General features: G+C 68.3%; 44 protein-coding genes and 2 pseudogenes (1 of these 46 running past the window's edge). 28 read left to right on the top strand and 18 right to left on the bottom strand.

The features are described 5' to 3' along the window. A protein-coding gene (gene coaE / locus AC5Y7V_RS28940) for a dephospho-CoA kinase (protein WP_499883468.1) crosses the window boundary here: on the top strand, positions 1–365 show its 3' portion. The gene continues 814 nt to the left of window position 1, outside the view; 365 of the gene's 1,179 nt are visible here — the last part of the coding sequence; the start codon falls outside the window, past its left edge; it ends in the stop codon at positions 363–365. On the opposite strand, the gene AC5Y7V_RS28935 is transcribed toward coaE, so the two are convergent. The 6 genes from AC5Y7V_RS28935 to AC5Y7V_RS28910 are packed head-to-tail and all read right to left on the bottom strand — an operon-like array spanning position 345 to position 4,363. Then, positions 345–779, bottom strand: a complete 435-nt coding sequence (locus tag AC5Y7V_RS28935; protein ID WP_499883467.1) for a hypothetical protein — start codon at positions 777–779, stop codon at positions 345–347. The two genes, coaE and AC5Y7V_RS28935, sit on opposite strands and share 21 nt — an antisense overlap. Positions 780–790: 11 nt before the next feature. Next, positions 791–1,570: an Fpg/Nei family DNA glycosylase gene (locus AC5Y7V_RS28930; protein WP_499883466.1), complete on the bottom strand. Its 780-nt coding sequence runs from the start codon at positions 1,568–1,570 to the stop codon at positions 791–793. Further along, entirely contained in the window at positions 1,563–2,453 is an 891-nt protein-coding gene (ligD, locus tag AC5Y7V_RS28925; RefSeq protein WP_499883465.1) for a non-homologous end-joining DNA ligase, read from the bottom strand. Before ligD (AC5Y7V_RS28925) ends, AC5Y7V_RS28930 begins: the two co-directional genes overlap by 8 nt. Next, positions 2,453–3,451 (bottom strand): non-homologous end-joining DNA ligase, encoded by a 999-nt coding sequence (gene ligD / locus AC5Y7V_RS28920; RefSeq protein WP_499883464.1) that lies wholly within the window; start codon positions 3,449–3,451, stop codon positions 2,453–2,455. Before ligD (AC5Y7V_RS28920) ends, ligD (AC5Y7V_RS28925) begins: the two co-directional genes overlap by 1 nt. Continuing rightward, complete coding sequence (locus AC5Y7V_RS28915; RefSeq protein WP_499883463.1) at positions 3,448–3,876, bottom strand: DNA polymerase ligase N-terminal domain-containing protein; 429 nt, start codon at positions 3,874–3,876, stop codon at positions 3,448–3,450. Before AC5Y7V_RS28915 ends, ligD (AC5Y7V_RS28920) begins: the two co-directional genes overlap by 4 nt. A gap of 46 nt (positions 3,877–3,922) precedes the next feature. Continuing rightward, on the bottom strand, positions 3,923–4,363 hold the full coding sequence (locus AC5Y7V_RS28910) for a ribonuclease FAU-1 family protein (RefSeq protein WP_499883462.1): 441 nt from the start codon (positions 4,361–4,363) through the stop codon (positions 3,923–3,925). 84 nt (positions 4,364–4,447) lie between these two features. Between AC5Y7V_RS28910 and AC5Y7V_RS28905 the strand changes: the two are divergent. Continuing rightward, a pseudogene (locus tag AC5Y7V_RS28905) lies at positions 4,448–5,193 on the top strand (SDR family oxidoreductase). Between the two features lie 12 nt (positions 5,194–5,205). Here the strand turns inward: AC5Y7V_RS28905 and AC5Y7V_RS28900 are convergent. Continuing rightward, positions 5,206–7,887 (bottom strand): ATP-binding cassette domain-containing protein, encoded by a 2,682-nt coding sequence (locus AC5Y7V_RS28900; RefSeq protein WP_499883461.1) that lies wholly within the window; start codon positions 7,885–7,887, stop codon positions 5,206–5,208. A 176-nt stretch (positions 7,888–8,063) separates the two neighbouring features. Between AC5Y7V_RS28900 and AC5Y7V_RS28895 the strand changes: the two genes are divergently transcribed. The 3 genes from AC5Y7V_RS28895 (at position 8,064) to AC5Y7V_RS28885 (ending at position 13,792) form a co-directional block, all read left to right on the top strand. Further along, a complete protein-coding gene (locus tag AC5Y7V_RS28895; protein ID WP_499883460.1) occupies positions 8,064–10,106 on the top strand; it encodes a serine/threonine-protein kinase in 2,043 nt (680 codons plus the stop codon). Positions 10,107–10,226: 120 nt separating this feature from the next. Continuing rightward, positions 10,227–12,395, top strand: coding sequence for an excinuclease ABC subunit UvrB (gene uvrB, locus AC5Y7V_RS28890; RefSeq protein ID WP_499883459.1), 2,169 nt, complete (start codon positions 10,227–10,229; stop codon positions 12,393–12,395). After that, positions 12,392–13,792: an MFS transporter gene (locus tag AC5Y7V_RS28885; RefSeq protein WP_499883458.1), complete on the top strand. Its 1,401-nt coding sequence runs from the start codon at positions 12,392–12,394 to the stop codon at positions 13,790–13,792. The genes uvrB and AC5Y7V_RS28885 overlap by 4 nt, the downstream gene beginning before the upstream one ends. Positions 13,793–13,878: 86 nt before the next feature. On the opposite strand, the gene AC5Y7V_RS28880 is transcribed toward AC5Y7V_RS28885, so the two are convergent. Beyond that, a complete protein-coding gene (locus tag AC5Y7V_RS28880) occupies positions 13,879–15,462 on the bottom strand; it encodes a mannosyltransferase (protein WP_499883457.1) in 1,584 nt (527 codons plus the stop codon). A 308-nt stretch (positions 15,463–15,770) separates the two neighbouring features. Between AC5Y7V_RS28880 and AC5Y7V_RS28875 the strand changes: the two genes are divergently transcribed. Continuing rightward, entirely contained in the window at positions 15,771–16,211 is a 441-nt protein-coding gene (locus tag AC5Y7V_RS28875; protein ID WP_068107190.1) for a universal stress protein, read from the top strand. A gap of 10 nt (positions 16,212–16,221) precedes the next feature. Here the strand turns inward: AC5Y7V_RS28875 and AC5Y7V_RS28870 are convergent, their stop codons facing one another. Continuing rightward, positions 16,222–16,908 (bottom strand): MBL fold metallo-hydrolase, encoded by a 687-nt coding sequence (locus AC5Y7V_RS28870; RefSeq protein ID WP_499883456.1) that lies wholly within the window; start codon positions 16,906–16,908, stop codon positions 16,222–16,224. A gap of 120 nt (positions 16,909–17,028) precedes the next feature. On the opposite strand from AC5Y7V_RS28870, the gene uvrA reads away from it, so the two are divergent. Continuing rightward, entirely contained in the window at positions 17,029–19,941 is a 2,913-nt protein-coding gene (uvrA, locus tag AC5Y7V_RS28865) for an excinuclease ABC subunit UvrA (protein ID WP_499883455.1), read from the top strand. Between the two features lie 84 nt (positions 19,942–20,025). Here uvrA and AC5Y7V_RS28860 read toward each other — a convergent pair whose 3' ends face one another. From AC5Y7V_RS28860 to AC5Y7V_RS28850, 3 genes are read right to left on the bottom strand one after another with little or no spacing between them, the layout of a single operon-like run. Further along, a complete protein-coding gene (locus AC5Y7V_RS28860) occupies positions 20,026–21,207 on the bottom strand; it encodes a winged helix DNA-binding domain-containing protein (protein WP_499883454.1) in 1,182 nt (393 codons plus the stop codon). 1 nt (position 21,208) lies between these two features. Next, on the bottom strand, positions 21,209–21,448 hold the full coding sequence (locus AC5Y7V_RS28855) for a PspA/IM30 family protein (RefSeq protein WP_499883453.1): 240 nt from the start codon (positions 21,446–21,448) through the stop codon (positions 21,209–21,211). A gap of 9 nt (positions 21,449–21,457) precedes the next feature. Continuing rightward, positions 21,458–21,886 carry a DUF6653 family protein gene (locus AC5Y7V_RS28850; protein WP_499883452.1) on the bottom strand — a complete coding sequence of 143 codons (429 nt, stop codon included), beginning with the start codon at positions 21,884–21,886 and terminating at the stop codon, positions 21,458–21,460. A gap of 617 nt (positions 21,887–22,503) precedes the next feature. On the opposite strand from AC5Y7V_RS28850, the gene AC5Y7V_RS28845 reads away from it, so the two are divergent. The 3 genes from AC5Y7V_RS28845 (at position 22,504) to AC5Y7V_RS28835 (ending at position 25,425) form a co-directional block, all read left to right on the top strand. Continuing rightward, positions 22,504–23,220 (top strand): hypothetical protein, encoded by a 717-nt coding sequence (locus AC5Y7V_RS28845; protein ID WP_499883451.1) that lies wholly within the window; start codon positions 22,504–22,506, stop codon positions 23,218–23,220. 165 nt (positions 23,221–23,385) lie between these two features. Then, positions 23,386–24,759, top strand: a complete 1,374-nt coding sequence (locus AC5Y7V_RS28840) for a cytochrome P450 (protein ID WP_499883450.1) — start codon at positions 23,386–23,388, stop codon at positions 24,757–24,759. Positions 24,760–24,825: 66 nt separating this feature from the next. After that, a complete protein-coding gene (locus tag AC5Y7V_RS28835) occupies positions 24,826–25,425 on the top strand; it encodes a class I SAM-dependent methyltransferase (RefSeq protein ID WP_499883449.1) in 600 nt (199 codons plus the stop codon). On the opposite strand, the gene AC5Y7V_RS28830 is transcribed toward AC5Y7V_RS28835, so the two are convergent. The 5 genes and pseudogenes from AC5Y7V_RS28830 to lysX form a co-directional block, all read right to left on the bottom strand. Next, entirely contained in the window at positions 25,422–27,284 is a 1,863-nt protein-coding gene (locus AC5Y7V_RS28830) for a putative bifunctional diguanylate cyclase/phosphodiesterase (RefSeq protein ID WP_499883448.1), read from the bottom strand. The two genes, AC5Y7V_RS28835 and AC5Y7V_RS28830, sit on opposite strands and share 4 nt — an antisense overlap. A 67-nt stretch (positions 27,285–27,351) precedes the next feature. After that, positions 27,352–29,478: an Rv1355c family protein gene (locus tag AC5Y7V_RS28825; protein ID WP_499883447.1), complete on the bottom strand. Its 2,127-nt coding sequence runs from the start codon at positions 29,476–29,478 to the stop codon at positions 27,352–27,354. Between the two features lie 103 nt (positions 29,479–29,581). Then, a complete protein-coding gene (locus tag AC5Y7V_RS28820) occupies positions 29,582–30,247 on the bottom strand; it encodes a TetR/AcrR family transcriptional regulator (protein ID WP_499883446.1) in 666 nt (221 codons plus the stop codon). A 139-nt stretch (positions 30,248–30,386) separates the two neighbouring features. Further along, a pseudogene (locus tag AC5Y7V_RS28815) lies at positions 30,387–30,568 on the bottom strand (esterase family protein); the annotation flags it as partial. Between the two features lie 241 nt (positions 30,569–30,809). Further along, positions 30,810–34,148 (bottom strand): bifunctional lysylphosphatidylglycerol synthetase/lysine--tRNA ligase LysX, encoded by a 3,339-nt coding sequence (lysX, locus tag AC5Y7V_RS28810; protein WP_499883445.1) that lies wholly within the window; start codon positions 34,146–34,148, stop codon positions 30,810–30,812. Between the two features lie 413 nt (positions 34,149–34,561). On the opposite strand from lysX, the gene infC reads away from it, so the two are divergent. From infC to AC5Y7V_RS28785, 5 genes are all read left to right on the top strand, one after another. Further along, positions 34,562–35,170 (top strand): translation initiation factor IF-3, encoded by a 609-nt coding sequence (gene infC, locus AC5Y7V_RS28805; protein WP_499883485.1) that lies wholly within the window; start codon positions 34,562–34,564, stop codon positions 35,168–35,170. A gap of 64 nt (positions 35,171–35,234) precedes the next feature. Continuing rightward, on the top strand, positions 35,235–35,429 hold the full coding sequence (rpmI, locus tag AC5Y7V_RS28800; RefSeq protein ID WP_067012098.1) for a 50S ribosomal protein L35: 195 nt from the start codon (positions 35,235–35,237) through the stop codon (positions 35,427–35,429). Between the two features lie 56 nt (positions 35,430–35,485). Further along, the gene (gene rplT / locus AC5Y7V_RS28795) at positions 35,486–35,881 is read left to right on the top strand and encodes a 50S ribosomal protein L20 (RefSeq protein WP_067012100.1); all 396 of its coding nucleotides are present in this window, start codon (positions 35,486–35,488) and stop codon (positions 35,879–35,881) included. Between the two features lie 9 nt (positions 35,882–35,890). After that, a complete protein-coding gene (locus AC5Y7V_RS28790; protein ID WP_499883444.1) occupies positions 35,891–36,676 on the top strand; it encodes a TrmH family RNA methyltransferase in 786 nt (261 codons plus the stop codon). A gap of 92 nt (positions 36,677–36,768) precedes the next feature. Continuing rightward, complete coding sequence (locus tag AC5Y7V_RS28785) at positions 36,769–37,536, top strand: PE family protein (RefSeq protein WP_499883443.1); 768 nt, start codon at positions 36,769–36,771, stop codon at positions 37,534–37,536. Positions 37,537–37,550: 14 nt separating this feature from the next. On the opposite strand, the gene AC5Y7V_RS28780 is transcribed toward AC5Y7V_RS28785, so the two are convergent. Then, a complete protein-coding gene (locus tag AC5Y7V_RS28780; protein ID WP_499883442.1) occupies positions 37,551–38,609 on the bottom strand; it encodes an oxygenase MpaB family protein in 1,059 nt (352 codons plus the stop codon). 288 nt (positions 38,610–38,897) lie between these two features. Here AC5Y7V_RS28780 and AC5Y7V_RS28775 point away from each other — a divergent pair, with 288 nt between their 5' ends. The 13 genes from AC5Y7V_RS28775 to AC5Y7V_RS28715 all read left to right on the top strand — a co-directional run. Beyond that, complete coding sequence (locus tag AC5Y7V_RS28775; protein ID WP_499883441.1) at positions 38,898–39,863, top strand: PE family protein; 966 nt, start codon at positions 38,898–38,900, stop codon at positions 39,861–39,863. 34 nt (positions 39,864–39,897) lie between these two features. Continuing rightward, a complete protein-coding gene (locus AC5Y7V_RS28770; protein WP_499883440.1) occupies positions 39,898–40,752 on the top strand; it encodes a PE family protein in 855 nt (284 codons plus the stop codon). 97 nt (positions 40,753–40,849) lie between these two features. Further along, positions 40,850–41,776 carry an adenylate/guanylate cyclase domain-containing protein gene (locus AC5Y7V_RS28765; RefSeq protein ID WP_499883439.1) on the top strand — a complete coding sequence of 309 codons (927 nt, stop codon included), beginning with the start codon at positions 40,850–40,852 and terminating at the stop codon, positions 41,774–41,776. 18 nt (positions 41,777–41,794) lie between these two features. Next, entirely contained in the window at positions 41,795–42,598 is an 804-nt protein-coding gene (locus AC5Y7V_RS28760) for a rhomboid-like protein (RefSeq protein WP_499883484.1), read from the top strand. 112 nt (positions 42,599–42,710) lie between these two features. Further along, the gene (pheS, locus tag AC5Y7V_RS28755; protein ID WP_499883438.1) at positions 42,711–43,754 is read left to right on the top strand and encodes a phenylalanine--tRNA ligase subunit alpha; all 1,044 of its coding nucleotides are present in this window, start codon (positions 42,711–42,713) and stop codon (positions 43,752–43,754) included. Continuing rightward, complete coding sequence (gene pheT, locus AC5Y7V_RS28750; protein WP_499883437.1) at positions 43,754–46,240, top strand: phenylalanine--tRNA ligase subunit beta; 2,487 nt, start codon at positions 43,754–43,756, stop codon at positions 46,238–46,240. The genes pheS and pheT overlap by 1 nt, the downstream gene beginning before the upstream one ends. A 141-nt stretch (positions 46,241–46,381) precedes the next feature. Continuing rightward, entirely contained in the window at positions 46,382–47,773 is a 1,392-nt protein-coding gene (locus tag AC5Y7V_RS28745) for a PE family protein (RefSeq protein ID WP_499883436.1), read from the top strand. Positions 47,774–48,052: 279 nt separating this feature from the next. Continuing rightward, positions 48,053–49,576: a PE family protein gene (locus tag AC5Y7V_RS28740; RefSeq protein WP_499883435.1), complete on the top strand. Its 1,524-nt coding sequence runs from the start codon at positions 48,053–48,055 to the stop codon at positions 49,574–49,576. A 314-nt stretch (positions 49,577–49,890) separates the two neighbouring features. Then, positions 49,891–51,420, top strand: coding sequence for a PE family protein (locus AC5Y7V_RS28735; RefSeq protein WP_499883434.1), 1,530 nt, complete (start codon positions 49,891–49,893; stop codon positions 51,418–51,420). Between the two features lie 121 nt (positions 51,421–51,541). Continuing rightward, positions 51,542–53,038, top strand: a complete 1,497-nt coding sequence (locus tag AC5Y7V_RS28730) for a PE family protein (RefSeq protein ID WP_499883433.1) — start codon at positions 51,542–51,544, stop codon at positions 53,036–53,038. A 174-nt stretch (positions 53,039–53,212) separates the two neighbouring features. Continuing rightward, a complete protein-coding gene (locus tag AC5Y7V_RS28725) occupies positions 53,213–54,217 on the top strand; it encodes a PE family protein (protein WP_499883432.1) in 1,005 nt (334 codons plus the stop codon). Positions 54,218–54,399: 182 nt separating this feature from the next. Further along, positions 54,400–55,803 carry a PE family protein gene (locus AC5Y7V_RS28720; RefSeq protein ID WP_499883431.1) on the top strand — a complete coding sequence of 468 codons (1,404 nt, stop codon included), beginning with the start codon at positions 54,400–54,402 and terminating at the stop codon, positions 55,801–55,803. A 570-nt stretch (positions 55,804–56,373) separates the two neighbouring features. Continuing rightward, the coding region (locus AC5Y7V_RS28715; protein WP_499883430.1) for a PE family protein at positions 56,374–57,671 on the top strand (1,298 nt) is incomplete at its 3' end.

The following is a 57,671-nucleotide window of genomic DNA, read 5'->3' as shown; positions in this document are numbered from 1 at the left end:
ACGAGCTCGCGGAGCCGTTATTGTCGGCCGGCTACCCGCGCATCGAGGCCATTACCGAGGACGTAGCCCACACCGACGATGTGGCGTTGTGGCACAAGCGGATTCACGCCTCCGCCGACCCGGGCCGGCCGACCAACGTGCACATTCGGGTCAACGGCTGGCCCAACCAGCAGTTCGCCCTGCTGTTCGTAGCCTGGCTGCGGGCCGATGTCGGCGCGCGCGCCGACTACCTGGCCGCCAAGCTCAAGGCCGAACAGGTGGCGGGCGGTGACGTCTCCCGCTACGCCGACGCCAAGGAACCATGGTTTGCCGACGCGTACCGGCGGGCCTGGGAGTGGGCCGACTCAACCGGATGGCAGCCCTAGCCGGTCGGGCTTCGCCCCGCACAGCAGCACCCCGTTCATGGGGTCGGAATTGCCCTGCGCCGGCCTGACCATCTGGTCGGCCTGGGTGAAAACGTTGTCGTCGACGTCGATCTCGCAGTGCACGTTGGCCGAATAGGGCCAGTGAAGCTGAACCTGGATGCCGGCCTGCTGCGGATCGGGCAGCACCGTGTTGGCCTCGAACACGTTGCCCGGCATCGACGGAAGGTTGGTGCTGCTCGTCCGGCCGCCGTTGGTCACGAAGATGGCCTGGCTGCCGGTTGTCAGGGCGTCGATCCTGACGCGGTAGGTGATGTTGTGCAGGTCGGCATTCGCGGTTGCCGGGCTTAGCTGGGACCCGGCCGCGATTACGGTCAAGGCGGCGATCGCCATCCACCGGTGGTTGCTGGGGCTCATAACAGCCGAGATTACCCGGGTTGGCAGCGCGGGCACCACAACGACGTCCGCCCGGCCACGCGGGCCCGCGCGAGGCGGGTGCCGCAGCGCGGACACGACGGGTCGGGTTCGTCGCGCACCCCGGTGAGCCACCGCGGCAGGCCGGGCACCCGACCGTGCGGCACAGCGGTGCGCAGCACCCGCGTCATCGCCGTGTGCAGGGCCTTGAGCTCGTCGTCCCCAAGTTCCGGGATCGGGCGGGTCGGCGCGATCCGCGCCCGCCAGCAGATCTCGTCGGTGAGCAGGTTGCCGAGCCCGGCGATCACCGCCTGGTCCATGAGTGTCGGCTTTAGCCGCCCGGACCGGCCGCGCAGGGCCTCGCGGAATGCCGGCAGGCCGAGGCCCAAGGCGTCGGGGCCCTGGGGGCCCGTTACGCGTGCGACGTCGTCGTCGTTGTCGGCCAGCCACACCCCGCGCAGCTTGCGGAGGTCTGCGTAGCGGAGTTCCCCACGATCCAGCGCGATCACCAGCCGCTCGTGCGGCTCGCGATCGGCGCCGCCGGCGGCATAGTGCGGGTGCCCGGTCATCCCGCTGTGCACCAGCAGCGTCGGGCCGTCCGTCGGCAGCATCAACCACTTGCCGTGCCGGCGTGGGCAATCGAAGCGGTGGCCGTCGAGCCGCTGGCCGAGCGCCGTGGCGGTGACGTTTCGCAGGATGCCCGGATCGCGGACCTGCACGCTCCGGATCCGCCGGCCGGGCAGCGCATCGGCCAGCTCGCGCCGAAAGCCCTCCACGTCGGGCAGTTCAGGCACGAAGCTTTGCCACCCGCTGCGCCGGCCCCGTCAGCGAGCGGGCGTGCCGGTGCATGCCGGCCCACGGATCACCTTGCCCGGCAAGCCGTTTGGGGACGTCGCGAATGGTGAATCGGTCCGCGCGCAGGCCGCGGGTGTCCAGCTCGTCCCACTCCAGCGGGGTCGCCACCGGCGCGCCCGCCCGGGCCCGCACCGAATACGGCGCAACCGCGGTCTGCGCGTACGCGTTTCGCATGATGTCCAGATACACGCGGTTGCCGCGCTTGTCTTTGCGGGCCTCGACGGTGCGGTGGGCTACGTCGTCGGCCACCACCACCTCGGCGACCTCGCGGGAGAATTGGCGGGCGGTGTCGAAATCGGTGTCGGGCCGCAGCGGCACCACGACGTGCAGCCCGCGCGACCCGGTGGTCTGCACATAGCGGGCCAGCCCGAGGTCGTCCATGACCCCGGCCACCGCGTGGGCCGTCGCCCGCACCACGGCGAAGTCGGTATCGGAGGGGTCGAGATCGAACACCAGCCGGTCGGGCTTGTGCAGCCGGTCCCGCCGCGACTGCCACACGTGCAGCGTGACGCAGTTCTGATTGGCCAGCCAGCGCAGCGCCTCCGGACGCTCCGCCACGGGATGGACCACGGTGCCGCCCTCTTTGGCGACTTCGACACGGCCCATCCAGTCGGGCAGCGAATCGGCGAAATCCTGTTGCACCCAACCCTGTTCGCCGATGCCGCGCGGGAACCGCTGCACGGTGAGCGCCCGGTCCCGCAGGTGCGGCAGCATCGTGTCGGCCACCTCGCCGTAGTAGGCGACCAGCTCGCCCTTGGTGATCCCGTCTTTCGGGAACATCACCCGGTCCGGGTGGGTCACCTCAACCTCGAAGCGCGGCATCAGCGTGTCTCCCGTACGACGTCGGCGGCGTCCTTGTCGGTGCGCAGCCCCTGGTAACGCGGGTGGCGCAGCTTGCCGTCGCGGGTCCACTCGGTGAACCCGATCTGGGCGACCAACTCCGGGCGCACCCAGTGGGCGCCGTTCTCGCGCACCAGGCCCCGGGTGAACGGTGGCGTGTCCTGCTCCAGGGGCGACAGTCGCTCGTGCAGGCTGCGCAGCGTGGGTTCGTCGAACCCGGTCCCCACCTTGCCGGCGTAGACCAGGTCGCGGCCGTCGTGGTAGCCGAGCAACAGCGCGCCCAGCTCGATGCGGCCGCCTTTGGGGCTGGTGTAGCCGCCGACGACGAATTCCTGATCGCGAACGCACTTGAACTTCAACCAGTTCTTCGACCGGCCGCCTTCGTACGTGGCGTCGGCCCGCTTGGCGATCACCCCCTCGTCACCGCGCCGGCACGCCGCCTCATAGGCGCCGATCCCGTCCTGGACCCGGTGCACCGCGAAACGCAGCGGGTCACCAAATTCAATTGCCTTGCGCAGCAGCTTCTTTCGCCACAGCTGCGGCACGTCGGTGGTCGACTTGCCGTCGAGGTGGAGCAGGTCGAACACGTAGTAGAAGACGCGGACGGGTGACGCGCGGGCCACCTCCGGGTCGGTGATGCCCAGCCGGCCCTGCAGCCTGGCGAAGCTGGTGCGCCGGCCCTCGAACGCCACCACCTCGCCGTCCACGACGAACCGCTTGGTCCGCTGGGCACCGAGCGCGTCGACGAGCTCGGGATAGGTTCCGTTGAGCGGCTGCCGATTCCGCGACAGCAGCCGCACCCGGTCGCCGTCGCGGAAGCCGAGGCAGCGCATCCCGTCGAATTTGCGCTCGAAGATCCAGTGTGGATCGGAGAAGCGCCGGTCGGTCAGGGTTGCCAGCGTCGGCGCCCGCCAGTCGGGCACCGGCTCGTCGTGCAGCGCCGCGCGCACCGCTTCCGGCAGGGCGGCGAAGTCGGTCATGACACGTCGTCCACAGAGTGGCCGGTCAGCGCCGGCTGGCGCAGCGTGTCGGCGTCCTCGTCGTCTTTGCGCCTGATCAGCAGCCATGTCTCCTGGTCGCCGTCCCGGATCCGGGTCAGCGTGTACCAGCCGCGCAGCCAGTCGCCGCACAGAAAGAACGAAAGGTGGCCGCGGTCAAGGCAATCGGCGATGTCGTAGGGCGTCGCGTTGACATAGGTGCCGCGGTCGCCCTCGACGTCGCCCTCGAGGTCGTCGAGGGGCAGGTCAGCGACGCGGCGGGCGATGCGGCTGTCGTTGGGTATCGCCCAGGCGACCAGCACGCCGTCGATCTCGAGGCCAAGCTCGTAGTGGTCGCTGTCAGCCCCCCGCCGCTGGATGACGAAACGCGGGTCCTGGCCGGGCCGGCGCTTGCGTCGGTTGTCCATCAAACGCATCCCGAAGTGATACCCGTGGGTCACGTGAGGAAACGAGCTATGCCTCACGCCAGGTCAACTCCATGCCATCCGCGGCCATCCACCGCGATAGGTCGTAGTCGTTGCGGGCCAGGCCGTCGATGGCGACCACGGCGCGCCGCACGGCTTGTTCGGCGATTTCCGGGGTCAGCAGGCCGTGGCGCACGGCGTCCAGCAGCTCGTCGACGTCGGCCAGCTCCGCCCCGGCGCCGGTCCGGACGACGATGTCGAGGTAGTGGTCCTCCGACCGCCACACGTCCGGGCCCGGCGTGTATTCGCCCACGTCCAGGTAGTAGTCCTGGTCGCGTTCGTGTCCCGGGTTGAAGTGAAAGACGGTGGCGCGCAAGCCCAACGACGGGAGCAGCCACGATTCGAGGTAGTGGAACTGCGCGCGGCCCGGGGTGGGGCGGGCGATGTAGAGCCCCCACGGGTGCACGACGTACTCGTCGACGGCCCGCACGATGCCCTTCGGATCGGTGTTGGTGCGGGCGACCAGGTCGAACGTCTCGTGCTTCGGCGGATGGATGGCCCTACTCTAGTCACGGTGAGCGACCTCAGCGGAAAGACAGCTCTCGTCACCGGCGGGAATTCGGGCATCGGGTTGGCGACAGCGCAGCGGCTGGCCGGCGCGGCGCCTACGTCTTCCTGACCGGTCGTAATCAGGAAACCATCGACGCCGCGGTGGCCTCGATCGGTGACCGGGCGACGGGCGTCCGCGCCGACGTGGCCAACCTCGACGACGTGGCGGCGATCGCCGACGCCATCGCATCCCGCGGCGACGGCCTCGACGTGCTCTTCGCCAACGCGGGCGGCGGAGAATTCGCGGCACTGGGCGACATTTCGGTCGAACACTTCACGTCCACGTTCATGACCAACGTGGGTGGCACGTTGTTCACCGTGCAAGCGATGCTGCCGCTGCTCAACCGCGGCTCGTCGATAGTGCTGACCGGCTCGACCGCCGCCTACAACGGCACCCCGGCGTTCAGCGTGTATGCGGCGAGCAAGGCGGCGATCCGCTCGTTCGGGCGGACCTGGGCGGCCGAACTCATCGGCCGCGGGATTCGGGTCAACACGATCGTTCCCGGACCGGTCGAGACTCCCGGGCTGCTGGGACTGGCGCCGGCCGGACGAGAGCAGGAGCTACGCGAAGGCGAGGCGTCCAAGGTCCCGATGGGCCGCCTGGGCAGGCCCGAGGAGGTCGCCGCGGCAGTGCTATTCCTCGCGTCGGACGAAAGCAGCTTCATGACCGGCAGCGAGTTGTTCGTCGACGGCGGCGCCGAGCAGATCTAGGATCGCCCCGCCCTATCGGCGCAACCGAATTTTCCACCGCACGAAGGTGCCGTAGAACACCGACAGCGCGGCCAGCATGCCCATGTCGATCAGCCAGGCCCTCGAGCTGTGCTCCCAGAACCGGTCCTGGGAGAGCAGCGAATCGGGCACCAGGTGCCGCAGGTCGACCGTCGAGGCCGCGGCAGCGTAGCCCCAGCGCGCGGGCATCGCGAAGGACAGTTGGTCAAGGCCGAGCCGGCCGGTGACCGGGACCATGCCGCCGCACAGCACTAGCTGCGCCATCACCGTGACCACGAACAGCGGCATGATCTGCTCGCTGGAGCGGACCAGTGACGAAATGGCCAGCCCGAGGATGGCTGAGGCGACACAGGTCCCCGCCACGGTCAGGAACAGCTCGAGGGTGGCCCCGGCGGTCGAGTGGCCCAGCAGAACGGCGCCACGCGTCGGGGCGCTCTTGCCGATCACCACGATCGCGGTGACGATCGCCGACTGCAGGATCGCGAACCCGCAGAACACCGACGTCTTCGCGAGCAGGTAGGCCGTCGTCGACAACCCGACCGCCTGCTCGCGCTGGAAGATGGCGCGCTCGCCGACCAGGTCGCGGATCGTTAGCGCGGTGCCCATGAACGCCGCGGCCGGCAGCAGCAGGGCCAGGATCTGCGCGGCTTCGTCCGGGGTCCCGGCGCCTGGGGCCGGCACGTTAAACCCATGGTTGCCCGGCACGGTCAGCGACAGGGAACCCAGGATGAACGGCAACAGCGCCAGGAAGACGAAATAGGCGCGGTCGGCGACGACGAGCCGGACCTGCCGGCGCGCGACCGTGGAAATCTGGCGCCGCACGCTGGTGTGCACCGGCTCGCCCAGGTCGCCGGGCTCGGTTCCGGCCGTCAGCTGTTTCTGGGGGCGCTTCTGGGCCTCGGCCTGGGCCAGGAACCGCCGGTTGGCCTCCTCGGGGTCGGCGCCCACCTTGGTGAAGATCTTGGCCCAGTTGGTGGTACCCATCGCCTCGCCGATCTGGTCGGGCGGGCCGAAGTAGGCCGTCTTGCCGCCCGGGGCCACCAACAGCAGCTGGTCGCAGATGTCCAGGTAGGACAGCATGTGCGTCACCACGATCACCACGCGGCCGGCGTCGGCCAGCTGACGCAGCATCGTCATCACCTGGTGGTCCAGCGCCGGGTCGAGGCCCGACGTCGGCTCGTCGAGGATCAGCAGCGACGGCCCGGTCAGCAGCTCCAGCGCGACCGAGGCCCGTTTGCGCTGGCCGCCGGACAGCTTGTCGACGCGGGTGTCGGCGTGCTTGGTCAGGTCCAGCTCCTCGAGGACCTGGGTAACGACCTTGGCGCGGTCGGCCTTGCTGGTGTCGGGCGGCAGCCGCAGTTCGGCCGCGTAGCCAAGTGCCTGGTTGACCGTCAGCTGGCGGTGCACCACGTCGTCCTGGGGGACCATGCCGATCCTGCTGCGCAGCGACGCGTACTCGGCGTGGATGTCGTGGCCCTCGAAGCTCACCGAACCCGAGGTGGGGCTGGTGTAGCCGGCGATCAGTCGGGCCAGTGTGCTCTTGCCGGCGCCCGAGCCCCCGATCACGGCGGTCAGCGTCCCCGGTCGGGCGGTCAGCGAGATGTCGTCGAGCAGTTGCTTGCCGTTGTCGACGACGTAGCGGACGTTGCGCACCTCCAGGCCGCCGGTGCGGGCCGCGGCGGCGCCGCCCTCGACCAGGGTGCCGTCCCGGAACGCCAGGTCGACGTTGCCGATGGTGACGACGTCGCCGTCGGTCAGGATCGCCGACCCGACCCGGGTGCCGTTGACGAAGGTGCCGTTGATGCTGTTGTCGCGGATCTCGGTGCCGAGCGGCGTCTGCAGCAGCGTGGCGTGATGCCGCGAGGCGAGCACGTCGTAGACGACTATGTCGCTCTCTGCCGCGCGCCCGATCGTCTTGGCGTCGGCCGTGCCCGCGGCCGCCGACATGCGCGGCGACAGCAACTTCACGAACCGCGTCGCGAGGTTGGAGACGTCGGCCGTCTTGGCGTCGATCACCGTGGACTCGGCGGGCGGCGGCGCGTCCCGCCGGACCGCCGGCTCGGCGTTGACGGTTGTCACCTGGTCGGGTGGCGTCGGGCGGAGCGGCCGCGGGGCCGGTGGCATGCCCGACGTCTGGATCCGCGGCGGCGGGGGCGCCTGCCGCGGCGGCGCCGGTTGCCGGGGCGGTGCCTTGGGTGGCATCGGGCGCGGCGGCGCGGCCTGCCTGGGCTGGCTTCCGGTCTGGCCGCGCCGCGGGGCGGGCGGCGCGGTGGGGTTCGTCCGCTCCGGCAGCGCGGACCATGCCAGGGTGGGCGGCCCGGAGTCCCGCGCCGGCCTGGCCGGGGGCGGTCCGCTGGCGTGGCCCTGCTGCGGTCCGACCGCGAACGTCAGCCGCGGTCCCTGCGGATTGCCGACGTTGATGCTCTGGCCGTCGTGGATGTCGATGACCGGCATCCGGTAGCCGTTGACATAGGTGCCGTTCAGCGAGCCGTTGTCGATCGCCAGCCAGCGGCCCTGGTCGAACCGCACGATCAGATGGGCGCGGGAGATCCGGGGATCGGGAATCCGCAAGTCCGCGTTCGCGTCACGCCCGACGACGACCTCGTGGCCGGCCGCGAACGAGCGTTGGGACCCGTCGTGCCGGATTGTCAGGACAGGCGGGGCGGGTCGGGTCACCCCTCAAGTATCGGTCGGCGGTTCGAGTGGTCTCCATGGGACTCGCCTGTGATTTGTCTTTGTTTCGGTTCGGTCACTCATAGCTGACGCATAGCTTGCTGAGACTTAGCGCCCACCGAGATCGGGCATCATTCGGACGTGCGGGGAGTGAAAGCGGACAGACGAGGGGGCGACGATTGACGGACGAACAGAAGGGGACGACCCGGCGCATCGACGCCGGCAGACGGCTGCTGAGCAACCCGCGTCTGGCGCGTGAAGCGCTGCGCGCTGGCTTTCATTCGGGTCCCTCGGCGACCGTCGCGCACCTGTTTCGCCGCATCCCGCCGGTCAACTCGACCCCCAACGCCGAACCTCCGGTCGTGGAGTCCCACCCCGAGGCCGGCGGATCGCGCCTCGCGCTGAGCAGCGGTGCGGCGTTCGCCGGCTACACGATCCTGCGGCAGCTCGGCGCCGGCGGCATGGCCGAGGTCTACCTGGCGCTGCATCCCCGGCTGCCGCGTCGCGACGTGATCAAGGTGCTCGCCGAGGCGGTCACCGCCGATCCGGAGTTCCGCGAGCGGTTCAACCGGGAGGCCGACCTGGCGGCGACGCTCTGGCACCCGCACGTCGTCGGCGTCCATGACCGCGGCGAATTCGACGGTCAGCTCTGGATTTCCATGGACTACGTCGAGGGCACCGACGCCGCCCGGCTGGTTAAGGAGCGCTACCCGGACGGGATGCCCATCGACGAGGTGTGCGCGATCCTGCAGGCGGTCGCGGGGGCGCTGGATTACGCACACGACCGCGGCCTGTTGCACCGCGACGTCAAGCCCGCCAACATCCTGCTCACCCATCCCGATGACGGGGAACGCCGAATCCTGTTGGCGGACTTCGGTGTAGCGCGCCACCTCGCCAACATCAGCGGCATCACCGAGACCAACGTCGCGGTGGGCACGGTGGCCTACGCCGCCCCCGAACAGCTGACCGGATCCAACATCGACGGCCGCGCGGACCAATATGCGTTGGCGGCCACGGCATTTCATCTGCTCACCGGCGCGCCGCCCTTCCAGCACTCTAACCCGGTCGCGGTGATCAGCCAGCACCTGCACGAGGACCCGCCCCGGCTCAGCGATCACCGCCCCGACCTGGCCTACCTCGACGACGTGTTCTTCACGGCCCTCGCCAAGCGCCCCGAGGACCGCTTCGAGCGGTGCCGCGCGTTCGCCGCCGCGGTCAGCGAGCTGGTCTCCGACGAGGAGGACGACGACGCGGCGGCTGCCGCTTCGCCGCGGCGGCGGCTGTATCACCGGTTCTCGTCCCGGGCCCGGTGGGCGACCGCGTTGGTGTGCGCGGTGCTGATCGCCATCGCGGCGACCTGGTCGACGCTGTACTCGTTTCAGCCGGAGAGCCCGCCGGCCAATGTCCCCGCGCTGGCGTCGAAACCGTCCGTCCCGGCGGCCGGCGCGGCGCCCGCGAGAGCCGGCGGCCCGGTGCTCAACGGCACCTACAAGTTGAGCTATGACCGCAGCAAGCAGACCACCAACGGCATCCCGATCCGTCACGACGGTCCGGCCGCCAGTTGGTGGGCGTTCCGCTCGGTGTGCACGGCCAACGGGTGCGCGGCGACCGGGACCCAGCTCGACGACACCAACCACCAGGTGGCCAGCACGGTTGATGGCGGTCACACCTACTCGCTGCGCTTCATCGGGGGCTATTGGCAGGGCGGGTTCCAGCAGGAGCGGTCGGGCTGCACGCAGCCGAACGGGCAGGTCACGGCCACCCAGCAGGAAAGCGTCGCCGGGTCGTTGGCGCCGCAGGCCGACGGCACGCTGCGCGGCACGGTGACGCAAACGGCCCTGTCCGACGAATGCGGCGCGCAGGGGGCGGTGGTGCGGGTGCCCGTGGTGGCCACCCGCGTCGGCGACGCCCCGGCGTCCGTGCCCGTGGCCGATCCCGCCCAGGTGATCAGCGCCTCGACCACGCCGTCGCACCCCGGGGCGCCGGTCCTGGGCGGGTCGTGCAGCGACGTCGACAAGCTCGCCTACGACCCGACCAACAGCGAGCAGGTCGTCTGCGAGGGCAACACGTGGGCCAAGGCGCCGATCACGATGGGGGTGCACGCCACCGGTAGCTCGTGCAACCGCCCGAACACCTCGGTGTTCGCGATGTCCACCTCGAGCGACGGGTATCTGCTGCAGTGCGATCCGGTCACCCGCACCTGGACCCGCCCGGGGGCCTAGCGTCCTTGCCCGCGATCGTGCGGTGTTTGTCCGCCGACACGCCGCGTCGCGTGGCATTCTGCGCACGCTCGTGGGAGAAGCGGCGGCCCACTTGTCGGTACGCCGCTCTACCCTGGTGCCATGGCCTTTGCCACTGAACACCCTGTCGTCGCGCACTCGGAATACCGCCCCGCCGCAGAAGAGGTCGAAGGGCTGGTGCGCGCCGGCGGCCGCTTCGAGGTGGTCAGCCCGCACGCACCGGCCGGCGACCAGCCCGCGGCCATCGACGAGCTGGAGCGTCGTATCCGGGCGGGGGAGCGCGACGTGGTCCTGCTCGGCGCCACCGGCACCGGAAAGTCGGCCACCACGGCCTGGCTCATCGAACGGCTGCAGCGCCCCACCTTGGTGATGGCGCCGAACAAGACGCTGGCCGCCCAGCTGGCCAACGAGCTGCGAGAGATGTTGCCGCACAACGCCGTCGAGTACTTCGTGTCGTACTACGACTACTACCAGCCGGAAGCCTACATCGCGCAGACCGACACCTACATCGAGAAGGACAGCTCCATCAACGACGACGTGGAGCGGCTGCGGCACTCCGCGACGTCGGCGCTGCTCTCGCGGCGCGACGTGGTGGTGGTGGCGTCGGTGTCGTGCATCTACGGCCTGGGCACGCCGCAGTCCTACCTGGACCGCTCCGTCGAACTACAGGTCGGCACCGAGGTTCCCCGCGACGGCCTGCTGCGGCTGCTGGTCGACGTCCAGTACACCCGCAACGACCTGTCCTTCACCCGCGGCTCGTTCCGGGTGCGCGGCGACACCGTGGAGATCATCCCGTCCTACGAGGAGCTGGCGGTCCGCATCGAGTTCTTCGGCGACGAGGTCGAGGCGCTGTACTACCTGCACCCGCTGACCGGCGAGGTGGTCCGCCAGGTCGACTCGCTGCGGATCTTCCCCGCCACCCACTACGTGGCCGGCCCGGAGCGAATGGCCCACGCCATCTCGACCATCGAGGAGGAACTCGCCGAGCGGCTCGCCGAGTTCGAGGCCCAGGGCAAGCTCCTCGAGGCCCAGCGGCTGCGGATGCGCACCGCCTACGACATCGAGATGATGCGCCAGGTCGGGTTCTGCTCGGGGATCGAGAACTACTCCCGGCACATCGACGGCCGGGGGCCGGGTTCGCCGCCGGCGACCTTGCTCGACTACTTCCCCGAGGACTTCCTGCTCGTCATCGACGAGTCGCACGTCACCGTGCCGCAGATCGGCGGCATGTACGAGGGCGACATGTCCCGCAAGCGCAACCTGGTGGAGTACGGGTTCCGGCTGCCGTCGGCGTGCGACAACCGGCCGCTGACCTGGGAGGAATTCGCCGACCGGATCGGGCAGACGGTGTATTTGTCGGCCACACCCGGGCCCTACGAGCTGAGCCAGACCGGCGGCGAGTTCGTCGAGCAGGTGATCCGGCCGACCGGGCTGGTGGACCCCAAGGTCCTGGTCAAGCCGACCAAGGGCCAGATCGACGACCTGATCGGGGAGATCCGCAAGCGCGCCGCCGCCGACGAGCGGGTGCTGGTCACGACGCTGACCAAGAAGATGGCCGAGGACCTCACCGACTACCTGCTGGAGATGGGCATCCGGGTCCGTTACCTGCACTCCGAGGTCGACACGCTGCGCCGGGTGGAGTTGCTGCGCCAGCTTCGCCTCGGCGATTACGACGTCCTGGTCGGCATCAACCTGCTGCGCGAGGGCCTCGACCTGCCGGAGGTGTCGCTGGTGGCGATTCTCGACGCCGACAAGGAAGGCTTCCTGCGCTCGACGCGCAGCCTGATCCAGACCATCGGCCGCGCCGCCCGCAACGTGTCCGGCGAGGTGCACCTGTACGCCGACACCATGACCGACTCGATGAAGGAAGCCATCGACGAGACCGAACGGCGGCGCGCCAAGCAGACCGCCTACAACGAGGCCAACGGCATCGACCCGCAGCCGCTGCGCAAGAAGATCGCCGACATCCTCGACCGGGTCTACGCCGAAGCCGACGACAGCGAGACCGTCGAAATCGGTTCCGGGCGCAGCATGTCCCGCGGCCGGCGCGCCCAGGGCGAGCCGGGTCGCGCGGTGAGCGCCGGCGTCTTCGAGGGCCGCGACACCGCGAACATGCCGCGCGCCGAACTGGCCGACCTGATCAAGGACCTCACCGCGCAGATGATGGCCGCCGCCCGCGATCTGCAGTTCGAGCTGGCCGCCCGGTTCCGCGACGAAATCGCCGACCTCAAAAAGGAACTGCGCGGGATGGACGCCGCCGGCCTGAAGTGACGCACCCCGACACCATCACCGGCAGCTGGCGCGAACTGCTGGGCGCCAAGTACCTGGGAACCTCGGTGGTGCTGGCCGGTGGCGTCGCGCTGTACGCCACCAACGAGTTCCTCACCATCAGCCTGCTGCCCAACACCGTCGCCGAGATCGGCGGCAGCCGCCTCTATGCGTGGGTCACGACCTTGTACCTGGTCGGCTCGGTGGTCGCGGCGACCATGGTCAATCCGATGCTGGTGCGCATCGGGGCGCGCTCGTCATTCCTGTTGGGGCTGGCCGTGTTTGGGCTCTCCAGCCTGGCGTGCGGGGCCGCGCCCAACATGGAGGTCCTGGTCGCGGCGCGCACCCTGCAGGGAGTGGCCGGCGGTCTGCTGGCCGGCCTCGGCTATGCGGTCATCAACGCGGCGCTGCCGCGCTCGCTGTGGACCCGGGCCTCGGCGCTGGTGTCGGCGATGTGGGGGGTCGCGACGGTGGTCGGGCCCGCGACGGGCGGCCTGTTCGCCCAGTTCGGGTTGTGGCGGTGGGCTTTCGTCGCGATGGCCATCCTGACGGCGCTGATGGCCACGCTGGTGCCGATCGCGCTGCCCGCCGGCCGAGCCGGCGCGAGCGCGGAGACACCGGCGCTGGGGGTCCCGGTGTGGTCGCTGCTGCTGATCGGCGCGGCGGCACTGGCGGTCAGCGTCGCGCAGATCCCGCACAACGTCGCCGCGACGGCCGGGCTGCTCGGCGCCGCCGTCGTGCTGATGGCCCTGTTCGCTGTCGTCGACCGGCGGATGGACGCGGCGGTGTTGCCGCCCAGCGTGTTCGGGCGCGGACCCCTGAAGTGGATCTACCTGGCCATGGGCCTGCTGATGGTCGGGGCGATGGTGGACACGTACGTGCCGCTGTTCGGTCAGCGACTGGCCCATATGACGCCGCTCGCGGCCGGATTCCTGGGGGCGGCGCTGGCGGTCGGCTGGACGGTCTCGGAGATCGTCAGCGCGTCGCTGGAGAGCCCGCGGGCGATCGGACGGGTGATCGCGGCCGCGCCGGTGGTGGTGGCGTCGGGCCTGGCGGTGGGTGCGCTCACCCAGCGCGACAACGCGTCCGCCGGGACCGTCGCCGCCTGGACGCTGGGGTTGCTCGTTGCGGGGATCGGGATCGGGATGGCCTGGCCCCATTTGTCCGTGCGCGCAATGGATTCCGTCGACGACCCGGCCGAAGGCGTCGCAGCGGCCGCGGCGATCAATACCGTGCAGCTGATCTCGGGGGCGTTCGGCGCCGGGGTGGCCGGCGTCGTGGTCAACACCACCCAGGGCGGCGGCGACGCGACCGCGGCCCGCTGGCTGTTCGCCGTGTTCACCGCCTTGACCGGGGCCGGCGTCATCGCGTCGTACCGGGCGGTCCGCGCCGGTCGCTGACCCAGTCCGGTGCCCAAAAAGCCTACGCCCGAGACGATTTGGGCCGCGACACGGACCTACCCACGGACGGCGCTTCTACGCGCCCGTCACCGCGTTGACTTCACGACCTGCGAGTAATGGAACTGCCAACGCTCGACGATGTGGAACCCGAGGTAGCTCGGGAACCGGTACGCGGGGGAGCGCCCGAAGGCGTTTCCCGGCGACAGCGACTGTCCGGCTTGGTGATCCGGCAGCGAGCCGTCCTTGTTGGTGATCGTCCAGATGGCCGGGCACTTGTTGATCTTGGCCGTCGTGAGCCACACGGCGACGTGGCCGTCCCACAGCCAGCCGACCTTGGGCCCGTAGGCGCCGCGTTCGACGTCGATCAGCGAGTGGAAGGCCGCCGGCCGGGCGGCCAGCAGGGCGCGGATCGGCCCGGGCCGCCAGGGCACCGTGTTGTCCACCATCAGGCAGTCCCCGGGCGCGGCGTGCGAGCTGATCAGGTCGGCCACCTGGCTGTAGTCCCAGCCCTCCTTCGCGTAGGGCCAGCGCTGAATGAACAGGTAATTCGGCACCGCCGCCGCGGCGAACGCCAGGACCACCGCAGCGATGGGCCACGGTTTGCGGGCGAGCGTGACGATGCAGACGGCCATGACGACGGCGACCGCGGGCGTGGTGAGGATCAGGTAGCGCGGGAAGTAGATCGGTTCGACGACGGCCGAGTAGACGACGACGAGCGCGGTGGGCAGGACTATCCACGCCGCGCATATGACCAGCAACACGCGCAGGTCGCCGGCCGGACCCCGGGCGCCCTTCAGCCACGCCACCACCGCCGCGATGATCAGCACCGCCGTGATAATCGCGAAGGGAACGCTGTGGTCGAAGTACTGCCGCAGGAAGATGTCGAACGCGTAGTGCCAGCTGACGGGAAAGATCCAGTTCACCTGGTACACCTGGCCGTGGGCGAAAACGAGGAACGGCGTCATGGCGCCGACGGCGACGGCCGTGGCGGTCGCCCACCAGATGACCGGGGACCTGCGGGATTTCCGCGGCGCCAGCAGCGGCACCATCACCGCGTACACCAGCACCAACAGGATCAGGTTGAGGCTGAGCAGGATCGACAGCATCAGCGCCAGCGCGTAGCCCACCCACAATCGCGGCCGGTGGCGCCGCACGGCGGCGACCAGCAAGACCGTCAGCCAGATGGCCGCGGCGGCCGAGAAGGCGTACGAGCGCGCTTCCATCCCCGCCCAGGTGGTGCGCGGCAAAATGGCGAAGACCGCACCCGCGCACAGCGCCGTCGCGCGCCCGGGGACGAACTGCCGGGTGAACACCGTGACGCCGGCCGCGGCCGCCCCGACCGCCAGGGCGCTGGGCGCCCGCGACCAGAACTCCGTCGGCGGAAAAATCGCGAACCAGCCGTGCATGAGCAGGTAATACAGCCCGTGAACAGCGTCGATGTGGCCCAGCAGCTTCCACAGCTCGGGCAGGGTCCTGCTCGCCGAGGCCGAAATGGTGGCCCCCTCGTCGAACCACAGCGACGGCCGGCTGGCCCAGGACGCGCTGACGACGGCGGCGAACACGGCGATCGCCCACGGATCGAGCAACCGGCCGCGCGGGCGCGCCGGCACCGCCTTTTCAGCGACGTCCGAGGCGTCGGAGGCGCGCTGCTCAGCTGCGGATATGGCCATGATGATTGTCACTGTAAGGGGCGCCAAGTGAACTGGCTCGCGACGAGCCCAACGGGTGAGGGTAGGGTGCTTGCCCGAAGTTGCGGCGTGCGCACGCGTTCCGCCAAAAGTGGGGCCAGCCAAGGCTTTCGGCGTCAGTCCTGCTCAATCGGGCGTTGATGCGTCGGGCAAATCGGTCGTCGCCGCCGTCCGGCCTCGGCAAATGCGGCTAACGCCACGCCACGCTGAGTCGGGAATCTTTTCTCCTTTCCGTCCGGCAAACGCGATACTGTCTTGGGTTGGCTGACCAACCGAAACTGGGAGGGTAAATGAGCGCCTATCGAACCGTGGTGGTCGGGACCGACGGCTCAGATTCGTCGTTTCGCGCGGTGGACCGGGCAGCGCAGATCGCGGGGGACGACGCAAAGCTGATCATCGCGTCGGCGTACCTGCCCCAACACGAGGACACCCGGGCCGCCGACGCACTGCGGGACGAGAGCTACAAGGTGTCCGGGACCGCGCCGATTTACGCGATCCTGCAGGACGCCAAGGAGCGGGCGCACAACGCCGGCGCCAAGAACGTGGAAGACCGATCGATCGTCGGCGCGCCGGTCGACGCGCTGGTCAAGCTGGCCGAGGACGAAAAAGCCGACCTGCTGGTCGTCGGCAACGTAGGCCTGAGCACGATCGCGGGACGCCTGCTGGGCTCGGTGCCGGCCAACGTCTCGCGCCGCGCCAAGGTCGACGTGCTGATCGTGCACACGACGTAATCAGCGCGCTCTACCAGCCGCGCTCGCGCCATTCCGCCAGGTGCGGGCGCTCCGCGCCCAACACGGTGTCGTCCCCGTGGCCGGGATAAATGGCGGTCGAGTCGTCGTAGACGTCGAACACCCGCGTGGTGACATCGTCGAGCAGCTGGGTGAAATCGCCCGCCTGCCACGTCTTGCCCACACCGCCCGGGAAAAGGCAGTCGCCGGTGAACAACTGCGTGACCCCGCCGGTCGCGGGCCCGTCGAGGGCCAGCGCGATCGAGCCGGGCGTGTGCCCGCGCAGGTGGATGACGTCGAAGCTCAGCTCGCCGATCCGGACGGTGTCGCCGCCCGCCAGCAAACGCTCGGGCTTGACCGGCAGCGCCTCGGCGTCGATCTCGTTGGCGGCGGTCGGGGCGCCGGTGGCCTCCGCGACGGCCTCGAGCGCCTGCCAGTGATCGAAGTGCTGATGGCTGGTCACGATCAGCGACACCTTCGGCGCGTAGCGGCGGATCAGGCCGATCAGGACGTCGGCGTCGTTGGCCGCGTCGATCAGCAGGGTTTCGCCGGTCGTGGAACACGTCACCAGATACGCGTTGTTGTCCATCGGGCCCACCGACGCCTTTAGAATCGTGGCGCCGGGTAGGGTCCGGCGGGCCGCGGTACCAGGCTCGACGTGTCCGGTGTAGTTGTCGCTTGGCTCAACCGTGACGGTCATAGCGGCCACGTTACTGGTCATACGTTGCTTGTCGGTACCGGCACATAGCATGGAATGCGCCGTGCGCATCAACGGCTACAGCACGTAAAGATTCGTTGATAGTTCCTGAAAGAAGGCAGCGTGGCTGACCGACTGATCGTCAAGGGCGCCCGCGAGCACAACCTGCGTGGCGTCGACCTCGACCTGCCGCGCGACTCGTTGATCGTGTTCACCGGGTTGTCCGGGTCGGGCAAGTCGTCGCTGGCGTTCGACACCATCTTCGCCGAGGGCCAGCGCCGCTACGTGGAGTCGCTGTCGGCCTACGCCCGCCAGTTCCTGGGCCAGATGGACAAGCCGGACGTCGACTTCATCGAGGGCCTGTCCCCGGCGGTGTCCATCGACCAGAAGTCGACCAACCGCAACCCGCGGTCGACCGTCGGGACCATCACCGAGGTCTACGACTACCTGCGGCTGCTCTACGCCCGCGCGGGCACGCCGCACTGCCCGGTCTGCGGCGAGCGCATCGCCCGGCAGACGCCCCAGCAAATCGTCGACCAGGTGCTGGTGATGCCGGAGGGCACCCGGTTTCAGGTGCTCGCGCCCGTGGTGCGCACCCGCAAGGGCGAGTTCGCCGACCTGTTCGAGAAGCTGAACGCGCAGGGCTACAGCCGGGTTCGGGTCGACGGCGTGGTGCATTCGCTGACGGATCCGCCGAAACTGAAGAAGCAGGAAAAGCACGACATCGAGGTGGTGGTCGACCGCCTGACCGTCAAGGCCAGCGCCAAGCAGCGGCTCACCGACTCGGTGGAAACCGCGCTGAACCTGGCCGACGGCATCGTGGTGCTGGAGTTCGTCGACCACGAGCACGACGCGCACAACCGCGAACAGCGGTTCTCCGAGAAGCTGGCCTGCCCCAACGGGCACGCGCTGGCCGTCGACGACCTGGAACCGCGGTCGTTCTCGTTCAACTCGCCCTACGGCGCCTGCCCCGAGTGCACCGGCCTGGGCATCCGCAAGGAGGTCGACCCCGACCTGGTGGTGCCCGACCCCGAACGCACGCTGGCCGACGGCGCGGTGGCGCCCTGGTCCACGGGCCACACCGCGGAGTACTTCACCCGGATGATGGCCGGGCTCGGCGAGGAGCTGGGCTTCGACGTGAACACGCCGTGGCGCAAGCTGCCGGCCAAGGCCCGCAAGGCGATCCTCGAGGGATCCGACCACCAGGTGCACGTGCGGTACCGCAACCGGTACGGGCGCACCCGGTCCTACTACGCCGATTTCGAGGGCGTGCTGGCGTTCCTGCAGCGCAAGATGGCCCAGACCGAATCCGAGCAGATGAAGGAGCGCTACGAGGGCTTCATGCGCGACGTGCCCTGCCCGGTTTGCGAAGGCACCCGGCTCAAGCCGGAGATCCTGGCCGTCACGCTGGCTGGGGATTTCAAGGGCCGGCCGGCTAAGAAGTCCATCGCCGAGGTGTCCGAGCTGTCGATCTCGGATTGCTCGGACTTCCTGAACGCGCTGACCCTCGGGGCGCGCGAACAGGCGATCGCCGGGCAGGTGCTCAAGGAAATCCAGTCGCGGCTCGGATTTCTGCTCGACGTCGGGCTGGACTACCTGTCGCTGTCCCGCGCCGCGGCCACGCTGTCCGGCGGTGAGGCCCAACGCATCCGGCTGGCCACCCAGATCGGGTCCGGCCTGGTGGGCGTGCTCTACGTGCTCGACGAGCCGTCCATCGGGCTGCACCAGCGCGACAACCGCCGCCTCATCGAAACCCTCACCCGCCTAAGGGATTTGGGTAACACGCTGATCGTGGTCGAACACGACGAGGACACCATCGCGCACGCCGACTGGATCGTCGACATCGGCCCGAGGGCCGGCGAGCACGGCGGCCAGATCGTGCACAGCGGCACCTACGCCGAACTCCTCGCCAACAAGGAGTCGATCACCGGCGCCTACCTGTCGGGCAAGGAAAAGATCGAGATCCCCGCGATCAGGCGGCCCGTCAACCACAAGCGCCAGCTCACCGTCGTCGGCGCGCGCGAGCACAACCTGCGCGGCATCGACGTGTCGTTCCCGCTCGGTGTGCTGACCGCGGTGACGGGCGTGTCGGGCTCGGGCAAGTCGACGCTGGTGAACGACATCCTGGCCGCGGTGCTGGCCAACCGGCTCAACGGCGCCCGGCAGGTCCCGGGCCGTCACACCCGGGTCACCGGGCTGGACCACCTGGACAAGCTGGTGCGGGTGGACCAGTCGCCGATCGGGCGCACGCCGCGGTCCAACCCGGCCACCTACACCGGGGTGTTCGACAAGATCCGCACCCTGTTCGCGGCCACCACCGAGGCCAAGGTCCGCGGCTACCAGCCCGGCCGATTCTCGTTCAACGTCAAGGGCGGTCGCTGCGAGGCCTGCACGGGCGACGGCACCATCAAGATCGAGATGAACTTCCTGCCCGACGTGTACGTGCCGTGCGAGGTCTGCCACGGCGCCCGCTACAACCGGGAAACCCTGGAAGTGCACTACAAGGGCAAGACCATCTCCGAAGTGCTGGACATGTCGATCGAGGAAGCCGCCGAGTTCTTCGAGCCGATCAGCGGCATCCACCGGTATCTGCGCACGCTCGTCGACGTCGGGCTGGGCTACGTCCGGCTCGGCCAGCCCGCGCCGACGCTGTCCGGCGGCGAGGCGCAGCGCGTCAAGCTGGCCGCGGAATTGCAGAAGCGCTCGACCGGCCGGACCATCTACATCCTCGACGAGCCGACGACCGGGCTGCATTTCGACGACATCCGCAAGCTGTTGAGCGTCATCAACGGCCTTGTGGACAAGGGCAATACGGTCATCGTCATCGAACACAACCTGGACGTCATCAAGACGTCGGACTGGATCGTCGACATGGGGCCGGAGGGTGGCGCCGAGGGCGGAACCGTTGTCGCCGAAGGCACCCCGGAGGACATCGCCGCGGTGCCGGAGAGCTACACGGGCAAGTTCCTGGCCGACGTCGTCGGCAGCCCCGCCCCGCCGCGGCGGTCGAGCGGGCGCCGCAAGGTCACCGCCTGACCAAGAGGCCGCGCCGAGTCTGCACTCAGCGCGTAGATTTCGCGAAATCCGCGCGCTGAGCGCAGTCTCGGTGGGTCTGCGCGATCAGCCCGGGCGGCCGGCGGCCTTCGACAGCGGTGACGGGAAGCGGGGGCTGATCCGCACGCCGTCCAGCCACGCGGTGAGCTCGTCGGCGCGGCGCTGCAGGGCACGCCGCCCGTCGCGGCCAAGGTCCTCGAGGAGGTGCAGGCGGACGCGGGCGTCGTCATCCTGATACCAGCCGCCCACCACGCGCCCGGTCCACCAGGCTGTGGGGCCGGCGTTGCCGTTGCGGTCGAAAACCTGGGCGCGGTGCTCGCCGAGGTACCAATCGCGCTGAAACCAGCCCATTGTGGTGACGTCCAGGCCCGGCAGCAGCGCACACCACGGCGGCGCAGCGGGTTCGGGGTCGAGGTCGTCGGGCAGCGCCCAGCCGGCGCCGCTGCCGTGCAGATCGACTTCCACCGCGCCGACGTCGGCCAGGGCCTGTCGCGCCGCCGTCAGCGTGCTGCCGAACCACCACTTGATGTCGGCGACGGTCGCCGGCCCGAACGTCGCCAGCCAGCGGCGCGTCAGCTCCGCCCGGGCTCGCCGGTCCGGCGGCGGGTCGCCCACGTCGCCGAGCCAGTGCGCGACGGTCGCCCAGCGCGGCCGCGACGTGGTCCAGCCGCCGTCGTTGGGCCCACGAACGATCTCGCCGCCCGCCGACAGCACCGTCAACACCCGCGGACCCAGCGGAACCTCGCCGCCCCAACGCTTTCCGGGCGCCGGGTCGTATGTTCCGGCCAGCTCGGGCAGCACGGCCCGCAGTTCGGTGCTGCTGGCCGGGCCGTGATCACCGAGGTGGCGCACCACCGCGGAGCAGGCGGCGTCGAGCCAGCGGTCGCCGTCGACGGCCACCCCGGCCTTGCGCACATCGGCGGCCAGGCGGCGACGTTCGTTGTCGGCGACCCGATCGCTGGCGGCCGACTGAATCGTCGTCAGGTCCTCGCTGCGCACCAGCCACAGCGTTCGGCGCATCGCCAGATGCCTGACCGCGCAGCGCTTCTCGTACAGCTGCGCCTCGAGGTCGGCGGTCGCGAAACCCGGCGACCGCGCCCACAGCGACAGGTAGGGCGTGGCGGGGTCCGTCGCGTGCAGGCCGACCAGCCCGCCGATCACCCGGGTTATGGGCGTGGTGTCGTCCGCGGCAAGGAAATGCCTGCGCGCCAGGCGGTTACGCCGTTCATCGACGGTGAACGCACGCACCTCAACGCTCGTCGGGGCGCATCGACTCCCGGATCTGCGCCAGCCGCTCGGCCGCGGCGCGCTGGCGCTCGTCGTATTGCTCCTCGACGGAGCGGCCCTCGGCCGTGTCGGCGTCGAGCTCCGCCGCGCCCTCTGCCGTCGCGTACCGGGACTCGATCTTTTCGCGAACGGATTCGAAAGTCGGGACGCCGGCGCTGTCGTACCCGGGGTCGGATTCGGGGACTGTCGGTTCGTCGGGCATGCCGCAACGCTACTGCGCCTGGCGGTCAAAATAGCGCACCATCTGCTCCCAATACACGAGCGTCAGGGCCATCTGCAGCGCGGTGGCGATCGCTGCCGGTCTCGCCCGACGGCGGCGGGCGGCGACGACGGCGCCCACCGCGGACGCGGACGTCACGGCGCTGACGAGCATCGCGGCGTCCCGGGGGCGACGGCTGATCCACAGTTCCTCGCCCAGCATCGCCCGGGTCGACCAGGCGCTTCCGTCCGCCGGTTTGCCGAAGACGACCGGGTTGACGGCGAGCCAAAGCGCCACCCACGCCGCGTGGCTCCATCGCCGCGTCCAGACGGGCAGGAGCGTCAGCGGAGCGCTCGCCCAGCGCGTCCAGGCGCTCCACGGGTTGCAGTGCCGCGCGAATATGGCGCGCCGTACCCGCGCCACGGTCGTCCGGGCCGTCACGACGTCGAGTCTGCCTCACGGCCGGTTTTCGCCGAGATCCACCCGCAGTTGCTTGCTTAAAAGCGGTCAGTTACCGAAATTTCGGCTGTCGAAGGAAATCGTCCCAGCGCTGAAATTCGGCGCCTTCGGCGGCGCCGTGCGCGCACCCCATATCCCGGAATCCCACGAAAGCCGGCGCAAAGCGCAGGCGATTCCCCCGAGCGGCTGCAGCAAACCCGCGGTCTCGCGGCCGCGGCCTGGCAGGGAATCCACAGGTAGAAGCCCTCATCGGCGTCGGGTTGAATCATCTGCGTGTGGAGGGGCCGGGACGCGTTAACTGAAGGTCACCGCCGCTTGGGTAGCGGCCCGGGCCGGGGGGTAGCGCCACGGTTGACCCGCCCTGGGCCGGCGAGCCGATCACCGGGTCGCCCACCGACGAGGCGATATCGCGTCTTCGAGCGCAAACTCTCGGCTCGTTGCCGATTACTGATCGGTAACGCTAACGGTTTGGCCACGACAAACGATGCTCAAGAGAAGAAATACCGCTGGTTATTTGTTGTGCGCAATTTTTAGGAAATAATTCGAGGCGCGCCGGTGAAATAGTCCGGTTGTCATGGTTATGAACCGAAGGGATACCAATGGAAGCGGCTCAGCTCGCCAGTGAGGCGATTGACGGCTCGTGGGTGGAAGGTGGGGCGGGCTGGCGCGATGAGGCGACCGGATGTTGGATCGCCGCGTCCACGCCGGAGGCGGAGCCCGATCTCTGGGATCAATACCTGGAGGGCGCGCTTCGCAGCTATCGCCGGCATGGGCTGGAATGGGTTCTCGACCTGGACGCGGTTCGCGACGGCGCCGACACGACCCTGTTCTTCGCCGCGGTCGATCCGGCGGGCCGGGTGGTCGGCGGCACGCGCGTCGTGGGACCCCTGCGCGCACCGGAGGACTCCCACGCGCTTGAGGAGTGGAGCGGCAGCCCGGGGCGGCCCGTGCTGCGCCATATGATCGCCAACCGGATCCCCTTCGGCGTCGTGGAGGTCAAAAGCGCCTGGACCGACTCCCGCGAATACGGCGGCCGGGCGCTGTCCCGGGTGCTGGCCCGCACCGCGCTGCCGATGATGACGCTGCTGGGCGTCCAGTTCGTCATGGCCACCGCGGCGGCCCACGTGCTGGAGCAATGGCGATCCTCCGGAGGCGTCGTGGCCTCCCGGATACCGGCGGCCGCCTATCCCACCGAGGACTACCGCACCAAGGTGATGTGGTGGGACCGCCGCACCATCGCGACGCATGCCGAAGCCGAACAATTCAAGCTGATGTGCGCGGAAAACTCCGAAATTCTCGGTCGTATCTCGGCTTAGGAGAAATCGGGTCGATCCGGAGGAGTCATGCGAACCGTCACCGCCGGCGGCGATCCCATTGGCGGCAATTACCGTTTGGATAACATCGGCTCCCGCGCGATGACACGGAAACCGTGGGCGCACCGGTGAACGGCCCCTCGCGGGCCCGCCGATTAGGGTCAAGCCGTGTCTACCACTGAGCGGCCCGTGCGAGACGTCGCCGCGTTGCCGCTGGCGCCCAAAAATCCGCTTCCGTATCGCGAACGCCTCAGGGCTATCAGGGAATTTCATTTCGGCACGAACAGGCTTCGTGATGCCGGCGGGCCCGTGACCCGGGTCACTCTGGGACCGAGTTGGCTGATCCCGCCGATCGTGTTGGCGACGTCCCCGCAAGGCATCCGCGACATCGTCAGCGTGCGAGACGGTTCCATCGACAAGACGAGCACGGTAGCCACCGAACTTCGCCGGCTGCTCGGGGGAAACCTGTTCGTGTTGCCCCACAGCGAATGGTTGCCTCGCCGACGCACCCTGCAGCCGGTGTTCACCCGTCAGCGTGTCCGCCAGTTCGGCGGACACATGGCCGAGGCCGCGGAGACGGTGTGTGCCACGTGGGGGGAGGGCGCCGAGATCGACCTGGACGATCAGTGCCGCACCCTGACCTTGCGGGCGCTGGGCCGCTCGGTTTTGGGTCTCGATCTCGACGAGCGATCCGACGCGATCGCCGAGCCACTGCGGGTGGCGACGAGTTACGCCGTGCGGCGCGCCCTGCGACCGCTGCGCGCACCGGAGTGGATGCCCACACCGGCGCGGCGTCGTGCCCGGGCGGCGGCCCGTGCGATTCGGGAGCTTGCAGACGAGATCCTCCAACAGTGCCGCGCCGACGCGGGCAGGGAGGCGCCACTGGTGCATGCGCTCATCGCCGCCACCGACCCGGAAACCGGTCAGTCGTTGTCGGACAGCGAGATCCGCGACGAGATGATCATCTTCTTGTTCGCCGGCCACGACACCACGGCGACGACACTCACGTACGCGCTGTGGGCGCTGGGCCGCCATCCCGAACTGCAGGAGCGCGTCGCAACCGAAGTCGCCGCGCTCGGCGATCGCCAGCTCACACCCGATGACGTTGCGGGGCTTGGCTTCACGGTTCGGGTTCTGCAGGAGGCGCTTCGGTTGTGCCCGCCCGGCCCGACCGGAACCCGGATGGCGACCCGCGATGTGGAGGTCGCGGGCTACCGCGTAAAAGCGGGCACGATGCTGGCGTTCGGAAGAATGGCGGTGCAGACCGATCCAACCCTGTGGGACGACCCGCTGCGATTCGACCCGGACCGATTCAGTCCCGACCGCGACAAGGGCCGCGACCGTTGGCAATACATGCCGTTCGGCGGCGGGCCGCGCTCATGCATCGGAGATCACTTCGCGATGCTGGAGGCCACACTGGCGTTGGCCACCATCGTTCGCCGGGTCGAAATCGATTCTATGGCAGATGATTTCCCGCTGGCCGTGCCGTTCACCATGGTTGCGGCGGCCCCGATCATGGCCAGGATAAAACGACGCCAATAATCCGGCCCGAGGCTGCCGGCAGGGGTCGGACGCGGCCCCTTCCCCGCGAATGGAATCATTGCGGCCATGGCTTCTCGACACACGCGATTTCGGTTCTTCTACCGGGTCGGCTTCACGCCGTGGGAGGGACATGCGATCGGGCAGGGTTTGCGAAGCCTGGTCGAGGGCACCCCTGACACGCCCGGGCTGCCCCCTGGATCGGCCGTCGACCTCGGCTGCGGCACCGGGGATTGCGCGATCTACCTCGCTCAACGCGGCTGGAAGGTCACCGGGGTGGACTATGTCGAAAAGCCACTCGAAAAGGCGCGGGCCAAGGCCGGCGCCGCCGGTGTCTCCGTCGACTTCGCCCGCGCCGACGTCACGCAGCTGAGCCAGTCCGGGATCGGCGCGGGTTTCCAGTTGATCGTCGACAACGGCTGCATCCACAACATGAGCGGGGCCGATCGTGAGGCGTACGTCCGGGAGGTCAGTGCCGTGGCGGCACCCGATGCGCGGCTGTACATCGTCGCGTTCCCGCCCGGCGGGAGGTTCGGCGTGCCCGGCATCGATCACGCCGAGATGGAGCGACGATTCGCCCCCGGCTGGACGCTGTTATCCACCGGTGACGAGCGGGAGCTCGACGACAAGACCCCGACGTACTACTACCTGTTTCAACGGCGCCCCTAGGCGCCGGCCAGCTTCCCGCGGCCGGCGTCGGAGAAGTCCATCGGAATGACCCGCCTGGCGAGCAGCGACTCCATCGCCGCGCCGTCGAGGGGGCGCGACAGCAGAAAGCCTTGCGCCCGATAGCAACCCAGGTCGAGCAACGTCCTGGCGGCGGCCACCGTTTCGACCCCTTCGGCCACGACCTCGAGCCCGAAGGCGTCGGCCAGCGCCAGTGTCGACCGGACGATCGCCAAATCACCGGCGTTGGTATCGACACTGCGGACAAACCCCTTGTCGATCTTGAGCGCATCGACGGGAAGGGACTTCAGATAGGTCAGCACACTGTAACCGGTGCCGAAGTCGTCGATCGCGATCTGCACGCCGATGTCCTTCAACCCGAACAGCGTTTTGCGGGTGGCGTCGATGTCCTCGACCACGACGCTTTCCGTGATCTCCAGACACACTGTGCTGGGATCGAGGTCGAACTCCTCGAGCGTCGTCGCGACCGTGTGGACGATGCCGTCGGTGACGAGCTGCACGGGCGACACATTGATTCGCAGGACGGCGCCGTGTCCGATGCCGCGGGATTGCCAGAGCCCAAACTGCCTGCACGCCGAACGGATCACGAGCCGGCCGAGTTTTGCCCCGAGGTTGATCGATTCCACCACCTTGATGAACGAATCGGGCATCAACAGTCCAAGAGTCGGGTGCTGCCAACGGATCAGCGCCTCAGTCCCGAGGATCTCGCCGGTGCGCATGTCGAACTCCGGCAGGTAATGGAGCACCAGCGCATCGCTATCGCTGTCGATCATCCCTTCCAGGTGCAGCTCGATGTCGTTGCGGATCATGTCCGTCCTGGACATGTCCGGATTGAAGGTTGCCACCTTGTTGCCGCCGGAACTCTTGGCCGACCGGGTGGCCTGATCGACTCGGCGGAGCAGATCGGAAGTTGTCTCCGATCCGGGCACCCCGGCGGCGACGCCGATACTTGCGGTGCGACTGAGCAACTCGCCGTCGATCACGACACGCCGATGAAGTCGAGTGTGTAGCGACTGAGCGAACCCTTCGGCCGCTTCGGCGTCCATCGACGCGGTCGGCACGACGACGAATTCATCACCGCCGAAGCGGGCGATGACCGAGGGAACGTCGGCGGCCTCGCGCAGCAGCTCGGCGAAGGCCACGATGAACCGGTCGCCGGCCTGTTGACCGAGGCGTTCGTTGATGACCTTGAAGCGGTCCAGCGCGAGGAAGATCACCGAGACCGGGCCCCGATCCTTGTCGGCCAGCCGTTTGTCGAGGTATGCGATCAGCGCCCTGCGGTTCAGCAGCCCGGTGAGGTCGTCGTGCTCGGCGAGGTAGTGGATTTGTTCTTCGGCGACGATGCGGGCCTGCAGCTGAGCGAAAAGCGCGGCGATCGCCTGCAGCGCGTTCAGCTCTTCCGGCAGCCATTCACGGTCGCCCACCTTGCCGAAGGCGAGGGTGCCCGTCGTGACATCGCCGGACAGCAACGGCACTGCGGCAAGGGAGACAGTGCCCCACCCGGTGCCCTCGTCGATGTTCTGTTGGTAGTCCTGGTTTGCGGCCTCGGGACGCACCACCTCGGGAACTTTGAGATGCTCGGCCCTGGTGAAGACCGAGTCGGCGTCGGCGAAATACACCACGCCGATCGGGTCGGGGTCGGCGTTGCGGGCCGGCCACTCGGCGACGAGGACCGTGGCACGGATCGTGTGATCGTTGTGGCGCAGAAAGCTGAAGTCCACGCCCAGGTCGCTGACCAAGTTGCTGAGCACCCGTTGACTGATCGCGGCAGAGTCACCCGAGGTGGCCGCCATCAACTCGGCGGCCGCAGCGGTAACCAGGTGGTCCAATGCGCCCGACATTGTCCTTACCGTAGCTGCATCTGGCGCGGGGGGACGGCATTGCATAGCGCGTCTAGCAATGATTCGCTCAATTCAGCACCCGAGCCCGGTCGAAACTGCGGCGGCTCGGTGCCGATGCCGGCGGCGCGGCCGCAAGCCGGAGCACCAGCACGATGGACTCGTCGGCGGGTAAGTCGACCAGACCCCGGAACTCGCGCTGCAACTGTGTCAGCTCGTCGGCGAACCGGGGCGACAGCTCCTCGAAGTCGGCCCTGCCTTGTGCGTAGAGGAACACCGGCGAGACCGGTTGCACGCACAGCCCGTGCTGCTGGGCGGTGATCCAGACCAGCTCGACGGCCGCGCCTCCCTTCGCGTAGTCGCGAAGGTCGTGTCCGGGCACACTGACGACGGCCAGTGCCGAGCTGGCCTGGACGCGGTCGCGGGTGTCCTCACCGAGCGCGCTGCCCGCGTCCCATTGCGCCAGGTGCGCCATGACATCCGGGCGGCGCAGGATCTCGAGGACCGCCAGGTCGCCGGCATCGAGTTCGAGGCTGCGCACCTCGATGCCGGTGTCCGGGTCGGGGTCGCCGGGCCAGCGGAGTTCGGAGATCATCTCTCGGTGCAGGTGCGGGGTCAGGTAGCGGGTGCGGTCGGACGCCGCGAGAATCCTTGCCGCTGCGGCAATGTCGTCCTTGGTGGTGATCAGGACCAGCCTCGCGCCCTCGCTCTCCGCCGCGGCGGTGAGCGCCTCGATGGTGGCGGTCTCCAGTGGTTGGGGGCTGCCGTGGTGGCGATTGGTGGAGCGCTCGAGCATGGGTTTGTAGAGGGCGGCCAGGCCGGCGTCGGCTCCGTCCGTCAATTTCAGGGTGGCGCGCAACGGCGATCCGTCAACGTCTTCGGCGAGGGTGACCGGTCCTAGGGCATGGTGTGCCGCCGCGGCGATTCTGGCGTTGAAGAGGGCAGCGCCGACCGCGACGGCGCTGCCGCGAAATCCGACGTCCATGGTCGAAGTGTGTTGGGCGGCAATGTCGATCGTGATGTCGGCGGGTCCGGCTTGAATGAGCCAGGGCTGCACGTTTCCCCCGGAGGGGGCGCGGATCGCGGCGGCGGCGACCACGCCGGGTATGCCGGGCAGTTCCGGCGCCTCGTGATGTTCCGCAGGTGCGGGTCGGTGCCGGGCCATGTCGGGCTCGTCGAGCTGGTTGAGCGCCCAGCCGATGTCGATGCGAGTGCGGCCCGACCGCAGTTCCTCGCCGAGGCCGATTCTGCGCACGGCCTCCGCCAACGCCGACGCGCCCAGCACCACATCCGACGCCAGTTGCGGCCACGTCGACACCGTGCGGTCGATCTCGACCAGTGAGGCGGCCGTGCGAGGCGAAAGCTGTTCTGCCTCAAGGTGACGCAGGATGTGCGGGACCTTTTCGCGGCTGCTCATCCCGGGCAGCAACGCGATGTCGAGGTCCCCGAGCAGGCCGTGCAGGATCGGGCGCTCAGGCTCTCGATCGAAACGCTCCACGTCGACCAGCCCGCGGTCACTGGTAGCCATCAACACCGGGACGCGCCGGGCCCGGGCGCCTTCACGCAGAACGGCTTTCATGTCGAGCGAATCGCACTCTTCCACCACGATGTCGAGCCCGTCCACGAAGGTTTCGACGGTATCGAATGTGAGTCCGGCACCAACAACCTCGACCGGCAGGTAGGGGTCGAGCTCCGCGATTCTGCGGGCGGCCACGCAGGCTTTGTGGACGCCGATGTCGAACACCGTGGCCGGCACCCGGTTCAGGTTCGACAGTTCCAGGTGATCGAAGTCGGCGAGCCGCAGGCCGCCGCACAACCCCTGGGCGGCCAGGGTGTGCGCGATCACGTGGCCGACGCTGAGGCCGGCCACGCCGATTCGCAGCCGGCCGAGCTGTTCCTGTTCGTGCGGGGTGATGTTGTTGCGGTTGCGGTCCAGACGTACGGCGCGATAGCCGCGCGGGCCGAGCACCGCCACGACCGCGCGCCGCCAGGGGTAGTAGGCCCATCGGACTCGTTCGGCCAGGAGTTCGGCAGGCGGGGGTGGCCGGAGGGCGCGCAGGTTGGCCAGCTGAGTGTCGCGATGGTCGATGAACTCCACGGTGGCGTCGGCTCTGAGCCGCTGCAACACCAAACTGTGTTGCGGGTCCTCGGGATCGAGAAGCTGCGCGGTATAAGCGGTTACGTCGAGCTCATCCATGGTGTTTTGTGTATAGCACCTGGCCGATGGCTCGGCTGCTCAGACGATGCGCCAAAGCGAAAATGTGACGTCCCCGATAGGGCGGTTCAGGAGTGACGCTCGCTCACCAAGCGACGTTGTCCCCGGCTGGGGGGTCGGGTTCCTCGAGGAACAGGCCGTGCCGGAGAAGGCTGGTCACCGAGGCGTCCCAGCGTCGCAGCTGCTGCTCGCTGAAGAACGATTTGCCCAAGTGGAGCTCGATGTACGGATGCAGAATGATGGCGCCGACGCGCAGGATAACGACGTTGATCGCCGCCCAGTCTGGGTCGAGGTCTGGTTGTGTGTTGCCCTGCGCCAGGAAATGTTCGCGTTGGGCCGTGCTGATGCCCAGAAGACCGGCGAAGATGACCGACCCGAATGCGCCGCCCTCGGCGAGCGCGCGCCCGAGGTAGGTCATTACATCGGGGCGTTCGGCCATGAGCGCGATCAGTCGGCGCCCGGCTTCGTGCAGCGCGTCCGATGGCGAATCGGGTAGCGCTGTCGACTCCAGTGCCTGATTGAGCACCTGTAGCACGTACTGATCGACGGCGGCAGTTAGCGCGGCCTTGGTCTGGAAGTGGTGCTGCACCAGCCCGATCGAGACCTCCGCGGTCCCGGCGACCGCGCGCAGCGACGTGGCGGCGATCCCGCGAACGGCAAAACAGCTCAGCGCGGCGTCGCGAATCCGCTCCTTGGCCGATGGCTCGGGCGGATCGGGCGGGTCATAGGAAAACAGTCGGGGAGGTCCCACGGCCGGACAATATACCGATATGGCACGCCGATACGGCGTTATCGGATTTCCATTTTCTGCTCATCGCCGCACGCGGATGCGCCGCCGGAGTGCGTGGCGCCACGGCTTGACGAACGCCTGGCGGCGAATCGTGTTGTCGCTACTTGCCGGCCGCGCTGGAACGCTGAGCCGGAACCACCACCTGAGCGGGCGACGCCGATGGCAGCGGGGAAGCGGGGGCAGCGCCGAGCGCGCGACGCCCGGGGTGCCCAGCCTTCCGGCCAGCCACGGCAGCGCGGCGGTGAAGGCCCGGCCCGCGAACGGCCAGTCGTGCCTGCCCGGCCCGCCGTCTGGTTACCGGGGTTGGCCCGGCGTCGCGACCGACGAGAAGCATTGCGCCGGAATCGGTTCCGGCGTTCGAGTAGAAATCACCCGCGACGTCGAACGCGCGATGCCCCAATGGGACCGGTCGCGGCTCGCATCGGAAATCCTATAGAGAGCAACGCCTTTGGTCAGATGATGGCGGGTACACGGGCTCCCCGCGGTGCATGGTCGCCGTGCACTCGAAGGCGTTACGCGCGGCCTAATGCGGCTTGGCCAGCGGGAATGGCAGGGTTTCGCGGATGCTTCGGCCGGTTATTAGCATGACGAGCCGATCGATGCCCATACCGAGTCCGCCGGTGGGCGGCATGGCGTACTCCATGGCTTGCAGGAAATCCTCGTCGAGCTCCATCGCCTCGGGATCGCCGCCGGCTGCCAGCAGGGACTGCTCCTGCAGGCGGCGCCGCTGCTCCACCGGGTCGGTCAGCTCGCTGTAAGCGGTTCCCAGCTCCACGCCCCACGCCACCAGGTCCCACCGCTCCGCCACGCCGGGCTGACTGCGGTGCGGCCGGGTCAGCGGCGACACGGAGGTGGGGAAGTCGATGTAGAACGTGGGTTGCTCGGTCCTGTCCTCCACCAGGTGTTCGTAGAGCTCCAGCACCACCGCGCCGGAGTCCCAATGCGCCCGATACGGAATGTGCACGGCGTCGGACATCCTGCGCAGCGCGGCCAGGGAGGTGTCTGGGTCGACGTGTTCGCCCAGCGCTTCCGATACCGCGTCGTACACGGTTTTCACCGGCCAGGTGCCGGAGATGTCGACCGGCTCGAGGCGGGCGTCCGTGCCGTCGCCGCGGGGGCGCAGCACGGTCTGCTCGCCGTTGGCGGCCTGCGCCGCGTTCTGGATGAGCTCCCGGCAGCCGTCGATCCACACCTTGTAGTCCGCGTGCGCCTGGTAGGCCTCCAGCAGCGTGAACTCCGGGTTGTGGCTGAAGTCGACGCCCTCGTTGCGGAAGGCCCGCCCCAGCTCGAACACCCGCTCCACGCCGCCGACGCAGAGCCGCTTCAGATAGAGCTCCGGCGCGATGCGCAGGAACAGGTCCATGTCGTAGGTGTTGATGTGGGTGACGAACGGCCGAGCGCTGGCCCCGCCATGGATCTTCTGCAGGATCGGCGTCTCGACCTCGATAAAGCCCTTGGCGAACAGCGTTTCCCGGACCGAGCGCAACACGTTGCTGCGGGCCCGGATCAGCTCGCGGGACTCGGGGTTGACCGCCAGGTCGACGTAGCGGGTCCGCACCCGCGCCTCGGGGTCGGTCAGCCCCTTCCACTTATTTGGCAAGGGCCGCAGGCACTTACCGATCATCCGCCAGTCGCGCACGATCAACGAGCGGGCGCCCTTTTTGGAAAAGCCCATTTGGCCGGTCATCTCGACCAGGTCGCCGAGATCGATGGCCGCGGTGAAGTCGGCGGTGCGGCCGTGCCCGAGATGCGAATTATCCAGCAGCACTTGCATTTCCCCCGACCAGTCACGCAGCTGGGCGAAGAGCACGCCGCCGTAGTCGCGGATTCGCAGGATGCGCCCGGCCACCGACACGTCTTCTTGGTCGTCGGCGTCCAACGCGGCGGCGACCGAATGGCTGGGCGGGCACCCCACCGGGTAGGCGTCAACGCCGTTGCGCTGCAGGATCTTCAGCTTGGCCAGCCGCACCCGCACCTGCTCGGGCAGGCGCAATCGCGACTCCTCGGCCTCGGCCGCCTTGACCCCGCGCTGCAGGTCGCTCACGTCGGGCGTCGACCCGTCGTGGTGCAGCAGCCCGGACTCCGCCAGCCGGGCCGGCACCGCGGGATGGTGCCCGGTGTGCACCTTCTCCCGCCGGCTGAACGGCAGGACCAGGAAGCCCTCGGCGATCACCGAGGCGACGCCGACCCGCGGGATCAGCCGGGCGTCTTCGTAGCACGCGTACCGGGGCACCCACTCGGGCTGGTATTTCATGTTCGAGCGGTACAGCGTCTCGAGCTGCCACCATCGCGAGAAGAACAGCAGGAACCCGCGCCACAACCGGGCGACCGGCCCGGCGCCGAGCTGTGCGCCCTGCTCGAACGCCGAGCGGAACATCGCGAAGTTCAGCGAAATACGAATGATGCCAAGGACTTCGGCGTTCAGCGCGAGCTCGCTGACCATGAGCTCGATGGTGCCGTTGGGGGATTGCGGGGAACGGCGCATGAGGTCCAGGGACACCCCGGTGCTTCCCCACGGGACCAGCGACAGCATCGCGACCACGTGGCCCTCGCGGTCGATGGCTTCGACCAGCAGGCAGTCGCCGTCGGCCGGATCGCCGAGCCGGCCCAGCGCCATCGAAAAGCCGCGCTCGGTTTGGGTGTCGCGCCAGGCGTCGGCGCGCGAAATCGTTTCGGCCATCTCGTCGGCGGAGATGTCGCGGTGCCGCCGGATGCGCACCGTCAGCCCGGCCCTGCGGGCCCGCGTCACCGCCTGGCGCACCCCGCGCATGTCGGGGCCGGACAGCTTGTAGTCGGAGGTCCGCAGGATCGCCTCGTCGCCCAGCTCGAGGGCGTTGAGCCCGGCCTCCCGGAACGCCTGAGCTCCTTGCGAACTGGCGCCCATGACGCCGGGCGCCCAGCCGTAGGTCTGGCACAACCCCAACCAGGCGTCGACCGCCTGCGGCCACGATCTCGGGTCGCCGATCGGGTCGCCGCTGGCCAGGCAGACCCCGATCTCGACCCGGTAGGTGATGGCCGCGCGGCCGCTCGGGGCGAACACCACCGACTTGTCGCGGCGGGTGGCGAAATATCCCAGGGAGTCCTGTTTGCCGTACAGCTCGAGCAGCCCGCGGATCGCGGATTCGTCCTCGCCCGTCAGCGCGTTGTCAGCGCGCTGGGACTGGAACAAGACGATCGTCGCCGCGATCAGCGCGAGCGCGCCGAAAAGCCCGAAGATCGCGTTGAGCAGGACGTGCGGCCGGCCGGTGAACGCGTCGGGATCGACGATGGAGAACCCGACCACCCGGTTGACCACGTACCAGAAGCGGGAATCGGGTGCCAGGGTGCCCGGCCACATCTCGACCAGCCCCCAGGACGCCAGGATTCCGATCACGAGCCCGGTGACCAGGACGGCGGCCGCCTTGAACAGCGCGGCCTTGCGCACCTTGGCCCAGAACTGCCGATAGGACAGGACCAGCAGGACGATCGCGACGATGTGCACCGCGAAGCCGAGGTTCTCCCCGAACGACTCGGCCGCGGTGTTGTCGCCGGCGGCGATATCGGCGGCGTTCAACGCGGCGGCCAGGACCATGTTCCCGAGCAGCAGCACCCAGGCGATGCGTTTGCGCGCGGTGAGCGCCGCGGCCAGCAGGGCCAGCACGAACGACCACGCGATGCTGGTGTCCGGGAAGTTGAACAGGTAGTCGTTGATGAACTCCCGCGGGGCCTTGATCAGCCACCGGATCAGCGGCGACACGCTACCGATCAGCGACAGGGTCGCGATGACGCCCACGGTCCAGCCCGCCGCCGCCGGTACCCAGCGATACCGGGAGTTCGGCTGGCTGCCCGAACGCGGGCCGAAGCGGGACGTAGCGAGTGTCACAGACCGCGAGGATATGCCGTCAAGCCGTGAAAATCCTGGCGAAGCGCCAGGAGAGGCGAAGAGCAGTTGGCCGGGTTTGTCGAGCGGGTGCGGCGCACGCCGGACGCCCGTCCGGCCGCAGACGTGCAGGAAGACGCGTCATGGCTGCTAAACTATCGACTGCGACCATCCCGGTGAATGCCGGGGACAGTAAGTGGAGTCCCACTCCCACCGCTCGCCACGAGTTTTTTCAAGGTGCAGCGGTCCGGTCACAGGCATCGTGAATGCCTGTTTCGCGTGCAGCGCGGGCGGCTGGAGTTCCAGCCGTGATCGGTCGGCATTGGGCCCTGCTTTTGCAGGGCCTTTTTGCTGATGGTGTGGTTTTCCACCGCTGCGGCCGCAACTCGACAAAGAAGCCCAACAAGGGAGGCCCCATCAGCACTGAGACCCGCGTCAACGAGCGCATCCGCGTACCTGAAGTCCGATTGATCGGCCCAGGGGGAGAGCAGGTAGGCATAGTGCGCATCGAGGACGCACTGCGCGTCGCCGCGGACGCCGATCTCGACCTCGTCGAAGTTGCCCCGAACGCCAGACCTCCGGTCTGCAAGATCATGGATTACGGCAAGTTCAAATACGAGGCGGCGCAAAAGGCGCGCGAATCCCGCCGGAACCAGCAGCAGACCGTTGTCAAAGAACAGAAGCTGCGACCGAAAATCGACGATCACGATTACGAGACCAAGAAGGGCCACGTAATCCGCTTCCTGGAGGCGGGATCGAAGGTCAAGGTCACCATCATGTTTCGCGGACGTGAGCAGTCGAGGCCCGAGCTGGGCTACCGATTGCTGCAACGCCTGGGCGCGGACGTCGCCGACTACGGATTCGTCGAAACGTCCGCCAAGCAGGACGGCCGCAACATGACGATGGTGCTGGCACCGCACCGCGGCGCGAAGACCCGCGCCCGGGCGCGGCACCCGGAAGGACCCGGGGGAGGCGCGGCACCGGACTCCGAGGCGGAGGCCGACGCCAGCCCTTCGCCCAACTGACCTGACACGACCGAGTACCAGCCAGTGCTGACAAGTACTGAAAAGTACTGAAAGTAGAGGAAACATGCCCAAGGCCAAGACCCATAGCGGGTCGTCGAAGCGGTTCCGGCGCACCGGCACCGGGAAGATCCTGCGCCAGAAAGCCAACCGCCGGCACCTGCTGGAGCACAAACCGTCGACCCGTACCCGCCGGCTGGACGGCCGCACCACGGTGTCGGCCAACGACACCAAGCGCGTCAACAAGCTGCTGAACGGCTAATTCGGCCGGCACTAGACCTAGAACCATTTACTGCCAGAACGAGAGTAGGAACATCCATGGCACGCGTGAAGCGGGCGGTCAACGCCCACAAGAAGAGGCGCAGCGTCTTAAAGGCCTCGAAGGGCTATCGCGGCCAGCGGTCCCGGCTCTACCGCAAAGCCAAAGAGCAGCAGCTGCATTCGCTGAACTACGCCTACCGCGACCGTCGTGCGCGTAAGGGTGAGTTCCGCAAGTTGTGGATCTCGCGGATCAACGCGGCCGCACGCGCCAACGACATCACTTACAACCGCCTGATCCAGGGCCTGAAGGCCGCCGGTGTCGAGGTGGACCGCAAGAACCTCGCCGACATCGCGATCACCGATCCGGCGGCGTTCACCGCGCTGGTCGACGTGGCCCGGGCGGCACTGCCCGAGGACGTCAACGCCCCCTCGGACTCGGGAGAGGCCGCCTAACTGCCGGCGATGCCGGAGCCGCTCACCGAACGCTCGGCCCGAGTGGCCGCGGCGGTCAAACTGCACCGACACATTGGGCGCCGCCGGGCGGGACGGTTCCTGGCCGAGGGCCCGAACCTGGTCGGCGCCGCGGCCGCCCGCGGGTTGGTCCGCGACGTATTCGTCACCGAGCTGGCGGCGCAGCGGCACGCGGCGTTGCTTGCCACGCAGCAGTGTCCGGTGCACCTGGTCACCGAGCGGGCCGCAAAGGCGCTCTCGGACACGGTCACCCCGTCGGGGCTGGTGGCGGTCTGCGACATGCCGGCGACCGCGCTCCAGGACGCGTTGGCGGGCTCACCCCGGCTGATCGCGGTTCCCGTCGAGATCAGCGAGCCGGGAAACGCGGGCACGCTGATCCGCATCGCCGACGCGATGGGCGCGGGGGCGGTGGTGCTCGCCGGGCACAGCGTCGACCCGTACAACGGCAAATGCCTGCGCGCCTCGGCCGGCAGCATCTTCTCGATCCCTGTCGTCGCCGCGCCCGACGCCGCCGGCGCTGTCGCCGCGATGCGCGCCGCCGGGTTGCAGGTGCTGGCCACGACGGTGGACGGGGAAACCCGCCTCGACGAGGCGGACCTCGCCGCGCCGACGGCCTGGCTGTTCGGGGCCGAATCCCACGGCTTGTCCGCGGAGCTTGCGGCGGCGGCTGACCACCGCGTGCGCATCCCGATGTCCGGTGGCGCCGAAAGCCTCAACGTGGCCGCCGCGGCGGCGATCTGTCTGTACCAGAGCGCCCGCGCGCTCGACCGCTCTTAATCGTCTCTAGCAAACTGCGCCGGGTAGGGTGCGGCGGTTGGTCGCGAAAGTTTGTCCATACCCGCTCTCAGCCGGGCACCGGCTGTTACGCTGTGCGTCTCGTCACCACTCCGGCGGTCTTCGTCGTCAACGGTTGGACGAAGGGAGGCACGACAATGTCATTGCTGAGCGTCGCGCCCGACATCGTGTCGGAGGCAAGCGGAAACTTGCAGAATTTGGGCTCTGAGCTGCGCGAAGCGAGCGCAGCTGCTGCGAGCCAGACGACCTCGGTCGTCGCCCCGGCCGCCGACGAGGTGTCGGCGGCGATCACGGCGCTGCTTGGTTCGCACGGCCAGGAATTCCAGGCCATCAATGCGCAGGCGGCGGCCTTTCACGACGAGTTCGTGAGCGGTTTGAGTGGTGCCGCGGCGCAGTACGCGAGCGCCGAGCTGACCAACGCCCAGCAAACCTTGGCGAACGCCGTGAACGCGCCGGCGCAGGCTCTGCCGGCCGCTGTGACCCTCCCGGGACTCAACCAGAGTTTTAACGTCGGCCCCTTCAACATCTCGCTGGGCGCGACGGCGCTTTCCTTCGGCACCGGCGGGGCGTTGGGAGTGGCGAGTGGCAGTGTCGCCCTCAATACGCCGTTCGGTGTCGTGCCGTTGCTGTCGGCCACCGGGACCGACGCCTTCGCCCCCAACGGCCAGTTCTTTTTATCGCTGGGTCAGGCCCTTCCGTATTTCTCCTATGGGACATCGGTGACCGGCACGCTGTTGCCCGCGATCTCGATCACCGGGGTGACCGTCGACGTCAGCCATTTGCAGCTGGCGTTCCCGGGGACCTACTTCGGCGGTCTTCTTCCCAACGTGTCCATCCACTAACCGCCGGGCGGTGCTCAGGCCGCCCTGGGACGGCGCCCGCGGGCCGGCCGCAGGCCGGTGAGCGAAAGCGTGCCGTGCACCAACGATCCCGCGCGCTCCATCAGGAACTTGGCGGGGTCCAGCGGGGTGCGGGGAGCGAAACGCGGTCGCGGCGGAAAGTAATGCATCGGCAGCCCGCGCCGGTCGCGCGGGGGCGCCATGAACGCCGGCGCCTCAACCAGCGGCGCGTCGCTGGGTAGCCGGCCTTCGGCGCGGCGATAGGCGGCCAGCGCGCGCGGGTGCAGTCGGATCTCGTCGGGCACGGCCAGGAAGGCCAGCTCGACAAGTTTGCCGAAGACGCGCAGCAGCACCTCGTCGCCCGGCGTCCAGTGCATGCCCGCCTTTTCGCGCACCGCCGGTTCGAACAGTCCCGCCGCGATCCAGCGCTGACCGGCCACCAGCGGCCTGAACAACTGGTCCCAGACCGGCGTCGGCATCAGCACGAACTTGGGCTTGGGAATGCGGATCTTGAAGATGTCCAGCGTCGCCTGGTTGATTTCCAGCTCCTCGCGGCACACCCGATCCCAATACTCCTGGAACTCCTCCCACGATCGGGGCACCGGGCGCATGCTCATCCCGTACATGCGGTACCACTGCACGTGCTCGTCGAACAGCTGCCGCTTCTCCGCTTCGGTCAGGCCCCCGCAGAAGTATTCGGCCACCTTGATGATGAGCATGAAGAACGTGGCGTGCGCCCAATAGAACGTCTCGGGGTTGAGCGCGTGGTAGCGGCGCCCCGCGCCGTCGACGCCCTTGATGGTGCGGTGATAGCTCTTGATTTGCTGGCCGGTCTGGGCCGCGCGGTCGCCGTCGTAGACGACGCCCATGATCGGGTAGACCGAGCGCGCCACTCGCTGCAGCGGCTCGCGCAGCAGGATGGAATGCTCCTCGACGCCCGCGCCCAGTTCCGGATACATGTTCTGGATGGCGCCGATCCAGACGCCCATCATTCCGGTGCGGAGGTCACCGAAGTACTTCCAGGTGAGCGAGTTGGGTCCGAGCGGATCGGCGGATGTCGTTGGTATGGCAGTCATCTCGGCCTCCTGCGCTCACGATAACTTTGACAACGTGCGTTGTCTACGATTTCGCGCCCGCGTGCCATAAGTGCTACCGAACGTGCGCCGAGACGTGATGGTGCGATCGGTGGGAAGGTCTCAGCAAACTTTCCCGGCGAGCGCAAATTGGGCTGGGTCCATTTTTGCCGAATTCGAATTCGAGAAGGACTTTCGGCCCTCCGTCATGAAGCGCATCCGCTGTTACGATCACCCCACCTCGACCGGGTGGTGATTTTGTGACGGGCTATTCGGCGATGAAGGGGTGTCATGTCATTTATTAGTGTCGCGCCGGACGTAATGACATCGGCGAGCGCAAATCTGACGAATATCGGATCCTCACTGCGCGCGGCCCACGCGGCGGCGGTGGCGCAGACGACCGCGATCGCGGCGCCGGGTGCCGACGAGGTCTCGTCGGCGATCACGTCGTTTTTTGGGGAGGCGGGACATGAATTCCAAGCCCTCGGCGCGCAGGCAGCGGCTTTTCACGACAATTTCGTGGGCGCATTAAACGCCGGCGCGGGCCAGTACGTCAGCGCGGAAGCCGTCAATGTTCAGCAAGTGCTGGCGAGCGTGGTGGCTGCCCCTCAGACCTTTTCGGGCGCCCTCGGCCCCATCAACACGCCGTTCGGTGCCATAACGGTCGCGTTTGGCGGGACCGTGCCCGCCACCGGCCAGAACGGCCCTTTCTCGGGGTTCGCGAACGCGACCGGCGGGTTGCTTGGCAGTGCAAACGTCGCGGTGACGGGGAACGTTTTGACCGGACCCTCCGGTGCGCCGGGAACAGAATTCCAAGTCACGGGGGCGACGTTCAGCGCGCCCCAACTGCTTTCGCTGCTCAGCGCCACCGCGGGTCCCGGCGTCTCGGGCAACGCCTCGCTGCTAAATAGTGTCAATACGCTGATCGGCGATTTGCAGACGGGGAACTTGCCGGGAGCCGCTTTGACGCTCCTCAGCACCCCCGGCAACTATTTGGCCGCCGTCACGGTCGGCTCGACCACCGTCAACATTCCGATAGATACCACGGCCTTTGGTGGGCCCGTCGGCACCCTGAGTATTCCGTTCAATGGGGTTTTCGCCTCGCCCCAGCCGATAACGGCATCGTGGCCAACTTTCGACGTTACGGCCGGTGGGACCACATACACCGTTCTCGGCGCTAACAATCTTCCAATTGGGAGCACGAACGGCTTCGTTCCCTACGTTCTCGGCGGAATTGCAGGCCTGATCGGTCTGTAGTCGACCGGTGGCGTTAATCGAAGGGAGACAGACAATGTCGTATCTCAGTCTGACACCCGATGCCGTGACCGCGGCCGCGCAGCAATGGGAGGCCATCGGCACGACGCTCACCGCGGCTAATTCGGCGGCGGCAAGTCCCACGACGGGATTGGCGGCCATGGCGGCCGATGATGTGTCGGCGGCCATCCGGTCGGTGTTCGCCCAATATGGCCAGGTGTTTCAAGCGGCCAGCGCCCAAGCGGCCGCTTTCCACTCCCAGCTGGTGAGCTCTCTGAACGGTGGCGTGGCCGCCTACCTGAACACTGAGATCGCCAACGTCCAGCAGGGTCTGGCCAGCGCGGCGGCGGTGCCGGCGTCGTTCTCATGGGGCTTCGGTCCGCTGTCGGTGGCGCTGGACAGCTCGGGATTGCCGAACGGGTCGCCCCTGACCGGCTCCGTGGCTGCTCCGCCGGGGGTGGCCCTCGGCGTCGATGCGCTGGGCGCACCGCTCAGCGCGGCGAACGCGTTCGGAAACAGCATGGCGGCAGTCGGCAATGCGGCGCGAACCGGCGACCCGCTGGGCGCCCTGATCGGGCTCCTCAACACTCCGGCGAATGTCGGGAACGGCCTGCTTTTCGGACAGGGCACGTTCACCGCGCCGATCGCGCCCCCAACGGGCCTCCCCTTCACATCGGCGCAGATCAACATTCCGTACGGGGGACTCCTGGCACCCGTGCAGCCCGCTTCGCTCACGTTGACGCCGCCGACCGGGGCGCCGACCGTCGTCCCCCTGGCCGGTCCCGAGTTCGGCGGCTTGCTCCCCGCAGTGCAAGCCGTCTTGCACAAGCCCTATTTCGGCCTCGGCCTACTACTGCCGGCCGTGTTCGGGTTGCTGCTGCCGGCCGTCTAATCCCGAGCACGCCGCGACGACGCGTTGGCTGCGACCTCTGACACAGACGCCCCAACTGTCATTGCCCGCTTCTCCCGGCAGCACATAACCTGACCAAGTGGAACTCGCGCCGCGCGATCCGGACCCGGGCGAGGCCTCGGAGACGGACCTGAAGAGCGACCGCGAAGCGGTGGCGACGGCGGCGTCCCCGGCTTCGGAACGGCGGTCGCCGGCGCGTTGGCTGCACTCCACCAATCACAGCCCCGCCGTGGTGTCGTTTCTCCGGCGGGCGCGACGGCTGTTGCCGGGGGACCCCGAGTTCGGCGACCCGCTGTCCACCGCCGGCGAGGGCGGTCCGCGCGCGGCTGCACGGGCCGCCGACCGCCTGCTCGGGGATCGCGACGCGGCCTCGCGCGAGCTCAGCCTCGGTGTGTTGCAGATGTGGCAGGCGCTGACCGAGACGGTTTCCCGACGGCCGGCAAACCCGGAGGTCACGCTGGTTTTCACCGACCTGGTCGGCTTCTCCACCTGGTCGTTGCAAGCCGGCGACGACGCGGCACTCACCCTGTTGCGACGGGTGGCGCGGGCCGTCGAGCCGCCGCTGCTGGACGCGGGCGGGCACATCGTGAAGCGCATGGGCGACGGGCTGATGGCCGTATTCCGCGATCCGACGGTCGCCCTGCGCGCGGTGCTGGCCGCCAACGAGGCGCTGAAATCCGTCGAGGTGGCGGGCTATACACCGCAGATGCGGGTCGGGATCCACACCGGTCGGCCGCAGCGCATCGCCGCGGACTGGCTGGGCGTCGACGTGAACGTCGCCGCTCGAGTTATGGAACGCGCCACCAAAGGTGGAATCATGGTGTCGAGCTCGACGTTGGATCAGATACCGCAAACCGAGCTGGACGCGTTGGGCATCGTCGCCAAGCGTGCGCGCAAGCCCCTATTCGCGGGTAAACCCGCCGGCGTCCCCGCTGACCTGGGGATATATCGCCTCAAGACTCTTAGGGAGTTAACAGCCTTTGATCACACTTCCGAAACAAATTAGTACACATAATGGATGGCAATGATTGGGGGCATCTTGTCCCGGCTTGCCCGGGTCCGGTTCACCGTGGGATACGTGGCGGCGCTGCTTGCCATCAGTTGCGCCCTCCTGGCGCTGGGCCCGCACGCGCATGACGTGCTCGTTCAGCGCGCCAGCACCAACCTGCACAACCTGTCCCACGGTCATGTGGGCACCCTCTTGGGCAGTGCGCTGGTCGTCGACGCCGGACCGCTGTACTTCTGGTTGCCGTTCCTGACCTGCCTGCTCGCGCTCGCGGAGCTGCACCTGCGCACCATCCGGCTGGTGGTGGCGTTCCTGGTCGGCCACATCGGCGCGACGCTGGTGGTGGCCGCGGCCCTGGCCGCCGCGGTCGAGTTCGGCTGGATGCCGATGTCGATCACGCGGGCCAGCGACGTCGGGATGAGCTACGGCGCCCTGGCGGTGCTGGGGGCGATGACGGCCGTCATTCCGGCGCGCTGGCGGGCCCCGTGGGTCGGCTGGTGGGTCGCGGCGGGACTGGCCTCCGCGATCATCGGCGGCGATTTCACCGACGCGGGCCACACCGCCGCCGTCGTGCTGGGTGTGCTGGTGTCCGCCCGGTTCCGGCAGCCGATCCACTGGACACCGACGCGGCTCGTGATGCTGGCGGCATCCTCGGGCTTCGGGTTCCTGATCCTGGCGCACCACTGGGGGACGATGGCGGCCGCCCCGGTGTTCGGGGTGCTGGGCGCGCTGCTGGCCCACAAGGTCTTTCAATTCGTGACCGCTCGCAATGCGCTTGACGACGGTCCGCTGCCCGCCGCGCAACCGGTCGCGGCCGGCTAGTCACTGCCCGGCATGCGCCGAGCGCCGGGCACCGAATCACCTATGATCGGCACTTGCGCTGGGCACATCCCGGCGCGTCCAACAGCCTCGTCAGCAAGGAGAGTGCCGCCGCGTGGGCGATCAACCCGTCGACCTGTCGCCGGAAGCGTTGGCCGAGGCGGTCTCGGCCGCCCGCCGGGCCATCGAGGGCGCCGGCGACCTGGACGCGCTCGCGCGGATCAAGACCGAGCACCTCGGTGATCGCTCGCCGCTGGCGCTGGCGCGTCAGGCGCTGGGCGGTGTTCCGAAGGACGGGCGCGCCGACGCCGGGAAGCGCGTCAACACCGCGCGCGGCGAGGCCCAGCGCAGCTACGACGAACGGCTGGTGGCGCTGCGCGCCGAGCGTGACGCCGCGGTCCTGGTCGCCGAGGGCATCGACGTCACGTTGCCGTCGACCCGACAGCCGCCCGGCGCCCGGCACCCGATCACGATCCTTGCCGAGCACATCGCCGACACCTTCATCTCGATGGGATGGGAGCTGGCGGAGGGGCCCGAGGTCGAAACCGAGCAGTTCAATTTCGATGCCCTGAACTTCCCGGCCGACCACCCCGCCCGCAGCGAACAGGACACCTTCTACATCGCGCCCGAGGATTCCCGCCAGCTGCTGCGCACCCACACCTCGCCGGTGCAGGTCCGCACGCTCCTGGAGCGCGAGCTGCCGGTGTACATCATCTCGATCGGCCGCACCTTCCGCACCGACGAACTGGACGCCACCCACACACCCGTCTTCCACCAGGTCGAGGGCCTGGCCGTCGACCGCGGCCTGTCCATGGCGCACCTGCGCGGGACGCTGGACGCGTTCGCGCGCGCCGAGTTCGGGCCGACCGCCCGCACCCGGATCCGGCCCCACTTCTTTCCGTTCACCGAACCGTCCGCCGAGGTCGACGTGTGGTTCGCCAACAAAAAGGGCGGCGCCGACTGGGTCGAGTGGGGTGGCTGCGGGATGGTGCATCCAAACGTGTTGCGCGCCGCGGGAATTGACCCCGACGTCTACTCCGGCTTCGCGTTCGGGATGGGCCTGGAACGCACGCTGCAATTCCGCAACGGGATCCCGGACATGCGCGACATGGTCGAGGGCGACATCCGATTCTCGCTGCCGTTCGGGGTGGGTGCCTGATGCGCGTTCCCTACAGCTGGCTGCGCGAGGTCGTCACGGCCGGCGCCCCGGGCTGGGATGCGGCGCCCGGCGACATCGAGCAGACGCTCGTGCGCATCGGTCACGAGGTCGAAGAGGTCGTCAGGCTCGGCCCGGTCGACGGCCCGCTCACGGTCGGGCGCGTCACCTCCATCGAAGAGCTCACCGAATTCAAGAAGCCCATCCGTGCCTGCCTTGTGGACGTCGGCGAGGACAATCCGCGCGAGATCGTCTGCGGGGCAACCAACTTCGCGGTCGGCGACCTGGTGGTGGTGGCGTTGCCCGGCACCACGCTGCCCGGCGGCTTTGTCATCACGGCCCGCAAGACCTACGGCCGCAGCTCCGACGGCATGATCTGCTCGGCCGCCGAACTCGGTTTGGGCGCAGACCATTCCGGGATCCTGGTGCTGCCGCCCGAAACTGCCGCACCGGGAGCATCGGGCGCCGACGTGCTCGGTCTCGACGACGTCGTCTTCCACCTGGCGATCACCCCGGACCGTGGCTATGGCATGTCGGTGCGTGGCCTGGCCCGCGAGATCGCCTGCGCCTACGACCTCAACTTCGTCGACCCGGCCGACATCAAGCCGCTGCCGGTCGAGGGGGAGGCGTGGCCGCTCACGGTGGACGCCGAGACGGGCGTGCGCCGGTTCGCACTGCGCCCGGTCACCGGGATCGACCCCGCCGCCGTGTCGCCGTGGTGGCTGCAGCGCCGGCTGCTGTTGGCCGGGATCCGCGCGACGTCCCCCGCGGTCGACGTCACCAACTACGTGATGCTCGAGCTCGGCCACCCCATGCACGCGCACGACCGCAATCGCATCACCGGCGGCCTCGCCGTGCGGTTCGCCCGGCCCGGCGAAACCGTTGTCACACTGGACGACATCGAGCGCCGGCTCGATCCGGCCGACGTCCTCATCGTCGACGACAAGGCGACCGCGGCGATCGGCGGCGTCATGGGCGCGGCCACCACCGAGGTGCGCGACGACTCCACCGAGGTGCTGCTGGAGGCGGCCGTCTGGGACCCCGCCGGGGTGTCGCGAACCCAGCGGCGGCTGCACCTGCCCAGCGAGGCGGCCCGCCGCTACGAGCGCTCCGTCGACCCGGCCATCTCGGTGGCCGCGCTGGACCGGTGTGCCGCCCTGCTTGCCGAGATCGCCGGGGGAGCGGTGTCGCCCACCCTGACCGATTGGCGGGGCGATCCGCCGCGCGACGACTGGTCGCAGCGCCGGATCCGGATCAGCGTCGATCTGCCGGACCGCGTGGCCGGCGTGGCGTACGGCCCGGGCACGACGGCCCGGCGGCTCACCCAAATCGGCGCGGCGGTGGCCGAAAACGACGACATCCTGATCGTGACGCCGCCGAGTTGGCGCCCCGATCTGCTGCAGCCCGCCGACCTGGTCGAGGAGGTCATGCGGCTGGAGGGGCTGGAGCTGATCCCGTCGGTGCTGCCGGCGGCCCCCGCCGGCCGCGGTCTCACCGCGGTGCAGAAGCGGCGCCGCGCGATCGGCAAGTCGCTGGCCCAGTCGGGCTACGTGGAAATTCTGCCGACGCCGTTCCTGCCCGCCGGCGTCTTCGACCTCTGGGGGCTGCCGGCCGACGACCCGCGGCGCATGGCGACGCATGTACTCAACCCGCTGGAAGCCGACCGCCCCGCGCTGGCGACGACGCTGCTGCCCGCGCTGCTGGAAGCGTTAGGGCGCAACGTGTCCCGCGGCCTCGTCGACGCCGCGCTGTTCGCCGTGGCGCAGGTGGTCCAGCCGACCGACGAGACCCGCGGCGTCGAGCTCATCCCGGTACACCGCCGGCCGACCGACACCGAGATCGCGATGCTGGACGCGTCCCTGCCGCACCAGCCGCAGCACGTCGGCGCGGTGCTGACCGGCCTGCGCGAACCGCGCGGGCCCTGGGGTCCCGGCCGCCGGGTGGAAGCCGCCGACGCGTTCGAGGCGGTGCGAATCGTGGCGCGCGCCAGCGGGATTGACGTGCGCCTCCGGGCGGCCCAGCACCTGCCCTGGCACCCGGGCCGGTGCGCCGAGGTGCTCGTGGGCCAGACGTGCGTCGGTTATGCGGGGCAGCTGCATCCCGCCGTGGTCGAGCGCTCCGGGCTGCCCAAAGGCACCTGCGCGATGGAGCTGAACCTCGATGCGATCCCGATCGCCGACGTGCTGCCGGCGCCGCGGGTGTCGCCGTTTCCGGCCGTGTTCCAGGACGTCAGCCTCGTGGTGGCCGCGGACGTCCCGGCCCAGGCCGTGGCGGACGCCGTTCGCGAGGGAGCCGGAGAACTGCTCGAGGATCTGCAGCTGTTCGACGTGTTCACCGGCCCCCAAATCGGCGAGGACCGCAAATCCCTGACGTTCGCCCTGCGCTTCCGGGCTCCGGATCGCACACTGACCGAGGACGACGCGAGCGCGGCCCGCGACGCCGCCGTGCGGCGCGCCGCCGAGGTGGTCGGCGCCGAACTTCGCGCCTGAGCATCACGCGGCGCCCGCGGATCTACGACCCCCACGCGCGGTTTTCTACGACATTTGACCGATGGTCTTCGGCGGTGCCGCCGAAAAGATCTTACTTGCAAGTAAGAAGTGGCCGTCGAGCAAACAGTCGAGGAGATCGGGATGTCGTTCTTGAACGTGGCGCCGGAGCTATTGCACGGAGCCGCACAGGAGCTGGCGGGCGTGGGTTCGTCGCTGGCCGAGGCCGCCGCGACCGCGACGGGTCCCACGACCGGGATCGCCGCCGCCGCCGGTGACGAGGTGTCGGTCGCGGTCGCCGCGATGTTCGGGAGCGCCGGGCGGCAATTTCAGGCGATGAGCGCCCAAGCGCAGGCATTTCACTCGGAGTTCGTCTCGCTGATGAACGCCGGCGCGGGCGCCTACGTGAGCGCCGAGGCAGCCAACGTCGAGCAAGTTCTGCTGGACTTCGGGGCCACCGTCGCCGCCCCGTATCAGGCGTTGGTCGCCAATACCGTGAGCAACCTCGAAAGCCTCGGCGGCGCCGTCGCCGCGCGCCCCGCGCCTCTTCTCAACCAGTTGCTCAGCAACCAACTCGGCTACGGCCAGGCCATCGCGACGGGGTTTCAGAACGCGGTGACCAACCTGCCCGCCGAGCTGGCCAATCTGCCGGTGGCCATCCAGGGGCTCTCGGCGCTAAACCCCGCATCCATCGCGCAGGTGGTCGTCGACCAACAAATCGGCTATGCGCAGTTGGTTGCCACCTCGCTGCAGAACGCCGGCAAGGATTTCCTCGCGGGTTTGACCGCCCTGCCGGCGAACCTGCAAACCGGGCTGCAAACCATCATGGCCGGCGACGTCACCGGCGGACTGCTCCAAGTCGGGGGAGCCTTCCTGGCGCCGGTCTTCACCGACCTCAACGTCACCGTCGATCCCGTCACCGGGCTGCTCGACATCATTCCAGGGGGCGCGTTGGGAGACCTGTTGCCCATCCTCGGCATCCCCGCGCAGATGGCACAGAACTTCACGAATCTCCTTCCCGCCGGGTCCATTCCGGCAACGGTCGCGCAGAACGCGACCAACCTGTTCACCACGCTGACGGATCTTTCCCAAACGCTCGACCTCAACACCGGCAACCTGCACATCGGGCTGCCCGTGGTGCTCGCGCTTGACGCGCTGGGGCCGCCGATCACCACGCTGCAAGCAGTCGGCTCCAGCGCGAGCGCGTTTATCGGCGCGGTGCAGACCGGCGACGGGCTCGGGGCCCTCGCCGCGCTGATCGACGCCCCGGCCGTCATCGCCAACGGCTTCCTCAACGGCCAGGCGGCGCTGCCCCTGCCGGCGCTGCTCGGCGGTCCCGGCGGCATCGAAACGATCACCGCCATCCCCGTCGGCGGGATCCTCACCCCGCTGCGGTTCGCGTCGCTGAGCATCCCCGCGCTGGGGCCGGGATCGCTCACGCTGAGCGGCACAACCTTCGGCGGAATCCTGCCCGGCCTGCTGGTCTTCCTGCCCGAGACCCTCGCGCAAACGATCGGCGCACCGCCGATCGGCTAGCCTGCGGCGACGCCCCTAGCTGCGCCGATGGGCTCGCCGCGTTATAAGCGGTTCGCAAGCCTAACGATTCCTGGGAAGTCCTCATCGTCGTATTGACAAAAGCCGTTGTCTTATTAGACTCACGTCTGTCTTGGTTACCGACGGGTAAGATTACCGCTCGGTAAGCGACAGCTAGAAGAGTCGAGGGGGGCCTCGCGCACATCCTGCGCGGGGCCTTATTCGACTGTGTCCATGTGAGTGACCACTGGTCATCGCCAGTGGCCCGAAGAGAGGGTGGATATGTCATTTGTGATCGCAACGCCGGACCTGGTCGAGAGCGCGGCCACGGATTTGGCGGGTATCCGTTCGTCGCTGGCCGAAGCCGCGGCGACCGCGGCGGCTCCCACGACCGGGATCGCGACCGCGGCGCAGGACGAGGTATCGCTTGCGATCGCATCGATGTTTGGCGACTTCGGCCAGCGCTTCCAGACCGTGAGCGCCCAGGCGCAGGCCTTCCATCAGCAGTTCGTCAACCTGATGAATACCGGCGCGGGTGCTTACGCCAGCGCCGAGGCCGCAAACGCGACACAGGCCGCACTTGGCGGCGGGATCGAGCAGAGCCTCGGCGCCGCCGTCGCCGGGGAGATTCAGGCTGGCGCGCAAGCGATTTCGAACGCGATCGCCAGCTCGCCGATTGGCTTGGGTTCGCTTCCGACTGGAGGGGCATCCGCGCTAATCGGCGGGCTCGGTTCGTTCGGTGCCAGGGTCGCCGAGCCATACCAAGCGCTGGTGTTCAACACCGTCACCAACCTGCAGGCCATCGGGAACACCGTGGTGAGTAACCCGTTCCCATTCCTCCATCAAGTCGTCAATAACCAGATCTTCTATGGGCAGGAGATCGCCTCCGCGATCGCATCCGGCATCCAGAACTTGCCAACCGAGTTGGCCAACCTGCCGGCGGCCATCCAAAGCGGCATTCAGGGCCTGGCGACCTTCAACCCGGGCGCCTTGCTGCAGGAGTTCGTCAACAATCAGATCGGCTACGCCCAGACGATCGGCACGGGCCTGCAAAACGCCGGCACCGACCTCGTGACCGGGTTGGCAGGCTTGCCCGCCAGCTTCCAGGCGGCCGGACAGGCCCTGGCAAGCGGCGACCTGCTCGGCGCGGCGACCGCCCTTGGGCAGGGGGTGGAGAACGTCTTCCTGCCCGGTTTCAACATCGTCGTCGAGGACGGGGGCATTCTCGCGATCGTTCCGATCGGCCCTCTGGGGGATTTGGCGCCCATTTTTGCCATCCCCGGGCAAATGGCCCAGAACCTCACCAACTTGCTACCGGCGGGCTCCATACCGGCGCAGATGGCGCAGCACGCCACCAACCTCGTCAAGGCGTTCACCGATTTCGGAACGACACTCAACGGGTTTACGGGCAGCCTCGATTTCGGGATACCTCTGCAGCTCGTCCTCGACGGGATCGGTTCGCCCATCACGGCATTGAGCGCGCTCAATTCGAGCGCAGTAGCCTTCAGCACCGCCGTGCAAACCGGAGATGGCCTCGGCGCCCTCGCCGCGGTTCTCGATGCACCGGCTGTCGTCGCGAACGGCTTCCTCAACGGCACCACGTATCTGACGTTGCCGCCGGCCAGTTTGTTCGGGTTCACGTCGACTACTGAAATTCCGTTTGGCGGGATCCTTACTCCGCTCAGCATCCCTCACGTCTTTCTCGAGGGACAGCAGCTCATCATTCCCAGTGGCACCGGAATTGGTGGGATCATCCCCGGGCTGCTGAGCTTCCCGGCGCAACTGGCCGCGGACATCGCCATGTAGTCGGTGACCTGTTTGTCGTTGCGGGGAGGGCGCCGGTGCTGCCGGCGCCCTCCCTAGCTGTGCTTTTAGGGCGCTTCGCCCAAAAGACCGCCAACCGTAACGAATGCTGTGAAAACGCAAATTGTCTTTTTCGTTGCGGCGGCCGCCTTATAGGCTCGTGTCTGTCAGGGTTACTGCCGGGTAAGTTTCCGGCCGGTAACCGGCAGCGGAGGACTCGACGAGCCTCCCGCACGCGTGCGGGAGGTTCGTGGGGTCTCGTACTGAATTTCGGGTGACCACCGGTCATCCGACTTGTGCCCGAGGAGAGAGTGGAAATGTCGTTTGTGATCGCAACGCCGGACCTGGTGCAGAGCGCGGCCCAGGATCTCGCCGGTATTCGTTCGTCGCTGGCGGAGGCCGCAGCGTCCGCAGCCGGTCCCACGACCGGGATAGCGACGGCGGCTCAGGACGAGGTATCGGTCGCGATCGCGTCGATGTTCGGCAACTTCGGCCAGGAATTCCAGGCCGTGACCTCCCAGGCGCAGGCCTTCCACGAACAGTTCGTCAACCTGATGAACGCGGGCGCGGGCGCCTACGCCAGCGCCGAGGCCGCGAACGCCGCGCAGACCGTGCTCGGTGGCGAGATTCAGGCTGGCGCGCAAGCGATTTCGAATGCGATCGCCAGCTCGCCCATCGCGCTGGGTTCGCTTCCGACGGGCGGCGCGTCCGCGGCGATCACCGGCCTCAACTCGTTCGGCGCCGCGGTGGCCGCGCCGTATCAGGCTCTGGTCTCGAACACGGTCGCCAACCTGCAGGCCATCGGAGGCACCTTCACCGCCAACCCGTTCCCCTTCCTGCACCAGCTGGCCAACAACCAAATCGGCTACGCGCAAACGATCGGTTCGTCGATCGTGACCGGCATCCAAAATCTGCCCACCGAGCTGGCCAATTTACCTGCGACCATCCAGACCGGCATCCAGGGCCTTTCGACGCTCAACCCCGGTGCGCTGCTGCAGCAGTTGGTCACCAACCAGATCGGCTACGCCCAGACCGTCGTCACGGGCCTGCAGAACGCCGGCGCCGACCTGATCACGGGGCTGAGCGGCTTGCCCGCCAGCTTCCAGGTGGCCGGTCAGGCCCTCGCCGGCGGCGACATCCAGGGCGCGGTGAACGCCGTCGCGCAGGGCCTGGAGAATGTCGTGCTGCCCGGTTTCCAGCCGATCAGCTTTGACATCAGCCAACTGGGATCGCCGACGGCGACGCTGCTGCCGGTCACCCCGCTCGGCCCGCTGGGAGACCTGGCGCCGATCCTCGCCATCCCGGGACAGATGGCGCAGAACGTCGCCAACCTGTTGCCCGCGGGCTCCATCCCCGCGCAGATGGCGCAGAACTTCACCAACGTGGTCGAGACACTCACCAACTTCGGGGCGACCTTCAATCCGGGAGACCTCGGCATCACCTTCGGCCTGCCCTTGCAGTTCCTTTTGGACGCGATCGGCGCGCCGGCCAACGCGTTGAGCGCGCTGAATTCCAGTGCGCTCGCGTTCGTTACGGCGGTGCAGACGGGCGACCCGTTGGGGGCCGCGGCGGCGCTGATCGGTGCTCCGGGGGCGATCGCGAACGGCTTCCTCAATGGCCAGACGTTCATCAGCCTGCCGACGCTGCCGGTCACTGTGACGGTTGCCGGCCAGCCGCTCTTGACCCTGAACTCGGTGGCCGAGGTTCCCCTGGGCGGGCTCCTCACCCCGCTCAGCCCCATTCAGCTCGGCGGGGGTGGGGGCCCGCTGCCGGGCACGCAAATCGGTGGTCTGATCCCGGGCCTGCTGAGCTTCGGGTCGCAACTCGCGGCGGTGATCACGCCCTGACGTTGCTGGCGGAACCGCACTAAAGCGCCCGTTTGACCGCGCGCCGGCCCGGCCTGTGACTAAGATCACATCGTTGTGATGGCCGTCGGGCGGCCGTCGTGTGAAGCGATGGGGGCTGCACATGTCGTTTCTCAGCGCGGCACCCGAGGACGTGCAGGCGGCAGCCCAGAATCTGGCCGGAATTCGCTCCATGCTGGCCGAGTCCAGCGCGTCGGCGGCGTCGCCCACGGCCGGCATCGCGGCGGCCGCCGAGGATCAGGTCTCGGCGCGGGTCGCGGCCTTATTCAGCGCGTTCGGACAGGACTATCAGGTCATCAGCGCCCAGGCGCAGCAGTTCCATGCGCAGTTCGTCAACCTGTTGGGCGCGGGCGCGAATGCCTACCTGGGTACCGAGGCCGCCGCCGCGTCGGGCCTGGTCGCGGCGCGGACGGCCGCGCCCGCTCGGGTGCTGCTGGCGACGGGCGCCGGCGCGGGGCTGGCTTCCGTCGCGGGCCCGTATCAAACGCTGTTCGCCAACACCGCCGCTAATCTGCAAGTCCTCGGTGGCGCCTGGCGGGCGAACCCGGCGCCGTTCCTGCGCCAGTTCCTCGTCAATCAGATCGGCTACGCGCAGACGATCGCGGCGGGTGCCGAATACATCATCCAGAACCTCCCCGCCGTGTTGGCCGGCTTGCCGGCCAACATCAGAGCGTTCGTCCAGGCGCTATTGGCCTTCAATCCGGTCCCGTACGTGCAGCAATTCATCGCCAATCAGCTCGCCTACGCCCAGATCGTCGCGGCGTCGCTGCAGAACGCGGCCCACGACTTCGGCGCCGGGCTGCAGGCCTTCCCGTCGGCGCTCCAATCCGCATTCCAGGCCCTGCAGATGGGCGACGTCACCGGCGCGGTCACGGACGTCGCGCAAGGCTTCCTGAACCTGTTCGTCACCGGTGTCGACGTCACTACCAGCGGCAACATCGCCGTCGCTCCGGGACTCACCGCCACCGTCACCCCGACCGGCGCGTTGGGGGACCTGATACCGATCCTGAGCATTCCGGGAATGATGGCGCAGAATTTCACCAACCTGCTGCCGGCCGGCACCATCCCCGCGCAGATCTCGCAGAACTTCACCAACGTGATCGACACCGTCACCGACACGACGCTCGCGGCGCAGGTCCTCCTCACGATCAGGCTGTTACCGCTACCGCCCGTGGCCAACTTCTCCATCGCCCTCAATGCGGGCCTGCCGACGGCGCTGTTCATTGAGTCGCTGGGGGCGCCGTACAACGGGGCGGGCGCCGTGGGGGCCATCGGCGGAACGTTGGCCGGCCAGTTGCAAACCGGGAACTATGCCGGGGCGATCGGCACCCTCATCGACGCTCCGGCCGTCGTCGCCGATGCCTTTCTCAACGGACAATCGACGCTGCCCATCGGCTTCGACTTGAGCGGCTCGCCCGCCGTTGTGAACCTGCCCATGAATGGAATCCTCGTTCCGGCGACGCCATACACCGCGTCGGTGGGCACGGTGATCGGAACGGTTACCGCGCCGGTCGGGGGCACGCCGATCAGCGGCCTGGCGACCGGCCTGCTGATCTACGCGCCCCAGCAGCTCGCGCTGGCAATCGCCCCCGCCGGGTAGGCGCCGGCCGCGCGCCGACGGGCACCGCGACCGGCGCTTTCGTAGCAGAATGGTGATGTCACAGATGTAACGAAAATATGCAATTTCCCCCACTTACACACTGGCCCCTTTAACCTCATGTTCATCTCGGTCACCATCCGGTGATCCTCCTGATGAGCCGATGGGAGACGGGCGATGTCGTTTGTCATTGCGCAACCGGAGTTGGTCGAAGCCGCGGCCCAGAACCTGGCCGGAATTCGCTCGGCCCTCAGCGAGGCGAGCGCCGCCGCCGCCGGCCCGACCATCGGGTTGCTCCCCGCGGCCCAGGATGAGGTGTCGGACGCGATCGCGGCACTGTTCGACTCCTTCGGCCAGGAATACCAGGCCATCAGTGCGCAAGCTCAGGCCTTTCACGCCCAGTTCGTCAACCTGATGAACGCCGGCGCGGCTGCCTACCTCGGCACCGAGGCGGCCAACGCGGAGCAGACCTTGCTCGGAGCAGGCGCGGGCGCCGCCGCGGCGACCAGCACGACAGCCGGAATCGCCGGGCCCTACGAAAGCCTCGTCGCGAACACGGTTGCCAACATGCAAGGCATCGGCAGCACCTGGGCGACCGTTACGGCGCCCGCGGTGTTCAAGGCGATGACCACGTTCACCAATCCGCAGCTGATCCTCGGGGCGTTGCAGACCGGCAACCCGCTGCCGATCCTGAGCACGGGCGGGCAGTTCGCGCTGGGCTCCGCCAACTTGTTCCGCGACCTGATCGTTCCGGCCTCGGTGTCGGTGACGTCGCTTAATCCGCCGGCGTTCGCCGTCGGCCTCGGGCTGCCGGAGCTGCTGGCTTTCGATGCTTTGGGCGCGCCGGTCAATGCCGGCCTTGCCGCGTCACTAAGTGGCGCAGCGTTTCTCGAGGGCGTAGGCACGGGCAACCCGCTGGCGGCGTTCACCGCTTTCGTCGATGCCCCCGCCAACATCGCGAACGCCTTCCTCAACGGCCAGCAGACGTTACCCGTGCAGCTGGCGCCGGGCCTGACGGCGGACGTTCCCTTCTCCGGCCTTCTCGTTCCCACGCAACCGGTTGTGACGACGGCGTCATTGTTCGGGAACCCGATCATCGTCAGCGGGCCGCCGGTCGGAGGCCTCATTCCAGCGCTGCTGGACTACACGCCCCAACTGCTTGCGTCGGCGTTCGGCGGCTGAGCGCCGCGCCCCTGACGCATCTAGATCGCTTCGCGCAGCGCCGTTTTCGACTGGGGTGGCCACGCGCATCGACCGAAATCGCTATGCCGATTCTGGCCCGAGGGGGAGCTGTCACAGATTAATCTCGTGTTTAACTTCGCGTCAATCGGGTAGTTACCGCCGCGGGATCGAGGAGGTCGGGCATGTCGTTCGTGATCGCGGCGCCGGAGGCTGTTCAGGCTGCGGCCGGGGATCTGGCGGAAATTCGGGCGTCGCTGGCCGACGCCGCGGCGTCGGTTGCGGGTCCGACGACGGAACTGGCGCCCGCCGCGGCCGACGAGATATCAGCCGCCATGTCGGCGATGTTCGGCGACTTCGGCCAGAAGTTTCAGTGGCTCAGCGCCCAGGCACAAGCGTTTCACGCGGAATTCATCAGCTTGATCAACGCAGGCGCGGGCGCCTATGCCAGCACTGAGATCGCCAACGCCGAGCAGATTATGGCGCACTCGATCGGCGAGCCCACGGCCGCCGCCCAGAGTGTGAGCGCCGCCGGCCTTCTCGACGGGATCCTCGGCGGCGGCACCTCCGGCGGCTCGCTTCTCGGCGGCCTGGGTTCACTCGGAGGGGTCTTGGGACCCCTCGGAAACCTAGGCTCACTTGGAAGCAATCTAGGCACCCTCTTGTCCAGTGCCCTTCCGGGGCTGCCCACTTCGCTTACCGGACTTACGAATTCGTTGACCCCCATTGTCAATTCGCTACTTCCAGGGTTGCTCAACGTCCAAGCCGGCGCGGGCCCGTACTTCACCGGCATCGCGGGCCCATACGAAGCGCTGGTCTACAACACGGTGACGAACCTGCAAAGCCTCGCAGGTGGCTGGTTGGCCGACCCCTTCCCGTTCCTGCGGCAGGTCGTGGCCAACCAGATGGGCTATGGGCAGACCATCGCGACAGCATTCCAAACCGGCAACTTCCAACCGGTGACTGCCATCCCCGGTCACATCCTGCAGAACATAGGCAATGTCGTTGGGACGCTTACGAATACCGGAGTCACGTCATCTCTGGTGGTGCAGTCACTCACCGTGCCTACGGACGTGACCCTGGACAACGCGGTCGGGCTGCCGCTGGTGTTCGGCGCCAGCCTACTGGGCCCGCCGGCCGCCACGCTGGAGGCGGCCGGTTACAGCGCTGCGACGTTCGCGGCGGCCGTCCAGGCCGGGGACGCCCCCGCGGCTTTCGCCGCCCTCGTCGATGCGCCCGCGTTCATTGCCAACGGCTTCCTCAACGGCCAGGCGACATTCCCATACGCGCTGAACCTATCGAGCATCACCGGGCCCGCAATTGGGAACATCGCCAACGTCACCGTGGTCGCCAACTTGCCACTGGACGGCATACTTCATGCGCCGGGTTACTACCCGGTGACGGCCACGGTCACCCTGCTCGGCAACACCGTGCTGCCCCCCATCAACGTCAACGTCGGTGTGGGGAGCACGCCCTTCAGCGGCCTCCTGCCCTTCCTGGTCAACTACGCGCCGCAACAGCTCGCCCAGGCGATCGGCGCGCCCTCGTCGCCGCCGCCGCTGATCTCGATAACCCTCCCAACCTTCTAGGCGCGGTAGGTCGCCAGGACGGCGGTCGACGGAAATGCCTTGTCATTACGCTGGTTTCGGTACGCCAATACCAGTTTTACCAACCTCGGTACGGCAGCAGGCTCCCGGTCCGGTTAGTTCGCCTGGCCGGCGTCGAGCTGTTGTCCGCACGGGGGCTCGCAGAAATGCCTTGTCATTCTCATGTTTTCGGTACGCGAATACCAATTTTTGGTAAATTCGTCGGCGAAGGTTTAAAACGTGCCTCCGGCGGATACCTCCTTATTCGGCACATGCCAAATGTGGTCATCCCTGTCCAAATGAGACGGCGAGGAGGCCTGACGGACTGAAAATTGTTCAATAGCAACGGCTTTGTACCTTAAGTATCACGACCCACGCCTGCGGGTACGCCGAGTCTTCTCCTGGCCATTCGCCGTGGGCAACGGGTCGCGCAGAATCTTAAATAGACGCGCCGGACCCTGTTGAAAACAACCGTTTTCCAATGTGCCTCTGTGGCACCCCATTACGCTCGCCTTGCCTCGATAATTCGGGCTCACAAACGTATATGTCGTTCATTCGCGTGGGGAGATGAACATGTCTTTCGTCGTAGCAGTTCCCGATCTCGTCGAGGTGGCAGCCCAAGATCTTGCGGGTATTCGCTCAGCCCTGGATGAGGTCACCCAGGCGATCATCGCCCCGACCACCAGCTTGGCACCCGCGGCGGGCGACGAGGTATCAGCCGCAATCGCAGCGCTATTCGGCAACTTCGGGCAGGAGTACCAAGCACTGAGCGCGCAAGCGGCGGCCTTCCACAACGCGTTCGTCAACACGTTGGGCGGCGGCGCGGCCGCGTATGCGGCAGCCGAGGTTGCCAACAGCGCCGCGGTGCTCTCGGGCGGCGGGAACCTGGCCGCCGAGATCGGTGGCGCGATTTCCGGCTTGGGTGCCGCGATCAGTGGGTCACTGTCGGCCGGCCTGACCAGCAGTCTGGGAGCCGGGCTTGCCGGCACGGTCGAAACGCTCCTCGGCGCCGGGCTCGGCGGAATCGCTTTCCAGACCGGTGGCATGTTCCTGTCCGGTCTCGGTGGCGGGCTGGTCCAGACCGGGAACGCCATCGTTCAGGCCGGGGTCGCCCTTGAAAACAGTGGCGCGGCCCTGTCGGCTATGGCTGGTCCGCTCATCGCTCAGGCCAACGCAGCGCTTCAGGCGCTGCTGAACGCCAACTTCGGTCTTGACCTCAACGCGGCCTTGTCGGCCAGCCTGGGGGGCAGCCTGAATGGCTTGGCAGCCAACCTCGCCGCGGGACTCGGCGGACTGGGTAATTTGGCCGGCAACCTCGGGGCGGGTCTCAACGGGGCGCTGCAGACCGGTGAGACGCTGGCGGCGAACTTCCTCGCGTCGCTGCCGGGTCTGCCGGCGCTGACGATCCCGAACCTGGGTTCGTTGGGTGTGGCGCTGTCGGGGGCGCTAAATGGGTTGGGCGCCAACCTGAGTGCGTCACTGAACGCGGCGCTGTCGGGGGCGTTGGCGTTGCCGCCGATCAACTTGTCGCTGCCGGGGTTGCCGTCCTTCACGTTGCCGCCGTTGCCGGGTCTGCCGGCGATCACGCTGCCCAACCTGGGTGCGGACATCAACGCCGCGCTGAACGCGGTGTTGTCGGGGGCCTTGACGTTGCCGCCGATCAACCTGTCGCTGCCGGGCTTGCCGTCCTTCACGTTGCCGCCGTTGCCGGGTCTGCCGGCGATCACGTTGCCCAACCTGGGTGCCGACATCTCCGCGGCGCTGAATGCGGCGCTGAACTTGACGCTGCCGGGGCTGCCGCCGATCAACTTGTCGCTGCCGGGGTTGCCGTCCTTCACGTTGCCGCCGTTGCCGGGTCTGCCGGCGATCAC

It is taken from the genome of Mycobacterium sp. NGS34 (assembly GCF_059812845.1).
Note: the sequence above shows the minus strand (reverse complement) of the source record. Positions and strands in the feature narration are given on the sequence as shown.

Coding starts and splice junctions, on each gene's coding strand:
- AC5Y7V_RS28935 (WP_499883467.1), bottom strand. CDS start 779: ATGAGCCCCAGCAACCACCGGTGGATGGCGATCGCCGCCTTGACCGTA.
- ligD (WP_499883465.1), bottom strand. CDS start 2,453: ATGCCGCGCTTCGAGGTTGAGGTGACCCACCCGGACCGGGTGATGTTC.
- ligD (WP_499883464.1), bottom strand. CDS start 3,451: ATGACCGACTTCGCCGCCCTGCCGGAAGCGGTGCGCGCGGCGCTGCAC.
- AC5Y7V_RS28915 (WP_499883463.1), bottom strand. CDS start 3,876: ATGGACAACCGACGCAAGCGCCGGCCCGGCCAGGACCCGCGTTTCGTC.
- uvrB (WP_499883459.1), top strand. CDS start 10,227: ATGGCCTTTGCCACTGAACACCCTGTCGTCGCGCACTCGGAATACCGC.
- AC5Y7V_RS28880 (WP_499883457.1), bottom strand. CDS start 15,462: ATGGCCATATCCGCAGCTGAGCAGCGCGCCTCCGACGCCTCGGACGTC.
- AC5Y7V_RS28875 (WP_068107190.1), top strand. CDS start 15,771: ATGAGCGCCTATCGAACCGTGGTGGTCGGGACCGACGGCTCAGATTCG.
- AC5Y7V_RS28870 (WP_499883456.1), bottom strand. CDS start 16,908: ATGACCGTCACGGTTGAGCCAAGCGACAACTACACCGGACACGTCGAG.
- AC5Y7V_RS28855 (WP_499883453.1), bottom strand. CDS start 21,448: ATGCCCGACGAACCGACAGTCCCCGAATCCGACCCCGGGTACGACAGC.
- AC5Y7V_RS28845 (WP_499883451.1), top strand. CDS start 22,504: ATGGAAGCGGCTCAGCTCGCCAGTGAGGCGATTGACGGCTCGTGGGTG.
- AC5Y7V_RS28835 (WP_499883449.1), top strand. CDS start 24,826: ATGGCTTCTCGACACACGCGATTTCGGTTCTTCTACCGGGTCGGCTTC.
- AC5Y7V_RS28830 (WP_499883448.1), bottom strand. CDS start 27,284: ATGTCGGGCGCATTGGACCACCTGGTTACCGCTGCGGCCGCCGAGTTG.
- AC5Y7V_RS28825 (WP_499883447.1), bottom strand. CDS start 29,478: ATGGATGAGCTCGACGTAACCGCTTATACCGCGCAGCTTCTCGATCCC.
- rpmI (WP_067012098.1), top strand. CDS start 35,235: ATGCCCAAGGCCAAGACCCATAGCGGGTCGTCGAAGCGGTTCCGGCGC.
- rplT (WP_067012100.1), top strand. CDS start 35,486: ATGGCACGCGTGAAGCGGGCGGTCAACGCCCACAAGAAGAGGCGCAGC.
- AC5Y7V_RS28790 (WP_499883444.1), top strand. CDS start 35,891: ATGCCGGAGCCGCTCACCGAACGCTCGGCCCGAGTGGCCGCGGCGGTC.
- AC5Y7V_RS28780 (WP_499883442.1), bottom strand. CDS start 38,609: ATGACTGCCATACCAACGACATCCGCCGATCCGCTCGGACCCAACTCG.
- AC5Y7V_RS28775 (WP_499883441.1), top strand. CDS start 38,898: ATGTCATTTATTAGTGTCGCGCCGGACGTAATGACATCGGCGAGCGCA.
- AC5Y7V_RS28770 (WP_499883440.1), top strand. CDS start 39,898: ATGTCGTATCTCAGTCTGACACCCGATGCCGTGACCGCGGCCGCGCAG.
- AC5Y7V_RS28760 (WP_499883484.1), top strand. CDS start 41,795: ATGATTGGGGGCATCTTGTCCCGGCTTGCCCGGGTCCGGTTCACCGTG.
- pheT (WP_499883437.1), top strand. CDS start 43,754: ATGCGCGTTCCCTACAGCTGGCTGCGCGAGGTCGTCACGGCCGGCGCC.
- AC5Y7V_RS28745 (WP_499883436.1), top strand. CDS start 46,382: ATGTCGTTCTTGAACGTGGCGCCGGAGCTATTGCACGGAGCCGCACAG.
- AC5Y7V_RS28740 (WP_499883435.1), top strand. CDS start 48,053: ATGTCATTTGTGATCGCAACGCCGGACCTGGTCGAGAGCGCGGCCACG.
- AC5Y7V_RS28735 (WP_499883434.1), top strand. CDS start 49,891: ATGTCGTTTGTGATCGCAACGCCGGACCTGGTGCAGAGCGCGGCCCAG.
- AC5Y7V_RS28730 (WP_499883433.1), top strand. CDS start 51,542: ATGTCGTTTCTCAGCGCGGCACCCGAGGACGTGCAGGCGGCAGCCCAG.
- AC5Y7V_RS28725 (WP_499883432.1), top strand. CDS start 53,213: ATGTCGTTTGTCATTGCGCAACCGGAGTTGGTCGAAGCCGCGGCCCAG.
- AC5Y7V_RS28720 (WP_499883431.1), top strand. CDS start 54,400: ATGTCGTTCGTGATCGCGGCGCCGGAGGCTGTTCAGGCTGCGGCCGGG.